Here is a 55,071-nt window from a genome sequence, read left to right as displayed (position 1 = left end):
GGCTCGCACCACCATCGCCGATCGCGTCTGCGGCGGACCATTGCCACCACCCCTCGGACCACGTAGAACCCTGCATACTGCTCGAAGCTGGGCAGATCCAGCCAGGCGACGCCGACGGACACCGCTGACGCGGTCCCGCCCGACAGATGGAGACACGATGAGCAAGGCCACGCGGACGGACACGCGGTCGCCTGCGCTGCACGATGCCGACAGCCACGACATGATCCGCGTGCACGGCGCTCGGGAGAACAACCTCAAGGACGTCAGCATCGAGATCCCGAAGCGCCGGCTGACGGTGTTCACCGGCGTGTCCGGCTCGGGCAAGAGCTCCCTGGTGTTCGACACGATCGCCGCGGAGTCGAAGCGGCTGATCAACGAGACCTACAGCGCCTTCCTCCAGGGCTTCATGCCGTCGACGGCGCGGCCCGAGGTCGACGTCCTCGACGGGCTGACGACCGCGATCACCGTCGACCAGCAGCGGATGGGCGGCGACCCCCGCTCCACGGTCGGCACCGCCACCGACGCCAACGCGATGCTGCGCATCCTCTTCAGCCGGCTCGGCAAGCCCCACATCGGCCCGCCCAGCGCGTACTCCTTCAACACCGCCTCGGTCCGGGCGAGCGGTGGGATCACCGTGGACCGCGGTGCCGCCAAGACCAAGACCGTGAAGGCCACCTTCGAGCGCACCGGCGGTATGTGTACGCGCTGCGAGGGCCGGGGCAAGGTCTCGGACATCGACCTCACCCAGCTCTACGACGACTCCAAGTCGATCGCCGAGGGCGCGTTCACCATCCCCGGCTGGAAGTCGGACAACGTGTGGACCGTGGGGATCTACGCCGAGTCCGGTTTCCTCGACCCCGACAAGCCGATCCGCAGGTTCACCAAGAAGGAGATGCAGGACTTCCTCTACCGCGAGCCGACCAAGGTGAAGGTCAACGGCGTCAACCTCACCTACGAAGGCCTGATCCCCAAGATCCAGAAGTCGTTCCTGTCCAAGGACAAGGAGGCGATGCAGCCGCACATCCGGGCGTTCGTGGAGCGGGCGGTCACCTTCACCACCTGCCCCGAGTGCGACGGCACCAGGCTGGCCGAGGGGGCGCGGTCGTCGAAGATCAACCGGAAGAGCATCGCCGACGCCTGCGTGATGGAGATCCGTGACCTGGCCGAGTGGGTCCGCGGCCTGAAGGAGCCCTCGGTGGCGCCGCTGCTCACCGCGCTCCAGCAGACCCTGGACTCCTTCGTGGAGATCGGTCTCGGCTATCTCTCGCTCGACCGTGCGTCGGGCACCCTGTCCGGCGGCGAGGCGCAGCGCGTCAAGATGATCCGCCACCTCGGCTCCTCGCTCACCGATGTCACCTATGTGTTCGACGAGCCCACGGCCGGCCTGCACCCGCACGACATCCAGCGCATGAACCGACTGCTGCTCCAGTTGCGGGACAAGGGCAACACGGTGCTCGTCGTGGAGCACAAGCCGGAGGTCATCGCGATCGCCGACCATGTCGTCGACCTCGGCCCCGGCGCCGGTACGGAGGGCGGCACCGTCTGCTTCGAGGGCACCGTCGAGGGGCTTCAGAGCAGCGACACCATCACCGGCCGGCATCTGGACGACCGGGCCTCGCTCAAGGAGGAGGTGCGCAAGCCCACCGGAGCGCTGGAGGTCAGGGGCGCGAAGGCGAACAATCTCCAGGGTGTCGACGTCGACATCCCGCTCGGGGTGCTCACGGTCATCACCGGCGTCGCCGGCTCCGGCAAGAGCTCGCTGGTGCACGGGTCGATGGCCCGACAGGCGGGGGCTGAAGGTGTGGTGTCGATCGACCAGAGCCCGATCCGCGGCTCGCGGCGCAGCAACCCGGCGACGTACACCGGACTGCTCGACCCGATCCGCAAGGCGTTCGCGAAGGCCAACGACGTGAAGCCGGCGCTGTTCAGCGCCAACTCCGAGGGTGCCTGTCCCACCTGCAACGGCGCCGGTGTCATCTACAGCGACCTGGGCATCATGGCCGGTGTCGCCAGCACCTGCGAGGACTGCGGCGGGAAGCGGTTCGACTCGTCGGTGCTGGAGTACCGGCTCGGGGGGCGCGACATCAGCGAGGTGCTCGCGATGCCGGTGACCGAGGCCGAGGAGTTCTTCGGCGCGGGGGAGGCACACACCCCGGCCGCGCACCGGATCCTCCAGCGGCTCAACGACGTGGGGCTCGGCTATCTGACCATCGGTCAGCCGCTCACCACGCTGTCCGGCGGCGAGCGGCAGCGCCTCAAGCTGGCCACACACATGGGAGACAAGGGCGGTGTGTACGTCCTGGACGAACCCACCACCGGCCTCCACCTCGCGGACGTCGAGCAACTGCTCGGCCTGCTCGACCGGCTCGTCGACTCCGGCAAGTCGGTGATCGTCATCGAGCACCACCAGGCGGTCATGGCCCACGCCGACTGGATCATCGACCTCGGCCCCGGCGCCGGTCACGACGGCGGCAAGATCGTCTTCGAGGGCACACCGACCGACCTCGTCGCCGACGGTTCCACCCTCACGGGGGAGCACCTCGCGGCGTACGTCGGGAGCTGAGCAACCGGCCCCGGACGAGGCATGTCCGGACGGGGAACCTCCAGAACCGGAGGTTCCCCGTCGGGCTCATGCGGCGAGCGCGGACCGAGCGGCGGCGGCCTCAGTCCGCCTTCCTGAACACCTCCGACATCCCGTCGCCCGTCTCCTCGGCCAACAGGCCCGTCGCGTCCGGCGCGATCAGGCCGACGCGTGAGGCGAGTTCCCGGCCGTGCACATCGACGGCCGCCTCGATCAGGCTCGCGAGCGCGTCCAGCGCGGTCCGGGCGCGGGAACGGGCCACGGCCCCGCAGCCGAGGGCGATCAGCGCGGCCGGCCACCACCAGCAGGCGAGCAGGGCATAGGCCGCGGCCCAGGCGGCCAGACGGGCAGCCGCGCAGAAGGAGTCCCGGCCCGCCCGGATCTCCTGTACGGCGGGTTCGGGAAGGATCAGCCACAGCCGCGGCCACAGAACGGCGAGGTCCACGCCGTACGCGGCCTCGACGCGGTCCGCCGTCGACTGCATGCGGTCGCCGTACCAGGTGGGCCGGGTCGGTTCGCGCAGCGCGATGCGGTCACGGGCCGCGGTGAGGGACCGGATCCGCTCCCAGGTGTCTCTCGGGACCGTCACCACACCGTCCCCTCCGTCACCGGCCGGGCCGGCGTGTGCGACGGCGTCCTCGACCCTCGTGTCGCCTTCCCTCCATCGACGTGTACGCCGTGCGGTGAGGGCCCGCGACAGCGGGTCCCGGCCGAGCCGCAGCCAGTACTGCTCGATCGCGCCGCCGAGGAACTGCGCCGCGAGGGAGGCCGCGGCCGCCGTGAGCAGTACGAGGGCCACGACGAGCGCCGCGGTGCCGGTCCGGTCCAGAGCGGGCCGGGTGGCGAGATCGTCCAGGGTGCTGCGCAGCCGGTCGACGTCGTGCCAGTGACGATGCCCCAGCCTTGTGCCGACGGCCGCGACGGCGAGGAACAGGGCGCCGGGCAACACCAGCAGATTGAGCCAGCGTTCGGTGAGCTTGCTCCCGAGGGTGGCGAGGAGAGGGTTCATGGGGCCGGGCGCCAGGGGGCGGTCACCGGGCCGGACTCAGCCGCGACTTGAGCATGCGCGTGTCGTTGACGGCGCAGTGCGGGGCGGGCAACAGGTCGCGTGCCCGTTCGAGCCGGGAGCAGAGAGCCGGCCCCGGGCAGACGGCCACCTTGATGTGGGCCACGACGCCGGGTGCCCGGGAACTGCGCGACTCGCCCAGCAGCCCTCCCGCGTACCCGGCCCTGCGCAGCGCGTGGTCCAGAGCGTCGTAACCGTCCGCCACCGCGGCGTCATCCGCGTCTCCCGACCGCAGCAGGGCCCGTACGCGCTCGGCCGCCGTCCGGACCTCGGGCCGCCGCGCGTGGTCCGACGAACCGAGCAGAGCACACAACGCAGCTGCTCTCTGGGCGAGTTCGGCGTGATCGGGCGGTACGGTCATGCGCCAAGTGTGCCGCAGAATGAGCCCGGTCGAGGATGATTGCTGTGGTGACGGCGGGTGGAGTCGGCATGGGGGAGTTCGGCAATATGCGGGACGATCGGGACCGGCTCGTCCGGGCCGTCCGTGATCGCGTCATGCGGTCGGCGACCGTGGACCGGCGTGTGGACAGGAACGCCGTCTTCGGCGACGAGGCGGACACCGAACTGCGGTCCCTTCTGCGCACCGTCGACACGAGGACCGACATGGAGGCCCGGCACGTGGCCGGCTGGCTGCTGGCCGCCCGTTCGGCAGCCGAGCCGGGGGAACACGGCCGCGTCTTCAGATGCATGGCAGGAACGCTCCTCTTCCCGGTGTGGGTGGCCGATCCGGGCCTCGTACCACCGGAGTTGGCGGAAGGGTATGCCCGTACCGACCCCGCTGTTCGCCCCGACCCGGCGAAAGCCGACGGACCCGCCGAGTGGGCGGGCGAGTGCGCCGCGGGCATGATCGCGGCGCAGGGGCAGCAGCACAGTCCGCCGCCCGACGCATCCGAAGACGTCCGCCGGCTGTACGAGTTGGCCGCGCGGTTCGGCGTCATGACACCGGCGCGCGACGTGCAGCTCGCCGTCGCGATCGGATGCGGCAGCCTCGCCGTACTCGCGACGCCCGAGGACGATCCCGCGTACACGCCACGGCTCGACGGTCTGACCCGGGCGGTGGCTCTCGCGGGTGTGGCCGGGCCGTTCGCGGACCCCGGCACCCCCGCGAGAGGGACGGCCGCGCCGTTCGCGAACCCGGGCGCCGACCACGTCCGGGCGGCCCACCGTACTCTCCAGCGCATGCCGGCCGATGCGCCCGACCGGCTCCTCGCCCTGAGCGATCTGGGCATCGCGTTATTGGAGCGGTACCGGCGGTCGCACGACGCCGAAGACCTGGACGAGGCGGTCGGCATCGCACGTGACGTCCTGGCGCAACTGCCGCCGGACAGCCCGCATCTGCCTCACTGTCTGAGCACCCTGGCGAGCGCGCTCCTGCTGCTCCGGCAGCGGCGGGGCAGCACACCTGAGGAGTGCGACGAGGTGGTGGAGCTGTTCCGCAGGGCCGCACCCGGCGATCCGAAGGGGCAGGCGGTCGCGGGCCTCAACCTGGGACTGGCGTTGATCCTGAGGGCCCAGCGAACCGGCCGGGCGGACGACCTGCACGAAGCGGTCCGGGTGTTGACCGAAGCACTTCGCGCGGCCCGCGAAGGGGAGCCGAGCGCCTCGATACGCCGGGTTCTGGGCAACGCGCACCGCGCCCTCTTCACGCTGATCGGTGATCCGGCCGATCTGGACGCGGCCATCACCTACCTCTCCGACACGGTCGCCGCGGCCGGTGAGACAACGTCTCGCACCGCGCCGCGGCTACTCGCCCCCGCTATGGCCCTGTTCGCGCGCTTCGAGCGCGATACGGAACGGAATGCGGCGGACCTGGCCGAGGCTCTGCGGCTGCTGCGGCCGGCCGTGGCACTCATGCCGCCGGGCCACCCGGAGCGGCCCGTGGCGCTCAACGATCTCGGCGAGGTGCTGAAGAGCAGCTATGAGCGCACCGGCGACCCGCAGGAGCTGAACGAGGCGGTGGAGGCACAGCGGGAGGCGGTGGCGCTCACCCCCGAGGGACACGACATGCTCGGAGTGAGGCTGCTCAACCTGGGCTCGACGTTGGGTCTGCGACACCTGCTGATCGAGGACGCCGAAGACCTGCGGGAAGCCCAGGAGTGCTCGCGCCGGGCCGCGGCACTCCCCGGCCCGGGCCGCGCGCATCAGGCGATGCTGCTGGGTGCGGCGGGGATCAGCCGGATGACGGGCTTCCAGCGTGCTCCCGACCTGGCCGCCCAACTCGACGCGGCAGTAGGGCTCTTGAGGCAGGCGCTCGCCCTCACCCCGGAGGGCGACCCGCTGGTGGCCCGGCGACGCCACAACCTCGCCGTCGCCCTGTTGGCCCGCTGCGCCCACACGCTTCGGCTCGACGACGCCCGCGAGGCACGCGAGCTGGCCGACGCGGTGATCGCGTCGCTGCCCCCGGACTCTCCCGCTCTGCCGGGTGCCCTGGCGGTGGCCGCGAACTCGCGGCTCCTGAGCCCCCGGACCCTGTGGTCGTCGGCCGCCCGGGGCGAGGCGGTGGCGCTGCTCCGCAGGACGGTCGAGGTCACACCGCCCGGCCACCCCCGGCGGACGCTGCGACTGACCAACCTCGGCACGATCCTGCGGGACCGGGGGCCGCTCCGCCGTCGCCGTCGGGCCGATCTGGTCGAGGCGGCCGAGGCGTTCCGCGAAGCAGCCCTGGAAACGCAGTGCGCCCCCTCCCAGCGCCTGGACGCCGCACGGGCGTGGGGCGAGGTCCGGGCGGAGCTCGGTGACTGGGCCGGCGCCCTGGACGGTTATGCGACGGCGGTCGACCTGCTGCACGCCGTCGCACCGCGCCATCTCGTCCGCGACGACCAGGAGTTGTTGTTGAGCCGGACCGTCGGGCTCGGCGCCGAGGCAGCCGGATGCGCGGTGCGCTGCGGTCGGCCCGGTCTGGCGGTCGGACTGCTCGAACAGGCCCGAGGGGTGCTGCTCACCCACGCCTTCGACGCGGACAGCGATCTCACCCGGCTCAGAGAAACGGCCCCGGACCTCGCCGACCGCTTCGAAGAACTCCGGGACGCCCTCGACACGGCCACCGGCGACCGTGATCAGGGGTTCCTCGACGAAGGACCCCCTGGCCGGGCGCGCGCGGCCGACGCCCGGGCCGACCAGCGGCAGCGACTGGCCGCCGAATGGCGGGAGTTGACCGCGCGGATCCGCACCGAACATCCGGAACTCGGCCTGCTGCGGCCGGTGCGGGAGTGGGACGAACGGGAACTGTGCGCCACGGCCGCTGCGGGCCCCGTGGTGCTCGTCAACGTCTCCCCGCACGGCAGCGACGCACTGGTCGTCACCGAGCGCGCCATCGACGCCGTACCGCTCCCCGGACTTGACCTCCGGACGACAGGGGCCCGCCGGCAGGCCCTCCAGGACGCGCTGCTGCGTATCGAGACGCCGGGAACGTCCGGCGCCGACCCCTTGCGCGCGCAGCGAGTCGTCGGCGACACCCTGGCCTGGTTGTGGAAAGCGGTCACCGGCCCGGTCCTCCATCACGTGGGCATGGCGGCGGAACCCGCCGGACCGCTGCCCCGTGTCTGGTGGTCGCCCGGTGGCGCCCTGGGCACCCTTCCGCTGCACGCCGCGGCCCCTGAAGGTGCGCCCGGAGCGCTGGACCGTGTCGTCTCGTCGTATACGCCGACTCTGCGGGCCCTGCACCACGCCAGGCAACGAACGACGCGCCCGGCGGGAACGGGGGCGCTCGTCGTCGGCGTCGGGGAGGCTCCCGGCCTCCCGCGCCTGCCCGCCGCCCGCCGCGAGGCCGAACACCTCGCCGGGCTGCTGCCCGGGGTCCAGGTATTCACGGGTGAGGCCGCCACCCACGCCGCGGTGGTGTCCGCCCTGCCCCGGCACGCGTACGCGCACTTCGCCTGCCACGCCGTGGGAGATCTCGGGCGCCCGTCCGCCGGCCGCCTCGCCCTGCACGATCACACGGACAACCCGCTGACGGTCCGTCATCTCGCCCGGCTTCGGCTGCCGTCGGTCCGCCTCGCCTACCTCTCCGCGTGCGACACCCTGCGCACCAGTCCCGAACTCGCCGACGAGGCCGTCCACATCGTGAGCGCCCTCCAGATCGCCGGCTTCCCGCATGTCGTCGGCTCGCTGTGGCATGTCGACGACACGATCGGAGCCGGAGTCGCGCAGGGCGTGTACGAGGCCCTGATCAGGAACGACGGCACGCTGGACGTCGACCGGGCGGCCGAGGCGGTGCACAGCACGGTGCGCGCGCTGCGTGACACCTATCCCCGGACGCCGAGCCTGTGGGCCTGCCAGGTGCACGCGGGGCCCTAGGAGTTGTTCGGCCCGGTGACGTGCTCGGGGTCTCGCGGCAGTGACGTCAGGATCTCGATCAGCGCGGCGGTGGCGGGTGGGTCCGGCGGGTCGCCGTACGTGGCGGCGTAGACCTGACGGGCATTGCCGGTGAGCAGTGTGGCGTGGACGCCCGGCGCCCGATGGGCGCGCAACGCGAGCCCGTTGAGGATCGCGACACCCATTCCGGCGGCCACGAGCGACTGCGAGACGACCGTGTCGTCACAGGAGTAGGCGATACGTGGGGAGAAGCCGGCCCGCTCGCACGCGGTGATCGTGGCCGCTCGACAGCGTTCGCAGCCGCCGACCCAGGCGGAGTCGCGGTGGTCCACGAGACGCTGTCGGGGTCGGTCGCTGACGAGGTAGAGGGGGTCGTCGAGCAGATGCGTCAGCCGGATTCCCTCCTCCTCCAGCGGAGTGTCGGCGTGCCGGAATATCAGGGCGATGTCGACATGCCCGGCGCGCAGCAACCTCAGCCCGTCGTCCGGGTGGGCATCGACGAGGTTCAACTCCACTCCCGGGTGCATCCGGGACAACTCGATGGCCGCCCTCGGGACGAGGGTGCTGAGGACCGTCTGGAACCCGGCGAGTCGCACCCGTCCGGCACGAAGTCCCACGCGCGCCGCCAACTCGACGGATGCGGCATCCAGCCGTCCCAGGACCTCGGCCGCCCGCTGCGCCAGTAGCTCCCCTTCGGGCGTGAGCCGGATCCCGCGGCCCACGCGTTGGACGAGCTTGGCTCCGGTGGCGGCTTCCAGCCGCCCCAGGTGGTGACTGACCGACGGTTGCGAGTAGTGCAACTCTCTGGCGGCTTCGGTCACCGATCCGTGCCGGGCAACCGCCGCCAGCACCGTGAGCTGGGTCAGGTTCAGCATTCATCAAGTTTATTGATGGGACCGGCGCGGAGTTGGCATAAGACGTCATGCCATCAGGAGGGCTACCTTCGCCTTGTGGCCGAGCTGATCGGACGAAGCTCGACCAACCGGAGGAAAGGAACTCGAACCATGTCACTTGCTCGCGTCCAGCACATCGCCGTCTCGCTCGACGGGTTCGCGACCGGCGAGGGGCAGAGCCTCGAAGCACCGTTCGGCCACGCCGGCGAACGGCTGCACGAGTGGATGTTCGCCACCCGGTGGGGGCGCGCGATGCTGCGTCAGTCCGGTGGCTCGGGCGGCGTCGACGACGCCTTCCTGCGGCTGTTCACCGCCGGGATCGGCGCCGAGATCATGGGCGCCGGGAAGTTCGGCTACCCCGGCTGGCACGAGAACCCGGACTGGAAGGGCCCGTGGGGTTCCAACCCGCCGTTCCACACACCGGTCTTCGTCCTCACCCATCACCCGCGTCCGTCGATCGAGATGGAGGGCGGCACGACGTACCACTTCATCGACGCCTCACCCGCCGAGGCGCTCGAGACGGCCCGCAAGGCCGCAGGCGGCCAGGACGTGCGCATCGGTGGTGGTCCCACCATGGTCCGCGACTTCCTGGCCGCCGGGCTGATCGACGACATGCACATCGTGGTGGTCCCGATCCTCCTCGGCCGGGGCGTTCGGCTCTGGGACGGCCTGGAGGGCCTGGAGGAGGGCTACGACGTCGAGAGCGTCTCCACCCCCAGCGGGGTCACCCATGTGACATTCACCCGCGCGGGTCTGTGAACCGCCCCGGGCGGCAGGCGGGGGCGGTTCGGGCGTCGCCTCGGCCGCCGAGCAGGTCCGGGACCGCCGGCGCCCGGGGCGTCAGTGCCGGGCGCAGGACCAGGCGCCCATGCCCTGCATCGCGGCGAGCCTCCTGGCCGTGGCGATCTGCTCGCTCTTCGTGGCCAGATCGGCGCGTGGCGCGTATTTGAGGCCGCCGGCCGCCGCCCAACTCGACCGGGTGAACTGCAGACCTCCGTAGTGGCCGTTCCCCGTGTTGGCCTTCCAGTTCCCGGAGGACTCGCACTCCGCGATGGCGTCCCAGTCGACACCGGCTGCGGCCGCGGCCCGGGGCGCGGACGCCTGGGCGGCTCCGGCACCGAAGAGCAGGACCGGGGCGCAGGTCAGAGCTACCGCCAGCGACCTGACAGGCAATCCGTACCGGTGGTTCTTCTGGTGACGACGCATCAGCAACCCTCTCGCTCGGAAGCCCGGCCGCGGGTGCGGCGGAGCACTACCGAACGTAATGGGGCCGGGTCGCCCAGGCACACGGAGAGCGTCCATCAGCGGCACAGAGGTATCGGGAGCACCCCGTTCAGCGGATCGGTGGGGCAGATCGGTGAAGCGACGTCCGGGTGTGTGCCCATCCCCGCGCCTCCGCACGGACGGTGGCCCGTGCACGGCTTCTCGGGCCACTGCCAAATGATCTACGGAGTCATGGCGCGAGCAGGCCTTCGACGGCTCCGCTCAGGAAACCCCGAGGAAGATGCCGCCCGGCGTGTTGAGATCATCGTTGTAGAGGTGGAACGCGCGCAGCGACCTGGCGACCTCCCGCTGCGAGATGAAGGCATCGCGGTCCAGATCGAGTCGCTGAAAGATCGCCGCAGCGTCACCGTCGGAGATCTGGCAGAAGGCCAAGTACCTGGCGAACTCGTCACGGTTGATCCGCTTGTCACCGTCGACGTCCAGGACGGTGAAGATCGCCTGGGCGATGTCCTCCAGCACCTGGGACGCGTGCGCTCCGTACCCGGCAGCACGGTGCGCCGCGACGAACTCGTCCTGGGACAGCCGGTCCCGTCCCGGAGTCGCCTGCGCGAGGAGCCCCAGCCACTGAGCCCAGTAGGCCCGCTCCAGCGCCTTGATCTTGGTGTCGGTCTCCGCCAACCCGTAACCGGTGACGTACCGGTGCACGATCCGCTGGTAGTTCTCCCAGGTGACGTACCGCTCTTCGTCGGTGTCCAGCGCGGCGAAGAGCCGCCGGAGTCGGCGGGTGAGGGGATCGGCTGTCGCCATGGTTCCAGGTCCTCCGGGGATCTCATTGACAGTGCCTGCACAGTGAATCGGTGTCGTAGGTGTCGCGGCCATGGTTGGTGGCTGCCTTTTCGCCGACTCTCCGGGGAACTGCCTTCGGCGTGTGAGACGTGCCCGGGCCGTCGACGGTTCACCCATCGCGGCACGATCTCGTCACGTGTGGCCCGCGACCTGCCACCTGCGGTCTGCCCACTTGCCCCCTGCGGCCTGCGGCCTGCGGCCGACAACGGTGCAACGTGTCTCCACCGCCAGGTCCCGCCGATCACGTAGCGTCTGCGCATGACTGTTTCTCTGTTGCTGCCCGGACCGGGCGGGAGCATGTCCGAGACCGTGGGTACCGAGGTCTTCCGCCACGACGGCGAGGACGACCACTACGAGTACGAGATCCATGCCAGCGGGGCACTGATCGTGTGGAGCATCAAGAGGGGCGCGGCCGACGCGGTTCTCGAGGCGTACGGGCCGGGGGCCTGGCTCAAGGTGAGTGGCTCGGTCTACCAGCCGTAGGCGGCATTCCGCTCAGGGAGCGTGCCCAGCCGAGGCCGATGCACCGTTCAGCCTGTCGGGTCAGACGGTCCTGCGGCCCGGGGGGAACTCCTTTCCGTCGCGGTCGGAGACCGTGGCGAACCAGGACGTGGCCCACACGGTGAGGCAGTCGGTCTCGTGGATCGTCTCGAACGGGTGGTCGTTCCACGCCCCGTACGACGTGACGTACACAGCCTCGCCGGGCTTCAGCCAGTAGTCCTGGCCGCACGGCTCGAGCCACAACTGCAACTGCTCCTTGCCGTCGTTCTGCACCAACAGCGGGACGGGATTTCCCAGTTGACGGATCGCCTCGAAGCTGTGGTCGCCGGCCTCGGCCATGTTCGTCTTCAGCGGGTCCATGATCCGGTCGATTGCTGCCCGCCGAGCCGGGTCCTGTCCGTTCACACGATGATTGTGGACCCGGGATCGCGGCTGAGAACAGTCCGGCCACGAACTGGCCGCCCACCGGGTCGAGTCGGTCCGCCGTGCGCTTCCGGACCATGGCTCTCGGATCAGGATTCAGACGGCCCTCGACGCCCATCTCCGCCGCGAGCCTCCGTCAGCGGCGGGGCTCCCTCCGTCACCGGCGGGGTTCAGAGGTCTCCCACCAGTCCAGGACGAGGCTCGCGTACTCGTCCGGTTTCTCCTCCCAGCAGAAGTGACCCGTGTCCATGAAGTCGACCCGGCTGTTCGCCAGACGCTCATCGAGGAACTGCGCGTTGACCGGTGGAACCACGCCGTCCTTGGAGCCCATGATGATGCGTACGGGCGCCTTGATTTCCTGGAGGAGCTCCGCGAGTTCGGGCAACTGCGCGGGATAGGTCTGCGCGTAGCGCATCGACTCGGCAAAGCGGGTTCCCTGGTAGGAGGCGTAGTAGTCGTCCCGTATCGAGCGCGACGGTGTGAATCCCGGAATCGTGGAGAGTGCGGCGTCGACGACCTTTCGCGAATCAAGGCGTCGGTACGGTTCGAGGTCCGTGGCCTCCACCCACTCCTTGAGGGGGCCCGTCAGCTGAAGTGGCACCGCGGCGCCCCCGCTGCCGACCACAACGCTACGAAAGCGATCCGGCTGTTGGGCGGCGGCGAAGAGTGAGGAAGACGTGCCGATGTCGGGGCCGACCAAGTGCGGGTTCTCCAGGCCGAATTCGTCGGCCAGGCGGAGGATGAACGTACCCATCGCCTTCGGTGACAGCAACGTCTCGCGGGATTTCGAGCCTCCGAAACCTGGGGGGTCGACAGCGATCAGGTGGGCTTTGTCAGCGAACCGGGACCACACGTGATCGAAGGCGAAGACGCTCTCGGGCCAGGGGCTCAGCAGGATGGCGTCACGTCGCTCGCCGGGTCTGTCGCTTTCGGCGAAGCGGATCGACACTCCGTCGATCGTCCTGAACTGCGGCTTGATTGTTTCGCTCATGGTGATTCCTCGCCTGGGTGTCCCCCCGGGGCGGCGTGCCACGAGTCTCGAACCGATGCCGCCGCTCGTGAGTCGCGTGCGGGAGCTGATGGTTTCGGCCTTTGCTGCGCGCCGACGCCGAAGCGCCCTCGGGCCGCGTGTCCGCTGCGGCCGGGCCGGCTGCCCCGGACTACCAGCCGACACGGCCACCGGCTCGCCTTGGCCACCGGCCGAGCCGAGTACCGGCTGCCCACTGGGTCGGCCACTGGCGTGGGCCGACGAATGGGTTGACGAATGTCACACCCTCAAGAAACGCCATCAATAATGCTATATCGGGCATTGCGGCCACGCTGCCCGCACCCCTGCCCTGTTAGCGTCGCCGTCGTCCGGGGTCGCGTCGCTCGCGGGACCGTCGGGCGACGAGCACCTGTCCGAGCCCCGGCGCCCGCGCAACGGCTCCAGCAGCGCCGGCCCCCGGCGTCCGACCGCGCGTGCGGACCGAAGCCCTCGGACCCGAAGCGACCGCAGAAGCACAGCAGGACGGAACCCCCATGCTCCGAACGCACCTACCGCGCCGCGCAGTACGGTGCCTCGCCACGGTCCTGGCCACCGGAACCGTGGTGGCCGGGCTCGGAACGACCGGCGCGGCCGCAGTCGGCACCGGTTCGCGTGCGAGCGCCAAGGTCGGCGGTTCACAGGTCACCTGCACATCGCACCGGCCCGGGCTGGCGAGCCGGCTGTCCGAGGACATCGCGGGCGCGCTCCGCGGCCGCCAGAGCGCCTCCGCTCTCGCGATCTACGATCGCGCCACGGACACCGCGTGCACCTTCCGGGCCGGCGCACGGTTCGACTCGGCGAGCGTGGTCAAGGTCACCGTTCTCGGGGCTCTTCTGCGCAAGGTCATGGAGGAGGACCGTCATCTCACGCCGCGCGAGGTGACGCTGACCAAGGCCATGATCACCAAGTCGGACAACGACTCGACGTCGGCCCTGTGGCGTCAGCTCGGGCCGAAGAGCGTGCAGCGTTTCCTCGATCTGGCGGGGATGCGGGAGACCGTGCCGGGGCCGAAGGGGTACTGGGGCCGCACGCAGATCACCGCCGGTGACCAGCTCAAGCTGCTGCGCCTGCTCACCTCGGACAACACCGTCCTCGACCAGGACGCCCGCGCCTACGCACTCGGCCTGATGAACCAGGTCGTCCCCGCCCAGCGGTGGGGCGTACCGGCCGGGGCCTCCGACTCGGCGACCGTCCATCTCAAGAACGGGTGGCTGGAGCGCGAGACCAAGGGGTGGCGGGTGCACAGCGTCGGCGTGTTCACCGGTCACGGCCACGACTACGGGATCGTGGTGCTCTCCGACGGCAACCGCACGATGAAGGACGGGATCGCGGGCATCCAGGGCGCCGCCCGTGCCATCAACCGCGATCTTCCCTGAGCCCGGCCCGGCGCACAGGCTTGGCCCGGCCGCGCGCACAGGCTTGGCCCGGCTTCGGCCCCGGCTCCGCCTGGCCCCGCGCACAGGCTTGGGCCCCGACCCGGCCCCGGCTCCGCGCACAGACTCCGCCCGGCCCCGGCTCCGCCCCGGCATCCGCGCCGCTGGCCCGGCCCCTCACCGCACGCCCTCCCGGGTGCCCGACTCGCCGGGCAGGGCCCGGTCGAGCTGGCTGCGCGAGGTGATACCGAGCTTGGTGAAGACCTTGCGCAGGTGGTACTGGACGGTGCGCGCGCTGATGAACAGGCGGGTGCCGATCTCCGGGTTCGACAGACCGTCGCGGGCCATACGGGCGATCTGGGCCTCCTGGGCGGTCAGGCCCTCCTGCCCGGCCGGGGTGGTCCGCTGGTGGACGGTTCCGCCGGTGGCCCGCAGTTCACGGGCGGCTCGCTCGGCGAATCCGGCCACGCCCATCGTGTCGAGCATGCTGTGGGCGGTGCGCAGTTGCTCGCGCGCGTCGCTGCGGCGGCGTTCCCGGCGCAGCCATTCCCCGTACAGCAGATGCGCGCGGGCGAGATCGATCCGGAGCCGCGTCTTTCCGAAGCGCGCGATCGCCTCGCGGTACAGGCGCTCCGCCGCCTCTCCCTCGCTCAGCAGCGCGTGGGATCGCGACTGGGCCCCCAGCGCCCAGTCCGTGCCGGTGGCACCGGCCATTTCGGCGAGCCGGTCATAGGCCCCGGTTGCGGTCTCGGGCCTCCCGCAGCGTGCGGCGGCCTCGATGAGCTCGACCAGGGACCAGCACATCGAGCCGAGGTCCTCGTCGTAAGCGGTGGCACGCCGGCCCGCGGCCATGGCCTTGTCGTAGCGGCCGAGGCCATTGTTGAGCGTGGCGTTCGCCCACTCGGCGAAGGTGATCCCGACTCCCTCGCCGCGCCCGGTCACGTCCTTGAGGGTGGCGTCGACCAGCGCGGACGCTCCGGCCTCGTCGCCACGCAACGCGGCCAGACCCAGGGCGCCGTAGGGCGCGAGGACGCTCCCGGTCGCATGCGTGACGGCTTGCAGTTCCTCGGTCAGCGACGACGCGGCGGTCAGGTCACCTGCGAACAGCAGCATGTGGGCGCGGGCGGTGAGGGCCAGCGGTAGCTCGCTGAGCGCGCCGGTCTGGCGGGCGAGCCGGAGGTACCGGGCGGAGAGCGGTTCCCAGTGATCGTCGTCCCAGAGGCGCATGGCCGTGATGCATGCCAGATACATCCGGCGCAGCTCCTCCTCGGCGGACATGCCCTCGCCGAAGTCGCTCAGCGCCGTACGCAGGGCCGGGACCCCTGCCGCGTATCCCTCATGAAGGCCGGCGGCCGTGCCGTCGAGGAGGAGCGCGGGGGCGCTCGGCGCGTGGCGCGGCGGAGGCGCCGCGGCGGCCGCGCGGGCCACCTCGAGGACACTGCCACCGGGTCCGGCCAGACGCCCGGCGAAGATCGCGGCAACCAGTGCGTCGAGGTAGGTCGCACGGGAGAGGTCCGCGTCGATCGGTTCGAGCCGCCGGGCTGCATTCAGCAGCAGCGTCGGCGCCTCACCGCCCCGGCTGGTGATGAAAGCGAGCTGCGCCCGCAGCACATCGACCTGTGCCTGCTGGGCCTCGCTGAGCGGTCCGGATGCGGCCATCACGAGCAGGGCCCGCGCCGCGTCGAAGGCGCCTGCCCGGATCTTGGCCTGTGCGGCGGCCAGCGCCCGTCCCGCCCGCCCCGCCGGGTCGAGCGTGAGCATGGCCGCGCGCTCCAGGAACGCGGCCGCCGCGGCCAGACCGCCGCGTGCCTGCGCCCGGGCGGCCGAGTCCTCGAGTTCGCCGGCGACGTCCTCGTCCGGCGTCGCCGAGGCCTGAGCCCGGTGCCAGGCACGCCGGTCGGGGTCGAGCTGCTGATCGGTCACCTCGGCCAGGGCCCGGTGCACCTGCTGTCTGTCACCTGCCGACGCCGACCGGTAGGCCGCCGAGCGGGCCAGGGGATGCCGGAACCGCACCCGGGTGCCGAATTCGGCCAGGTCGGCGTCGGCCGCGGGTGCCGCGGCGTCGGCGCCGATCCCGAGCCGGGCGGCTGCCCGCCAGACCAGGGCCGGGTCGCCGGACGGGTCGGCCGCCGCGATCTGGAGCAGCCGCCGGGTCTGTTCCGGCAGCGCCCCGACCTGCCGCAGCAGCTTCTCTTCGATGCTGCCCGAGAGCGCCCCCAGACCGGGGAGCCCGAATCCGCCGGCCAGCTCCGCCGGTGCCGGCCCCCGCGTCAGCTCCAGCAGGGCCAGCGGGTTGCCCCGCGTCTCGAAGACGATCTGGTCCCGCACGCGTGCATCGATCGGACCGGTGAGCACAGCGTCCAGCAGTGCACGTGCATCGGCCTCACGCAGCCCTTCGACCGCCAGTTCCGGTATGCCTGCCAGGTCACCGCCGATGCCACGGGCGGCGAAGACCACGCCGACCGATTCCGCTCCCAGCCGGCGCGCGACGAACGCCAGGACCTGTGCCGAGGCGTGGTCGAGCCATTGCTGGTCGTCGATCAGGCAGATCAGCGGCCGCTTCTCGGCAACCTCGGAGAGCAGGCTCAGCACGGCGAGACCGACCAGGAACCGGTCCGGCGTAGGCCCGGTGCTCATGCCGAACGCGGTCCGCAGCGCATCGCGCTGCGGAGCCGGGAGATGCCCGAGTCGGTCCAGCAGCGGCGCGCAGAGCTGATGCAACCCGGCGTACGCGAGCTCCATCTCCGACTGGACCCCGGCGGCGCGCGCCACACGGCAGCCCAGGGCCTGCACCGCCAGGTACTCCAGCAGCGCGGTCTTGCCCACGCCCGCCTCGCCGTGCACCACCAGGGCCCGGCTCTCCCCGGCGCGGACGGCCCCGATCAGGCGGTCGAGCGCTCCGCACTCGGCGCGGCGGCCCGTCAGCTCCGCAGCGCGTCTCCACCCCGGCAGATCCGCGGATGCATGCACGGCACCACGCTATCGCCCTCGGCCGGTGCACTGGCGGCGACGGCTGGCGAGTGGCGGATGCGACCGCTGTCCGGCCGGCGGCACGCTGAAGCCATGGGTCCGGTCGTGAGAAGCCTTCGGTCCGGTCGTGAAGGGACGAGCCATGACGACAATCCATCACCGCTACGCCACCGTCCGAGGACAGCGGCTGTTCTACCGGGAAGCGGGGCCTTCCGAGGCACCCACCGTGGTGCTGCTGCACGGCTTCCCGACCAGTTCGTTCATGTTCCGCAACCTGATTCCGCTGCTGGCCGACCGGTACCACGTGATCGCCCCCGATCACCTGGGTTTCGGACTGTCCGACGCGCCGCCCGTGGACGAGTTCGCCTATACCTTCGACGCGCTGGCCGACCTGACCGCAGACCTGCTGGCGCAACTCCACATCACGCGGTACGCCCTGTACGTCCAGGATTACGGGGCACCCGTCGGCTGGCGGCTCGCCCTGGCGGATCCGGCCGCGGTCACGGCGATCATCAGTCAGAACGGCAATGCCTACGAGGTGGGGTTCGCGGAGGCGTTCTGGGAGCCCGTCCGCGCGTACTGGCAGGAGAGGAACACACAGACCGAGACGGCACTGCGCCAGGCGCTCACGCTGGAGGTCACCCGGTGGCAGTACCTGCACGGCGTTGCGGACGAGAGCCTGGTCAGCCCCGACACCTGGTATCACGACTTCGCCCTGCTGTCCCGGCCCGGGAACGACCTGGTGCAGTTGCGGCTGTTCGCCGACTACGCCGGCAACCTCCCGCTGTACCCGAAGCTGCACGAGTACCTGCGTGACAGCCGTGTCCCGCTGCTGGCCGTCTGGGGCCGCAACGACGAGATCTTCCGCCCCGAAGGCGCTCTCGCCTTCGCCGACGACGCGCCGGGCGCCGAGATCTGTCTCCTCGACGGTGGCCACTTCCTTCTCGAAAGCCACCTCGACGCCGCCGCGGGCTGCATCCGGGGCTTCCTCGGAAGGGCGCTGACATGACCGGGCCGCTGAGGGACGAGACCGTGCTGGTCATCGGGCGGGGCGGCGGGATCGCCCGCGCGATCGTCATTGCCGCCCGGGACGCCGGAGCCCATGTCATCGCGGCCGGCCGCGACCGGCGAGCGCTCTGCGACACCTACGCCGGAGAGCCCGACATCACCACCGAGACCGTCGACCTCACCGACGAATCCGCCATCGCCGCCCTCGGCGAACGGCTCGGCAGTGTCGACCATGCGGTGTCCACGGCCTCCGCACGGGCACGCGGCCCACTCGCCGACCTGGACCCGGATGCGGTCAGGCTGTCGTTCGACACCAAGGTCATCGGCCCGCTCCTGCTGGCCAAGCACCTCGCCCCCCGCATGGGCGAGAACGGATCCTTCACCCTCTTCTCCGGCGTCGCCGCGGCGAAGATCGCGGTCGGCACCCTGGCCGTGGCCATCACCAATGGCGCCGCCGACATCCTGGCCCGCTCGCTCGCCCTGGAACTGGCCCCAATCCGGGTCAACGCCATCTCCCCAGGGGTGATCGACACCGGTGCGTGGGACGCCCTGGGGGAGCAGGCCAAGGCGGACTACTTCGCCGACATCGGCGCCCGCAACCCCGCGCGGCGCATCGGAACCGCCGACGACATCGCCAATGCCGTCCTGTTCGCCATGACCAGCACCTTTCTGACCGGCGCGACGCTGCACATCGACGGCGGCGAGCCCCTCACCTGACCATCCGCCGTCTGGCCACCCCGCCTCGAGCCGCCGCGGCCCGGGCCGAACCGAAAGGACGGAATCATGGGCCTCTCCTGGCAGCAAGGACCGCTCGCCCCCGGCGCGGTCGGCCGTTTCCTCGTTCCCCAGCCGCTGCCCGACAGAATGCTGTTCGCCGAACCCCTGCGCCGACGCATGCGCGTCCGGTTCGGCGACACCTGGATCGCCGACAGCGAAGACGTCGTCCTGCTGCACGAGCCCAGCCGCTACCCGGTGGCCTACTTCCCGCTCGGCGACATCACCACCGGCGTCCTCGAGCAGAGCGAGCACACCACCCGGCACCGCGACCTGGGGCCGACAGCCTGGTACACCGTCCGCTCCGGGACGCAGAGCAGGCAGCGCGCGGCCTGGCAGCACACCGGACTGCCCGGCCACGCCGGCGACCTGAAGGAACGCGTCGCCTTCGCCTGGCGCGCGATGGACGCCTTCTACGAGGAGGACGAGCGCATCGTCGGCCACGCCGCCGACAGCTACCACCGCATCGACATCCGCCGGACCAGCCGCCACCTGGTCGTCCGCGGCACCGAGGGGGTGGTCGCCGACACCGCCCGTCCGCTCGTCCTGTACGAGTCCGGGTTCGCGCCCCGCTGGTACGTCCCGCGCGAGGATGTCGACGCCTCCGCGCTGACCCCGGTCGAAGGCCGGACGTTCTGCCCGTACAAGGGCCTGGCCGGCTACTACGACATCGCCGGCGCCCGTCGCGCCGCGTGGTCCTACGAAGACGCCTACACCGAGGTACGGCGCATCTCCGGCCTGGTGTCGTTCGAGCCGGACATCGTCGAGGTGCACCTCGACGGCGTACGACAGAGCCTGGAACCGGGCCAGAACGTGGTCGCGCACGGCGTCGACCGCAACCTCACGCTCGACGAAACGACGGCCGTCGGACAGTCGTGACCTGCGCCGTCCCACCCGCAGGAACCGACAGTGCCCGGGGAAGGAGCAACCGATGCCCACACTGCTGTCAGTCAACGTCGGCATGCCGAAGGACGTGCCCTGGCAGGGCAGGACCGTCTACACCGGTGTGTGGAAGTACCCGGTCCAGGGCCCCGCGATGGTCCGCCGGCTCAACATCGACGGTGACGGCCAGGGGGACAGGGCCGGCCATGGCGGCGAGCAGCGGGCCGTGCTGGTCTACCAGGTCGACTCCTATCGCCACTGGCAGCAGCACTTCGGACGCGACGACCTCGACTACGGTCAGTTCGGCGAGAACCTCACCGTCGACGGCCTGCCCGACGACGAGGTGTGCATCGGCGACCGGTACCGCATCGGCGAGGCGGAGTTCGAAGTCACCCAGCCCCGCGTCACCTGTTACCGCGTCGGTCTGCGCTTCGGCCGACCCGAACTGCCCGCTCTGCTGGTCAGCCACCACCGCCCCGGTTTCTACATGCGGGTCGTCCACGAGGGACGCATCCAGGCCGGCGACCGGATCGAGAAGACCGCGACCGGGCCGGGCAAGCTGACCGTGGCCGACACCGACGCGCTGCTCTACCTCCCCGGCCGGGACCCGGCCAAGCTGCGTTTGGCGATGCGGATCCCCGCCCTGAGCCCCGGCTGGCAGGGCTCGTTCCGTGAACTGCTCGATGCCGCAGAGCGTCCGGACACCGACGTCGCGCCCGCCTCCGCCGGACCGGCCTGGGTCGGCTTCCGCGAGCTCCGCGTCGCCCAGGTGGTCCCGGAGACCACGACGGTCTCCTCGATCCACCTGGCCGACCCGGACGGGGCCCCGCTGCCGCCCGCCCGAGCAGGCCAGTACCTGACGCTGCGGATCCCCGGCGCGGGCCAACCGGCCCTCGTGCGCAGCTACTCACTGTCCTCGAGCACCGATTCCGGTCACTACCGGTTCAGCGTCAAACACGAGCCGCACGGAACCGCGAGCGGATACCTGACCACGAAGCTGCGGCCGGGGGCGGTCCTCGAAGTAGCGGCCCCCCGCGGCGAGTTCGTCCTCGACGAAGGGACCGGCCCCATCCTCCTCGTCTCCGCCGGCATCGGCCTCACACCGGTGCTGTCGATGCTGCACGAACTCGCCGACCGGGACAGCGGCCGCGAGGTCTGGTGGATCCACGGTGCCCGCAGTCCGCAGGAACATCCCCTGGCCGCGGAGGCGCACGCCCTGGTCGCCTCCCTGCCGCACGCCCACGAGCACGTGTTCTACAGCGCGGCGACACCCGAGGAGCGAGGGCGTGCCCACGCCGTCCACGGGCGCCTGACCAGGGACAGACTGATCGCGCTCTCCCTTCCGTCCGACGCGACCGCGTACATCTGCGGACCCACGTCCTTCACCGCGGACATGCAGGAGGCCCTCACAGCGGCCGGCGTCGCCCCGGCCCGTGTCCACACCGAGTTGTTCGGCACCCTGGCGTCCATCAACCCCGGCCTCACCGGGCAGGCCACCCGGGCACCCCACCAGCCGCCGGGGCCTGTCGGCACCGGCCCGCTGGTCACCTTCGTCCGCAGCGGCATCTCCGCGCCGTTCCCGGAGGGCAAGCGCAGCATCCTCGAACTCGCCGACGCCTGTGACGTCCCCACCCGCTGGAGCTGCCGCACCGGTGTCTGCCACACGTGCACCACCAGTGTCCTGTCCGGTGGAGTCACCTACTCCCCGGAACCGCTGGAGTTCCCACCGGACGGTGAGGTGCTCATCTGCTGCGCCCAGCCCGACGGCGACATCGTCCTGGACATGTGAGGACGGCCGTCGTCATGCACACACGACCTTCCCCATCGGCGAGAACCGACGACGACAGGCGGACGGCCGCCGTCCCTGCCGCGACCGATCCGGTCGCCGTCACTCCGGCCGTCGGCCCGATACCGCCCATCCACGTTCCCCGCCCGCCGATGGGAACGCACACCGCCGGGTTCGTCCGGCTCGCCGCGGTCCGGACGGCGCGCGCGTCGGCCCGTTGGACCACCCGCCTCCTGCCGCGCACCACCGAGCGTCCAGCTCCGGCCCACCCACGAGCGACACATCCATGACTGCTGATGATCAGTCCCCATCGTGCTGCGAGGAAACCATGAACGAGACACCTGACGACCAGGCCGACTCCACCTACGACGTGGTCGTGCTGGGCGCCGGCCCGGTCGGGCAGAACGTGGCCGACCGCGCTCGCGCGGCGGACCTCACGGTAGCCGTCGTGGAGCGTGAACTCGTCGGCGGCGAATGCTCCTACTGGGCCTGCGTCCCGAGCAAAGCGCTGCTGCGGCCCGTGACAGCGGTGGCCGACGCCCGCCGCGTCGACGGCGCCCGGCAGGCCGTCACCGGGGCGCTCGACACCGCGCGGGTCTTCGCCCGCCGCGATCACTACGTCACCGACTGGGACGACAGCGGACAAGCCCAGTGGGTCAAGTCCATCGGCGCCGACCTGTTCCGCGGCCACGGCCGGATCGACGGCCCCCGCCGCGTCACCGTGACCGGTGAGCGGGGCGCGCGGCGTACCCTCACCGCCCGCCACGCGGTGGCCGTGGCCACCGGCAGCCGACCGCGGCTGCCCGACATCCCGGGAATCCAGGAGGCCCGGCCCTGGACCAACCGCCACGGCACCGATGCGAGCAGCGTGCCCGGCCGACTCGCCATCGTCGGCGGCGGAGGAGTCGGCGCCGAGATGGCCACCCTCTGGCAGGGTCTCGGCTCCCACGTCACCCTGCTCGCCCGCCGAAGCCTCCTGCCCCGCCTCGAACCCTTCGTGGGCGAACTGCTCACCGAGAGTCTCACCCGGTCGGGCGCGGACGTGCGGATCGGCCGGCAGGTGACGTCAGTGACCCGACCGGACCTCGCAGGTCCCGTCACCCTCACCCTCGACGACGGCAGTCACGTGGAAGCCGACGAGGTCATGTTCGCCACCGGTCGGGCCCCCAACACCGACGACATCGGTCTCGACACGGTCGGGCTGACCCCCGGCACCTGGCTGGACGTGGACACCACCTGTCTGGTCAACGGCATGGACGGTGACTGGCTGTACGCCCTCGGCGACGTCAACCACCGCGCTCTCCTCACCCACCAGGGCAAGTACCAGGCCCGGACCGCGGGCGATGTCATCGGAGCCCGCGCCGCCGGCGGCCCGGTCGACGACGCCGCTTGGGGCGACCACGCCACCACCGCCGACCAACACGCCGTACCCCAGGTCTTCTTCACCGACCCCGAGGCGGGCGCGGTGGGCCCGACCGCCGAACAGGCGGCCGGGGCCGGCTTCCGCATCAAGGTCGTCGACGTCGACTTCAACGCCGCCCAGGGCGCCAACCTCTACGCCGACGACTACCGGGGACACGCCCGGATGGTGGTCGACCTCGACCGCGAGATTCTGCTCGGAGTGACGTTCACCGGTCCGGGAGTGAGCGAGCTCCTGCACTCGGCCACCGTCGCGGTCGCCGGCCAGGTTCCGCTCAAGCGTTTGAGGCACGCCGTCGCCTGCTTCCCGACGGTCAGCGAGATCTGGCTCTTCCTCCTCGCGGCGTACCAGCGCGAGTGAGCGGCATCAGGCACAGGAGTCCCCGCGAAGCCCCACCGTCCGCAGTCGGGCGCGCCGCGGCACGCGGCGTCCGTCACCGCTCACCGAGGTTGCTCTCTTCAGTCTTCGCCTGTGTCGTACGGCGAGGACGGTCGGTTCCAGACGGCGTCCGACCGGCCGATGATCCGGCGGAGTTCACGGGCACTGCGAGGTGAAACGGCCTGCGTCACGGTGTCGAGGAGAGAGCGGGCTTCGAGAGGGTTGGGGCAGCAGTACCAGTGCACGTTGCCCCACTCGTAGTCGTGCCACAACTCGCGCTCAGGACGGTGGACGTAGTCCTTCCACAGGCGCACGGCCGCGCTGACGTCTCCTGGCTGGAGGTAGTTGCGGGTGCGCTCGAGACTGGCGATCTCGGACAGTGCACGCGAGGACAGGCCGTCGATGCCCGGCCGTGCAGCCGGTGTGCGGTGGTGGGACCCAGCGGTCCGGAGTGGTGCCGGCCGGCTACGCGGCATGGGCCTTTCGGTTCGTCGTCATGCCGTGCATGGTGTCACGACCACAAACGTTGTCTCGAACGAATTCCCCTGTCCTGGCGCGGGTTTCATCAGCGGCGCCGTGCGACTCAGACCTCGGGAAGGGAGGGGTCGGGTGTCCACGGGGCCGGCGCGGTGATGGCCCAGCGTTCGTGGTCCCGCCAGCCCCCGTCGATGTAGAGGTAGTCCGGCGAAAGTCCCTCGTACCGGAAGCCCAGCCGCCGGACCACGGCGAGGGATGCCGTGTTCGCCGGCTGAATGTTGGCCTCCAACCGGTGGAGCCGCAGGTCGGTGAAGGCGTGCTCCACAGTGGCGGTGAGACCTTCGGTCATGTACCCGTGCCCTGCGGACGGGGCGAAGGCGGCATAGCCGAGGGAAGCCCCCTGGTAGCGGCCCCGGATGATCGAGTTGATGTTGACCATGCCGGCGGTCGCGCCGGTCTCCCGGACACGGACCAGAAAGCCCAGGTTGGTGCCGTCCTCGAAGCGGCGCATCCAGGCCCGGAAATCCTCCGCGGTCGAGGGCAGTTGCATCCATGGCCGGTGCAGCTCGGAGCTGGCCCGCACGAGCGCGCAGAACTCCTCCTGGTCGGAGAGGGCGAGCGGGCGTAGGTCAATCCGTGACGGCATCGTGAGCATGGACCAACGTTACGACCTGTGCCGTCGGCGGCTCATCGGGCCCCGCGGCTCCCACCCCTGTCCTCCGAGGCATCAGTCCGCACCGCTGTCGGCTCTTCGCCTGAGGACCAGCACGGCCGTGTCGTCCGTCGGCCTGCCACCGGTGTGCTGCTGCAACTCACGGTGCAGAGTCGCCGCGATGTCGCGGGGAGCGACCTCGCCCCAGTGGGTCACCCGGTCCTCCAGTGGGTAGAAGGCGCCCTCGGCGTTGCGGGCTTCGGTGACACCGTCCGTGCAGAGCAGCAGAGTGGAGCCCGGCGGGAAGTCGAACCATTCCACGGTGCGTGGCTCCGGGGTCAGCGACGCCAGACCCAGCGGAACCGACGGTTCGCGGTTCAGTGCCGGTCCCGCCCGGTCTCCGTGCAGAATGTAGGGCTCGACGTGTCCGCAGTTGATGGCCTGGGCCTCCGGCCCGGAGCCGATGCCGAGGACGAGTGCCGTGACGAAGCGTTCCCGTTCGCCCGCCTGAGCTGCGAACGAGTTGTGCCGCAACACCGAGTTCTCGAGGGCGTCCACCACCGCCGTGAGCGTGGGCTCCGACACCGCGGCCTCCCGGAAGGCCGTCAGTACGGCGAAGGCCGCGCTGATCGCGGACAGACCCTTGCCCTGGACATCGCCGATGAACACCCGGCTCCCGTACGGCGAGTCCACGACCTCGTAGATGTCGCCCCCGACCCGGCTGTCCTCCTCCACCGGTTCGTACAGGCCCTGGACGAGCAGGTCGTCGGTCAGCAGGGGAAACGGGCGCAGGATCTGGCGTTGCAGAGCGGCCGCGGCGGATCGCAGCCGTGCGATCTCCCCCTCCCTGCGGACGCGCTGGGCGGCTCCGGCAACGCTCAGGCCGGTGAACACGAGCGCGAAGACGACCACTCCCACGTCCGCCGCCAGTGTGTCGAGCGGTGTGTCGATGAGCGAGGCGATCACGACGACGTTGACCCAGACGGACGCGAACACGGTCTGGCGGACAGTCCCCCTTCCGGCGAACAACGCCGGCAGCACGATGAGGAAGGGGGCCAGCCTGGTCTCCCTGCCGAGGAGAAGGCCTGTCAACGCCAGGACCACCGTGAACCCGACCAGCCAGAACCACACGACTCGCCAGGGGAGCGAGCCTGCCTGCGAGCCGCGGCTCACCACCGCGTCCGGTGCATCAGGATCGTTCGAGGCGCGCACCGTTGCTCCTGACCTCCGGCCGACGTCGTGACAGCGTCCACGGTCCTGCCCACAGGGTCCGGGACCGGTCCGGAGCCGAGGCTTCGCGCCGGAGCAGCAGGACACCGGGGGCGCGGAGGTATCCGTATCCCATGGCCCGGCGGTTGTACGTGGAGGAAGGGCGGCGTCACTCGGATGCCCGACACCGAGTGCGTCGATGGTGACTTCCGGCCGGGGTGGCAACCATCCCCGGCGCCCGCGCAGAGCCCGCGTGGAGCCTTCGCGGAGGCCCCCGAAGACGGTCCCGACCCGCTGGCTATCCTGACTCCTCCTCCTGGAGACCGGAGCGCAGGTGCCACAGACGGAGCTGTCCCCGCAGCCGCAAACGAACCCCGACGATGCCGTCGAGCACCAGGCGTACGACATCGTCGTCTCGGTCGTCGTCGGCGTGCTGTCGATGTCCCTGCTCATGGGACTCGGATGGGCGCTGGGCGGTACACGGTGGCTGACACATCCGGGCTTCCAGGCCTGGTCGACCGTCTTCGTCGCGATCACCGTGCAGGCATTGCCCTTTCTCCTGCTCGGCACGCTGATCTCCGGGGCCGTCAACGCCTTCGTGCCGGCGAGCGCGTTCAGCCGTGTGCTGCCGAGCAACCCCGCGCTCGCGGTGCCCGTGGCGAGCGTCGCGGGGACGGTGCTGCCGGGCTGCGAATGCGCTTCCGTACCGGTCGCGGGAAGCCTGATCCGGCGGGGGGTCACACCGGCAGCCGCCTTCGCCTTCCTCCTGTCGGCTCCGGCGGTCAACCCCATCGTGCTGGTCTCCACCGCCGTCGCCTTCCCGGGCGCCCCGGACATGGTCGCGGCCCGTCTGATCGCCTCGCTGGCCACATCGGCGGCGATGGGGTGGCTGTGGCTGAGATTCGGCCGCACACAGTGGCTGCGGATGCCCTCCCGGCACAGCGGCCACCTGCCAGGGCACGGCAGATGGGAGGAATTCCGCCGGGGATTCCAGCACGACTTCCTGCACGCCGGCGGGTTCCTCGTCCTCGGCGCCATGGCAGCCGCGGCCTTCAACGTTTCCGTGCCGCGATCTGTGCTGGACACCTTCGCCGACTCGCCCTGGCTGTCCGTGCTCTTCCTCGCCGTGCTGGCGATCGTCCTCGCCGTCTGCTCCGAAGCCGACGCCTTCGTCGCCGCGTCGCTGACAGGCTTCTCCCCGACGGCCCGGCTCGCGTTCATGGTGGTCGGCCCCATGGTCGACCTCAAGCTGATCGCGCTGCAGGCGGGGACATTCGGCCGGGCCTTCGCGCTGCGGTTCTCCGCGGTGACCGCGGTGGCGGCTGTCGTCTTCAGCGCCCTGACGGGGTGGTGGCTGCTGTGAACCGCACAGCCCAACCCCTGCTTCTGCTCGTCACCGGCGCAGCCGTGCTGCGGGCTTCCCTGTTCAGCGACCTGTGTCTGCGCTACGTGAAGGAGGGACTCCGGCCCCTTCTCGTCATCACTGGCGTTGCCCTGGTGCTCGTCGGGCTGCTCGGTGTGCTGCGCGACGTACTGCCGTCCGTCGCTCGGCACCCCGCAGGGACCGGACAGCACCATGGTGGCGCGCCGTCCGACGGGCACGATCACGCGAAGGGCCTGCTCACGTCCTGGCTGTTGCTTCCGCCCGCTCTCGCCCTGCTCTTCTTCGCACCGCCCGCGCTCGGTTCCTACACCGCTGCCCGGAACAGCCCGAAGGAGGTCGAGCTCTACGAACGGTTCGAGCGGCTGCCCGCCCAGGGAGTGGCTCCGCTGTCGCTGACCGAGTTCATCGCCCGGGCCCAGCAGGACGACAGGAAAAGCCTCCGGGGGCGTACGGTCCTGCTGGCGGGTTTCGTCACGCCCCGCAAGGACGGTGCGTGGGATCTCACGCGTTTGCAGGTCGCCTGCTGCGCGGCCGACTCCCGGTCGTTGACCGTGACGATGCACGGAGTGCAGGCCCCGCCCGCCGACTCCTGGGTCGAGGTGTCGGGCACCTGGCACCCGGTGGGCGAGCTGGGCACGCGTACCGCCGCACTCGCACTCGACGTGACGTCGCTGGAACGGGTCTCCCCACCGTCGACTCCGTACCTCGACCGCGCGCCGGTGCCCGGGCCGGGGTAGTGATGGTCGGCTCGACGGGTCGGAGACCGTGCCGTAAGCGGAGGCCGGAGCCCTGCACGCGGAAGAAGGCTCCTACGCCTCTTCCTCGTCGAGCGCCTCCTCGACCCAGATGATCTTTCCGTTGGGCGTGTAGCGGGTTCCCCACCGTCGAGCCAGCGCTGCGATGATCAGCAGGCCCCGCCCGTTCTCGTCCTGTGTCCGGGCATGCCGCAGGTGCGGTGACGTGGCGGCCTCGTCCGCGACTTCGATGGTCAGCGTGCGGTCGCGTATGAGACGTACCGTCGGGTTGCCGCTGGCGTGGCGGATCACATTGGTCACCAGTTCGCTGACGATCATCTCGGTCGTGAACGCATGGGCTTCCAGCCCCCAGTCCTCCAGCTGGTGACCGGCCTTCTCCCTGGACTCGGCCACCGCGGCGGGCTCCCGGCTGCCTGTCCAGGTGACGACGGAGTCGGCGGGGAGGCGGTGGGCGAGGACCGCCAGAACGGCAGCCCCGTCGCCGGGATGCTGCCCCAGCAGGCTGTGCACAATGCTGTCGCAGGTCGCTCTGGGATCGTGGGCCGCGTGGTGAGCGGCCTGACGCAGTTGTCCCATACGCTCCTCGGCGCGGGCGCTCGGCTCCAGGAGCGACTGTGAGTAGAGCGTCAGCATGCTCTCCGGAGCCAGGGTCGTACGGCTCACGTCGTAGCTCGCGCCCTGCCCGAGTGGAGGCCCGACCGGTACGTCCACGACGGTCACGTCACCGTCGGCGGACGTCACCAGAGGGGCGGGCCAGCCGGCCGATGCGACGGAGAGTTCCCCCGACACGGGGTCGTAGACGGCATACAGACACCGGGGAGAATCCGCGGTGGCGGGCAGCACCCCCGGCTGCGGACGGGCGCCGGCGGGGAGGATGCGAGCGGTGGCATCGTCGAGATGAGCCAGCAGCTCGTGGGGCGGCAGGTCGAGCGCGGCCAGTGTGTCCAGGGCCGTACGGAATCGGCCCATGGTCACGGATGCGTCGAGTCCCTGTTGCGGAACCTGTCCGATGGCGAGACCCACACGGGCTCCGGACAGCCCGATGACATCGAACCAGACCGTCTGCCGGGATCCGGGTGTGTAGAAGTGCGCCGTCGTCACCCCCGAGAGCTCCGGGAACGTTCGTGGGAGCAGGCTCCGCTGGAGCGCGACGGCGGTGGTGTGCTCCCGGGTGTAGCACCGCGCGTTCTCGATGTGAACGCATGCCTTGGCGCTGACCTGCTCGGCGAGGCCCACATCGAGGGTGTCGAAAGGGGTGGGGCGGCGCGGTCCTCGATAGAAGCTGGCCAGCCCGAGGAGACGCCCGCGGGACGACAGCGGCAGCACGATCATCGAGTGGACCCCGGCGTCCTTCAGGGCGCCTGCCCGGGCGCCGTCGTGCATGAGCCAGTCGGACGGCGACGTGTGCGGGTCCAGCAGTCGGGGTGTGAGGTCGGCCATCACCTGCGTGTAAGGGGTCGGAGACACGAAGTAACTCATCTCGCCGACGGAGTACACGGGTTGCAGTTCGCCCGGCGATGCGAAGGCGGCTCGGCGCACGGGCACATCCGTGCCGACCGGCGGCGCCGGCGCCTCGGCTCCCTGCAGGACCGCGTCGATGAGGTCGACCGAGACGGCGTCGGCGAAATCCCGAGTGGCGACGGCGGCGAGTTCCTGTGCTGTCCGCATCGCGTCGAGCGTGGTGCCGATCTCCGCGTGCGCCTGGGCGAGGAGGTGCGCTGCGGTCCGGTCGCGATCCTGCTCGGTGACATCGTGGATCACGGCTCCGACGCCGATGGTCTGCTGCTCGTCCTGGAGCTGAAACGCGGTGACGGCGAAGACACGAGGGTGATCATGACCGTCATGCCCGTCGACCCTGGTCTGGACAGCCGGTGCGCTGCCGTCCAGGACCTGCCCGAGAACCGCGGCAAGGGGGAGGCGCGAGCCGAGGTCCTCCACCCGCTGCTGCAGTACGTCGCCGGCCGGGCGGCCGCGCATGGCCAGGGCCGCGGAGTTGCTGCGCAGGACACGAAGCCGGGTGTCGTACACCTCCAGCCCGGCCGTGGACTGCTCGAAAGCCGAGTACTCGAAGGCCGCTTCGACGTGCGCCGCCCGGAGACTGGGTGCGGTGCCGCGGATGTCGACGACGGTCTCCGTGCCGTCGCGGCCGACACAGACCAGCAGGGCGGCCGGCGCGGGCGCGTCGCCGTCCGCTGGGAGGTGGTCCAGGAGGTCGGAGAGAAGGCGGCCGGCGGGCTGTCCCACCGGGTCGGCGGGGAGGGCAGGGAAGCTGCCCATGGGATCACGCCAGCTGGAGACGTTTCCGCTGTCGTCCAGAGTGAACGAACTCTCGTGTGCCATCGGCGGCACCTCCTCGCACAGCCCTGTCTGCTGCCTTCCGCTGCGCGGCAGCGCTCCGGCTGTGCGGCACCTTTTCCAGCTTGACGGGGGAGTGCCGTGTCGGCAACCGGCGCCGGGTCGCTCGCCGTCGCTCGCCCACTACCGGCTGCCCCGGCGCTCCGGCCCACCGCGCGGGCCGACGCGCATCCGAGTAAAGTTGTCGGGTCTGCAATCGTGCCCGGGTGCGCCCCTGGACGTCCCTTCAGTCGGACGGCATCCACATCACCGCATCCACACCGTCAATGCAGGGCCGGGTGCCATGAGTTCGATCGCGCAGTCCTCCGCTAAGAGACTGGTCAATCTTCCGCACTTCGCCATTCCGCTGGGTTTCGCGGGCCTTGGCGGCGCGTGGGCGGTAGCGGCTGTGACGCTGAGCGCGCCCGAGTGGGTCGACGACGTCTTCTACGCGGTCGCCGCGGTCCTGTGGATCCTGTTCTCCGCCGTCTACATCGGCGAGAGGCTGCGGAACACCCGGGAGTTCCGGGACGACAGGGAAAGCGCGGTCTCCGGAGCCGGGGCCGCCTTCCTGCCCGTTGTCGGGATTCTGCTGATCGTGCACTTCGGTCAGTACATGCCGCTCCCCGCAGCGAGAGCGGTCTGCTGGATTCTCGTTGCCGCACTGGCGATCGTGGCCGCCCAGTTGTTCGCCCACTGGTTGACCGGGCACCTGACCTTCAAGCAACTGCATCCCGGGTACTTCCTTCCCCTGGTGGCCGGGCCGTTCATCGCGAGCATCGGCCTGTCCAGCGTCCAGGCCATTCCGGCCGCGAGGACATCGCTGGGGGTGGGCATCTTCTTCTGGGTGATCATCGGCGGCGTCATCACCGCTCGACTCATCACCGCCGGCCCACTCCCCGTGCCGGTCATTCCTTCGCTCTCGGTGCTCCTCGCCCCGCCGGCGACGGGAGGGATCGCGACCTTCTTCGCGTACCCCGGACCCATCGGCCCCCTACAGCTGGCGTTCTTCGGCATCTTCATCATGATGCTGCTCATTCAGGTCGCCCTGTTCAGGGCCTACATCAATCTTCCCTTCAGTCTGAACTTCTGGAATTTCACCTTTCCCGTCTCGGCCTCGGCCAACTACGGTCTGCACTGGCTCGGCGAGGCGACCTTCGACGGCAGGCGACAGCTCGCCTGGGCCGTCGTGTGTGTCGCCACCGTCATCGTGCTCGCGATCGCCGGGGCGACGGTGCGCAGCCTTCGTCCGGCCCTCCGAACCTGACCGACGGCCCCTCTGCCCGTGCCGGTCACGGCCCGCGGTCGGGCCGTGCTTCGACATGCTCCTCGGAGCGCTCCCCGCCGGCGCGCCGGGCGTAGAAGCGGCCGATCGGCTCGATGCTCAGTCCGTGCAGCACGATGCTGAGCATCACGGTCATCACCATGACCCGGACGATGAAGTCCGCCTGTCCGCCGGGCAGATCGATGACCGCGAGCGTCCCGAACACGATCGAGGTCACGCCTCTCGGCCCCATCCAGCCGAGGAACAGTTTGTCCGACTGCTTCAGTCCGCTGCCGGTGAGCACGAGCAGTACGGGGAGCATGCGGACAAGGGTGATGACGAGGAGCGCGTACAGGATCACCGAGGCCTGGAAGCCGTCCCAGAAAGCGTTGTTGACGATCTGGCCGAACAGGAACCAGAGCGCCAGGGTCATGAGTGCGACGAGATCGTCGGTCATGGCCGCCGCACTCTCCGGCAGCCGCCGCATCGCCGGGGCGAAGAAGACACCGGCGACGAAGGAGGCGACGAAGCCGTTCCCTCCGAGGGCGCCGGAGAGGCTGTACGCGGCGATCGGGACGGCGAGCACGCCCAGCCTCGTGGCCGAGGGGTGAGTCCACCCGTACGACCAGGACGTACGCAGCAGCCACCCGGCCGCACCGCCGACGACCAGTCCCGCGGCCAGCGCCCAGCCGGCCGCCTCGACCGCTTGCAGCGCCGCGTCCCCGTAGTCGGCGTGTGAGCCGTGGGATTCGGCGGCCACGGCGACGCAGAGCAGAAAGATCGGCGAGGTGATGCCGTCGTTGAGGCCCCCCTCGACGTTGAGCACCTCGCGCAGCCGGGCCGGGATGCGGCGGTCCCGGACGATGGCCGCGGTGGGGGCCAGGTCGAGCGGGACCACGACGGTCGCGAGGACCGCGATCAGCCAGCCCGACTGATCGGGAAAGATCAGATACCCGGCAAGAAACGCGCCGCCCAGGGTGAGCGGCAGTGCACCGCCGAGCAGACGGAGGACGAGCCCCTTCTCCCGCCCGAGAATGCCCCCGGGAACCTCGATGGCGTCCACGAAGAGCAGCAGGGCCAGAACGACTTCCACCGCGTGCTCGAACACGGCGGTGTCGAGGTCGAACCGCAGCGGGGGATCGGAGCCCCCGGTCAGAGCGATTCCCGCGCACATCATCGCGATGGGCGCGGTGATGCTCCATCGCGACAGCCGGTGGGCGAGTAGGGCCCACACGAACAGAATTCCGGCAATGACCGCGACGGCAAGCATGCCACCCGCTTCCTACTCTGCGTGTCCCCCCGGGACTCGCAAAAGCTTAGGCGGGGCGGGGCACGGAGCCGTTGACGACGCTGCCGGGGAATGCGTCGACTTCGGTGGACGGGTGGTCGTCCGGATGAATTCTCCGGGGTTCCGGCAGGACCGAACGGTCCGGCGCTTCCTTCGGTTCGTCGTGTGCGGCTCCCCGCACCCGGCCGGACGGGTGCGGGGAGCCGCATGAGTTCGGCCCGGCGGAGGCAGGGGCTGTCGTCCAGGCTCCACCACTGCCAGGACCATCCCCACCTCTCAGTCCAGCGGCTCGATCCAGACGTTCCTGAAGCGGACCTTGTTGCCATGGTCCTGGAGCCTGATCGCGCCCGCCGCGGCCGATTCCGCGTCGCCCGCGCCGGTCGGGCCGTCCACTGCCACGTTGTCGTGCACCTTCTTGCCGTTCCACACCACGGTGATCCTGGCGTCATCGGTCTTCTTGCCCGCGGCGTCGAACCGGGCCGCGCGGAAGACGATGTCGTACGTCTGCCAGGTCTCGGGGGCGGTGGAGGCGTTCAGGTCCGCGGCCTTCTTGTTGTAGATGGACGCGGCCTCGTTGGCGGCGAGTTTCGCCACTTCGAACGAGTCCAGGATCTGGATCTCGTACCGCTCCTGGAGATAGATGCCACTGTTGCCGCGGTCCTGCCCGGTGACGTCGTCCGGCAGCTTGGGCACCCGGAATTCGGCGTGCAGCCTGAAGTCGCCGAAGGCCTGCTTGGTGCGGATGTCACCGCAGCAGACTTCGATGGAGTTCTCGGCGGTGTGCGGCCAGTCGGCACTGCGGCCGTCGGTGTGCTGCCAGGCGGTGGAGACGCTCCCGCCGGAGAACAGGTCGATACGGGTGCCGGGTCTGCGCACCTCGATCATGTCGAGGTTGACGTGGCCGGTGTCCTCGGCCCGATAGGTGTAGGTGATGGTGTTGCGGCCCTTGCGCAGGGCGAGCCGCTCGGTCTTGGTGGACCAGCGGTTCCAGGCGCCCGTGAAGGGCAGGGTGGTCTGCTGTGCCTGGCCGCCGTTGACGCTGATGCCGAGGGTCTTGGTGCCGGTGAAGGGGTGCGGGCCGTTGGCGTACCGCAGTCCCACGTCGTAGCTGCCCTTCGCGGGTGCCTCGACCTCGAAGGTGGCGGTGGCGCCCTCGGTGCTGAAGCCGTCGACGAAGCCACCGCCGGTGTGGCCGGCGTGCTCGGTGTCGATGTCTGCTCCACCGGACAGACGTGCCGACTCCGCGTCGTACGAGGTGGTGGGCTGCTCGGGGCCGGGGCGTGCGTTCAGCGTGTACCAGGCCTCGGTGGACCAGAGTTGCTCACCGGTGTCGGAGGCGAAGGGGCGCGGCGAGCGCACATGCACCACCCGGTCGGTCTTCAGGCCGGGGATGGTGAGCCGGACCGTTCGGCCGTCGGCGGAGAGCCGGGCACCCGTGACGGGAAGGACCTCTTCGTCCACCTTGGGGCCTCCGTACGCCGGGGTGGGGACGTAGCGCCACTGCTCGACGGAGTAGGCGCCGTTCGTCAGCTTGGCGGCCGTCTCCTTCGACAGGGGCTTGGTGTAGGTGAGGTCGAACCCGTCGCGGGTGGCGCGCATGGTCTTGATGTCGAAGGCAGTCGTGCCGTTCGGCGTGAGTTTCTGCAGGCCGAAGCGGAGCTTGCCTTCCTGGCCCCAGTTCCCGTCGGCGCCGAGGCCGCCGGCGTAGATCGCACCGTCCGGTCCGGTGCTGATGCGGGTGATGCCGGCCTCCAGGCCCTGTGTGTGCCGGAACACGGCGCCCTGGTACTCGCCGTCCACCTTCTCCAGGTCGGCGCGCTGGAGTCCGCCGTAGGTGACGTCACCGAAGAGCATCTGCCCGGCGAAGGGCCCGTTCTTCAACAGCATGGGTGTGCTGGGGGAGTTGGCGATCTCGTTCTGCGGCAGCCACAGCACCGGCTTGCTGACCGTGCGGTCGTCGAACGGGCCGTCCGGGTTGGTGTAGTGGTTGAAGAAGCGGTCCTGCTCGACGTGGACCAGCTTGGAGGCGGGCAGCCAGCCGCCCTGGTTGTCGGTGACGAACAGCTCGCCCTGCGGGCCCCGTCCGATCCCGTTCGGCGTACGGAGGCCACCGGCCAGGTAACTCACCTTGCCGGTCTTCCTGTTCACCTTGATGGTGGTGCCGCGGTTCGCGGCAGGCTGCGGATCGGTGGTCGCACCGCCGTAGTTGATGGCGACGGAGAGGTTCAGATAGAAGTCGCCCTTGTCGTAGAGCAGGCCGAAGGCGAACTCGTGGAAGTTCCCTCCGTACGGCCACTCCGCGACCTTGCGGATCTCGTCCGCGGCGTTGTCGCCCTCGATGTCGGAGAGTTCGGTGAGCTGGTGCTTCTCGGAGACGTACAGCTTTCCGTCGACGTACTTGATCCCCATCGGCTCCTTGAGGCCGCCGGCGATCTTCTTGAAGGTGACCTTCTTCGGGCCGGTGTCACCCGTGACGTGGTCGAGGACGTACACCTCTCCCTCCGTCTTGGTGCTGCCGCCCCACGTGGTCACGGCGAGCCGGCCGCCCGGCAGCCAGTCCATCGCGGAGACCTGCGGCTCGAAGCCCGCGGGGCGCAGATCGGTGAGGGTGTAGCCGGGGTTGACCGAGGTCAACGGGAGGCCGTCGCCGGGAGTGTCGTAGCTGCCCTCGCACTCCTTGCGACCGGGAGCGGTGACGCGGACGACGTCGGCGTCGGTGCTGAGTACGGAGTTCGGTACGAGGGTGAAGTCGTCGGCGCCCGGGGGCTTCCACTGGAGGGTGACCTGCTGGTCGCCGCCGCGGTCGAAGTGGTCGATACGCAGGGCGTGGTAGCCCGGAGTCAGGGCCAGCTCGCCGTCCTTGGGCTCGGCACCGTGCAGCCCGTCGTGGTCGATGACCTTCTTGTCGCCGAGGAACAGGCGGGAGCCGTCGTCGCTGATCAGGCGGAAGGCATACGTGCCGTCTGCGGGGACGTTGATGTTGCCGAGGATCTGCGACACGAAGTTGTCGGTGAAGCCGAAGCCCTCGGTGGAGGACCAGTCGGCGGTGGGGATCAGCTTGTCGACGTTGGGGGTCTGGGCCGGTTTGAGATCGCAGAGCTTGCTCAGCGGGGACTGGACGTCGAAGACGCGGAGGGTGACGCCGGGTTCCTGGGGCGGTAAGTCCGCGAAGGGCTTGTCGCCCGGAGAGGGCTTCTCGTCCGCGTCGGCGACGGGGGCCGCGAGGCCGCCGGTCAGAAGGGCCGCGAGGAGCAGCCCGGTGATTCTGCGTGGTCTGCGGCGAATGGTGCGGAGGGTCGGGGCCTTGCGTGGCGTCACTCTTCCTCCTGCTGGGCGCTGCGAGGCGGCGCGTCCGAGGTCCCGCCTCGGACGCGGAGTGGTGTGCGTCCACGTACGGGTGCTGCGGCGCGTTCCGCCGTGAGGCACGCAGACGTCCGTGCGAAATCGACGCCCAGCGTACGAAGGTCACCCCGAACCGTCCATACTTTGTCCTCAACAAGTGGAAACTTGCCGGGTGTTGACCATGAGGGCTTCTCGTGCGGGTGAGGTCCCCGTGGTCGGCGAGGCCACGCGATGAGCCGCGGTCCGGGCCGCTCACCCTCCTGGGGTGTACCTGCGTCCGGCGCGCAGGTCGCCTGCCCGAGAAGCGGGCGAGGTGCCTGACCCCGTAATTCGGGTCAGGCACCTCGCCTTGTGGTGGGCCTACCGGCTAGGGCGCATCCACCAGGATGCGTCCGTCGGCCGGGGTGCGCACGACGCCGTTGGCGTAGGCGGATTCCACGCGGGCCTGTTCAGCCGCGTTCGGAACCGCGTTCTTGCAGTTGGTGCCCGCGCTCGAACCCGACATCAGTTGGGAGCACGGGCCGGGCTTGGTGTCGGGCAGGCCCAGGTTGTGGCCGATCTCGTGGGCTGCGATACGGATCTTGTCGTGGCCCTGGGTGACTGCCTGGCTGCCGAGTTCGACGCGGGCCTGACCGCCCGGACGGACCGGTCCGAGAGTCGCCTGCGGCCAGCCGCTCGTGGCCACGATCTGGATCTCGGCCCGGGTTCCCGGCGCGGCCTCGACCAGCTTGACGTTGTCGACGTTCGAGTTCCACGCGGCGACCCCGGCTGCGATCGCCGCCTCCCAGCCGGCGGCACGGCTGTCGTCGTAGCGGAGCGTCACGGTGGCTGCGGAGTTCCTCGACTCGACAGGCTCAGGCGCCGACGCGGCGTTCGCCGTCGGTGCCGTGATCAGGGTGACCGCTGCGGCGGCGCCGGCGGCCTTCAACCATAGGGAGTGCGGCATTGCTGTCCCTTCACTCGTGGGGGCTCGGCTCCATGCGGAACCGAAAGTGCGGGAGAGGACGGCGACTGCTGAACGGACTGAGTCCGGTGGGCAGTTGCCGAGTCTCCCGGGGGATTCGGAACGTGCCCATCACCGCGTACTGGCCATGCCCCTGTCAAGTACGCCTCTGGGTGGGCGAGTTGGCGAGGTCGCCCACGCCCAGCTCGCCCCTCGCCTTCGGCATGCACCCGGTTCGGAGCCCGTCTCCGAGCGCCCCACCCTGGGCCCTGGTGGATGCGTCGGGCCCCGGCGCTGTGGAAAGTAGCCGCTCCTACCGGTGACCGAGGCGACTCGGGCGTGGCACTGCCCAACGCAAGGCCCGAGAGAAGGCCGAGCCCTCCCTGCGGCAGGCTTGTCGCCTGAGGTGCGTCTGCAGCAACCTCAACCCCAGGTCGTGGTTGCAGGTCACCGCCATGTCGCAACGGCCGGGGCGGGCAGGCGCCGCCACTGCCGTGGCCACTCCTGCCCACCAACACGCAGGAGTGGGCCGCTCCTTCACCTGCTGCTGAGGGCAAGCGTGGTATCCGCGTCAGGACTGGTTCCGGTGGCGCCGATCCGGGAGTGGACGAGGCCCGGGCGGGCCGCGTGGAGGCCGAGGACGGTCTTGGGCACCAGCAGCACGAGAAGGACGAGCAGTGGTGTCTGCCAGCTGCCGGTGGCGCTGCGGAGGAGACCCGTCGTGAGGGGTCCGAGAGCGGCGAGGAGATAGCCGACGGTCTGCGCCATGCCGGACAGGCGTGCTGTGGTGGGGGGTGAGGGCGAGCGCAGGGCGAGCAGGATGATCGCGAGAGGGAAGGCGCTGCCGGTGGCGACGCCGGTGACGAGTACCCACGTCCAGGCGTGGGCGGGGGCGACGACCAGGCCGCCGAGTCCCGAGGCCATGACGGCCAGGACAGCGAGGAGCAGAGGTCGCTGGTCGGTCAGTCGCGTGGCAGCGAGAGGGATGACGAACCCGAAGGGGATGCCGGCGAGCATCATGACGGACAGCATCGCCGCGGACTCGGAATTTGTGTAGCCGTAGTCCTGGAGGATCATCGGGAGCCAGGACACCAGCACGTAGAACGTGCACGACACGGCTCCGAGGAATCCCGCGACGGACCAGGCCAGCGGAGAGCGCAACAGACGACCGGTGGGCTGTGCGTCGGCGGGCACCGAATCGGGGCGGCGGGCGTGGCGCCCCCGGGAGACCGGGATGAGCCGGTACCGAACCGCGCGGGCGTTGCGAACCCACAGCAGCGCGGCTGCCAGCGAGGGCAACGCCCAGGCGACGAAAGCGAGATGCCAGCCGACCGTCTCGTCGAGAGGGATGGCGAGTCCGGCTGCCACAGCTCCGGAAGCGGCCATGATCGTCATGGCGATCCCGGTGAGTGTGCCGGTGCGGATGGGGAATCGGTGCTTGATGATGGCCGGCAGGAGGACGTTGCCGATGGCGATGCCGGTGCCGGCGAGGACCGTTCCCGAGTAGAGGGCGAGCGGTGACGCCAGCCCGCGCAGTCCGATACCGGCGGTGATGAGGCCGAGGGCGGCGACGATCGCGGGTTCGGTGCCGACGCGGCGGGCGAGCGGCGGGGCGAGGGACGCGAATACGCCCAGGCACAGGACGGGCAGCGTCGTGAGGACGGCGGCTCCGGTGTCGTCCAGTCCGTAGCGGGCTCTCAGCTCGCCGAGGACCGGTGCCGTGCCGGTGATCGCGGGACGCAGGTTGATGGAGAGAAGGACGATCCCCGCGAGAATCCAGAGGCGGCCTGCGCGGATTCTTCGCTGGTGTGCGGACATGCTGTGGTTCCCCCTGTTGTCGTGCTGTGCGGCAGAGCGGCCCGGCCCCCAACCGATCGGGTTGGGGGCCGGGCGAAGTCGTATGTGGGCACGAGTGGTGCCGTGTTGGTCTCCCCCCGGAGCCCTGCTGATCCTCTGCGGTGAGTGGCAGAGGACGGCGGATCAGACCTGGGCGACCGTCCGCCCGGTGACCGGGCAGGTCATCGCTGCCGCCCCGGTCGTGGCGAATGCGGCCGGCGTCGCCGACAAGGCGGAGAGGGGCTTCTCGAGTTGTTCGAGGATCTCCGTGGACAGCAGGTCCTGCTTGCCCTTGAGGGCGTCGGCGATCACCGTGTCGGAGACGAACACCAGTTCGGCGGCGATGTTGTCCTGGACGATGCGCGCGATGTTGTCGAGGACGGTGAACACCGGGTCGGCCGGCGGCGACGTGGTCGGGAAGTCGATCAGGTGGGTGTCGACCTTCTTGGCGTTCATGTGCGGCTTGATGATGATGGTGTTCTGGTTCAGGACGGACGTCGTCCACTGAGACAGAACACCCACGTACAGGTCCGCCCACGCGGCCTCGCCGATCTGGGCCCGCCACTTCTTGAGCAGGGCCTGTACCCCGGCGATCTGCGCGGCTGAGGCGTGTTCCATGTTGACGCCGACATTGGCGAACGCGGCCTTCGCGAAGTCCTGGTAGGACTTCATGTCGAACGTCTTGGTCTTGACGGCCGTGTCGATGAAGGTGTTCGCCTTGTTGAGCAGCTCGTCGCAGGACGTGGTCAGCCCTGCCGGAAGGGCCGCGTCCTTGAGGTTGGTCTTCGCCACCCCGAGGGTCTTCTGGTACTCCAGCAGCGGGGTGATCCAGCCGGTCCCGGTCTTCATGGACACCATGGCCAGGTCGTGCGGATCGATCCGGGCGGCGTTGGGGACGTTGGGCACCTTCTCACCCAGATGGGCGGCGAGGACCGAGAAGATGCCCAGGGGAACGTGGGCTATGGACTTGGCCATCTCGAAGATCTCCGAGACGGGCTGGACGGCCTCTTGCTTGCCGCCGTGGATCAGGGTGAACCTGCCACCCTTGTTGTCGTTCTGGACGACCATGACCGGGCTGAGCTGCTTGATCAGCTCGGCCTTGAGTGCCGCGTAGTGGGAACGCATCCCCGCGTTGACCGCGAGAATCGAGTCCCGCGCCTCCCGCTCGGTGACGGCTGCCAGAGCTGTGGCGTCCTCGGCGGCGAAGGCCGTGCCGTTGGTGAGGAGCGTTGCCGCACCGACAGCCGAGGCCGTGCCGAGGAAACTTCTGCGCGTAGCCACGTGCTTTCTTCTCCCTTGTGGATGTGCTTGCCCTCGGCCCCGGACGGGGACGAAGACGGTCGTGCGGTGGGGGGAGATGCCGGCTCCGCCCCAGCGGGGGGAGAAGGGGGGAGGGCGGAGCCGGTGGCTGGATGGGCGGTCAGGTCAGCTCGGAGCCGGACTCGACGACCAGCCCGAAGAGGTCGCCGATGGTCGCGAGCGCGCCCTGCTGTACCTGCGCGGCGGACACGCCGCCGGCGGGAGTGGGCAGGGGCCGGGTCGCGGAGGCGTCGGCGACGACCGTGGGAGCGTTGCCGCGCAGGAACGCGCCCTCGGTGGTGAAGGTGACGCACATGTGGGTCATGAATCCGGCGATGACGACGTTCTTGTTACCGGCCTTGTCGACCAGTTCGCCGAGGTTGGTGCCGACGAAGGCGTTGGGGACCTTCTTGGTGACAACCGGCTCGCCGTCGATCGGCGCGACCTCGGGGTGGATCCTGCCGATGTCGGCGGTGACGTCGTAGGGGGTCCCCTTTCCGCCGTCGTTCTGGACGTGGATGACCTTCCCGCCGGCCGCTCGGGTCCGCTTCAGCAGATCGGCGGCCTTGTCGAGCGCGGGCTTCCAACCCTCCAGTTCCATCGTCCCCTTGGTGTACGTGTTCTGGTAGTCGACGAGGATCAGGGTCGAGTCCTTGAGGGCGGCAGGCTTCGCCGGGAGCTTGTTCAGCGTGCGGAGCGTCGTCGTCCCCGACAGGTCCACGGCGGTGCCGGCCGCCGCCTTGGCGGACACGGCAGGTGCGGTGTCCTTCTCGTCGTCCGTCAGCTGGATGCCGCCGAACACGGCCGCGGCGCCGACGGCCGCGGCTGCGACGAGTCCGACGCCCACGCGAGCCGCCGAGGGCTTCTTCTCTGTCCGGTTCCCGGTCTCGGTCATGGTGATCAGCCCAGCTCGGCAGCGGTGGGAACGACGACGCCGTACAGGTCCTCGATGGTGGCCAGCGCCCCGTTGTGGAGCTGTTCGGTCGTGACGCCCTTGCCCGCGGCTGTGAGGGGGCGGGTCGCGGACGCGTCGGCGACGACCGTCGGGCGATTGCCGCGCAGGAACGCCCCGGCCGCCGTGTACTGCACACACATGTGCGTCATGAACCCGGCGATGACGAGATCGTTGTTCCCGGCGTCGTCGACCAGCTTGCCGAGGTCGGTCCCGTGGAAGGCGTTGGGGGTTTCCTTCACCACGGTCGGCTCCTCGCCGACCGGGGCCACGGACGGGTGGATCCTGCCGATCTCGGCGCGGATGTCGTACGGGGTGCCCTCGCCGCCGTCGTTGACCACGTGGATGACCTTCGCTCCGGCTTCACGGGCCCGGTCCAGGAGCAGGGCGGCGGCGTCGAGGGCGGTCTGCCAGCCCTCCAGCTCCATCACGCCCTGCGTGTAGGTGTTCTGGTAGTCGACCAGGATCAGGGTGGAATCGGCCAGCTTCGCGGGTGTGTCGTCGAATCCGTTGAGCTGGCGGAGCGTGGTTGAAGACATGGGCTATCCCTTGCAATGGGGCGATGGAGTGCGGCCCGCCCCGTCCGGCAGGCCGCGCTCCTGACGCTATGACGCCCACTCAAGTGACGGCAATGTCATGTAACTTGCAGGTTCGGACATGACCGGAGCCCGGCCCTGGGGGACACCGTGCGCACTGTGGAACGCCTTGTCGTGATCGTTCTCTTCGAGGGTGTCGATCTTCTCGACGTCACCGGCCCACCAGAGGTGTTCGCCCTGGTCCGGCGGGAAACCGACGATGCCACGGGCTATCGGGTCCTGCTCGCGGCCGAGACCCTCGATCCGGTCACCACCTCCACGGGCGTACGGATCATGCCCGACATCACGTTCGCCGATGCCGTCGCCCAGGCCATCGACACGGTCCTGGTGCCCGGGTCCGTCACCATCGACAGCAACCGCCGCATCCGCGCCGTCGTCGACCGTGACGTGGTCGCGCGGGTGAAGGCCCTCGCCGCACGGTCCCGTCGTATCACCTCGGTGTGCGTCGGGGCACACCTCCTGGCCGCCGCGGGGCTCCTGGACGGCAAGCGCGCCACCACGCACTGGTCCACCGCGCCGCAGCTCGCCGCCGATCACCCCGCTGTGCGCGTCGACCCGGATCCCATCTTCATCCGCGAGGGAAACGTGTGGACCGGAGCCGGGATCAGCGCCTGCCTCGATCTCGCCCTCGCCCTGGTGGCCGAGGACTTCGGCGAGAGCACCGCGCTGCGCGTCGCGCGGCAGCTCGTGATGTACCTGAAGCGCCCCAGCGGGCAGAGTCAGTTCTCGGTCCCTCTCGAACCGGTCTCCACGACCCGCCGGATCGAGGAGATCCGTCACTACATCAATGAGAACCTGCGACAGCCGATCAGCGTTGCCGATCTCGCCGAAGCCGCGCATCTGGGGGAGCGGCAGCTCTCCCGCGTCTTTCGCGCGGAGCTCGGGATGACTCCCGCCGCCTACATCGAATCCGCCCGCGTCGAACTGGCGCGCCACCAGCTCGAATCGACGGACGACACGCTGGACCGCATCGCGTCGGCATGCGGGTTCGGCACCATCGACACCCTGATCCGAGCCTTTCGCCGCACCCTCAACACCAGCCCGACCGAATACCGCCGTCGCTTCCAGACCGTGTCCCATCCTTGAGTCTGCCGCAGGGCGCGCACCTACCCGTCGGCGCGGGACAGGAAGTCGATGAGCGCGGCGGTGAGTTCGGCGGGCGCGTCCTCCTGGACGAGGTGGCCCGCACCGGCGATCGGTTCGAACCGGGCGCCCGGGATGCGGGCGGCGAGCTCCTGTCCCTTCGCCATGGGAATCCAGGTGTCGTCGTGGCCCCAGCACACCAGGGTCGGGACACCGATCCCGGCGTACCGGTCCTGCACCTCGTCGGTGTAGAGCTGGTCGGCCTGCGCGATCTGCCGGTAGAAGGCCGGCTGGCCGAGGTCGCCGAGCCAGGGCTCGACGAGCCGGTCGAGGACTGCCGGGTGCAGCCCGGGGCTGCTGGCCGAACTCACGTACTCCCGCACCAGGGCGTGATGCAGCGCGGGCGGCAGTCGCTCGAAGACATCGGAGTGCTCGCCGACGAGCCGGAAGAACGGGGATCCCCACGGCGCCAGCGCGACCGGGTCGACCAGCGCGAGGGCGCGGTAGCGGGCGCCGTGCAGCAGATGCGCCCGCAAGGAGACCGCACCGCCGAAGTCGTGGGCGACCACCAGCGGTTCTTCCAGTCCCCAGTGCGCCAGGAGTTCGGTGAAGACCCTGCCCTGGGCGGCCAGGGAGACATCCTGGCCGGCGGACTTCTCCGACGCCCCGTAACCGGGCATGTCCCACACGAACACCTCGTGACGGCGGGCGAGGGAACGGGCGACGGCGCGCCAAACGTAGGAGGAGAAGGGTGTGCCGTGGAGGAGGACCACCGGTTGCCGGCCGGATTGTCCGAGGCGGTCCCAGCGGACGTCGCCGGAGGTGCTGCGGAAGGTCTCGGTCAGCTGCCAGTCGCTCACGGCGTTGCCCCTCTCGGTTGTGGTTCCGGCCCAGGTAGGGATCATGCCGGATTCGGGTACCCGGGACCTGCCGACGGCCCGTGGGACCGGGCTCGGACAGTGCATCAGCCGAGTGTCCGAATCACCGGGCGGTGGGTGACGGGACAGCCCTTAGGCTGGAACGGTGACGTCCCTCCCCGAAGACCCGACGCGACCGATCGTTGACGGCGACCGCGACTCTGCCGTGCTGCGGCTGCAAGAGGCGTACGCCGAAGGGCACATCTCGCACGAGGAGATGGACGAGCGCCTCGGCCGGGTGCTCACTGCCACGACGGGCAGCGAACTCGTGACGGCCCTGGGCTCACTCCCGGCGGAGAAGGCGGCCACCACGTCCACGATCGGCGCCGCGGGCGGACGGATCAAGCGGCGCGGGGCATGGCGGGTGCCGCGGATCCTCAAGGTCCATTCCGCGTTCGGCAGGGTGCACCTGGACCTGTCCCGGGCAGTCATCGAAGACCCCGTGATCGACATCGAGCTGCAACTCGGCACCGGCAAGGCCAAGATCACCGTGCCTCGCGACGTGATCGTCGACATCGAGGGCCTGACCACCGGGTGGAAGGACACGCTCTACCAGCCCCCGCGGCGCTCCGGCCCCGGCGGGCCGACCATCCGGATCACCGGGGCCATGGGGTTCGGGCGGTTGAAGATCCGGCACGCGCGGCGTGTGTACCGCTGAGAAGAGGGGCGGCCACGCACTCCTGTGCCGGGGCCTGTGGGACCGGCCCGGATCGGCCCTGACCTGCCGGAAGGCGCTCTGTAGGGTGGGCGGGCGACAGCGCATCGTGAACCGCGACAAGGAGCAGAAGTGAGCAGCCAGCCGGCGTCCAACGCCCTGCAGCAGGAGATCGCCCGAGAACTCATGGTCGGCGAGACCTTCGACGCCGAGCGGGAGATCGAACGCCGGGTTGCCTTCCTCGCCGAGCAGCTGACCACCACCCGTCTGCGCTCCCTGGTGCTCGGCATCAGCGGTGGCGTCGACTCCACCACGGCCGGGCGGCTGTGCCAGCTCGCCGTCGAGCGGGTCCGGGAAGCCGGGCACGAGGCGCGTTTCTACGCCATGCGGCTGCCCTACGGCGTCCAGGCCGACGAGCACGACGCCCGGCTCGCGCTCTCCTTCATCCGCGCCGACCAGGTACTGACCGTGAACATCAAGCCCGCGAGCGACGCGGCGCTCGAGGCCTCGCTGGCCGCGGACGTGAGCTTCCGCGACGACCACCACCAGGACTTCGTGCTCGGCAACATCAAGGCCCGGCAGCGCATGATCGCCCAGTACGCGGTGGCCGGCGCCCACGACGGTCTGGTCGTCGGCACCGACCATGCTGCCGAGGCGGTCTCCGGGTTCTTCACCAAGTTCGGCGACGGCGCCGCCGACCTCGTGCCGCTGACCGGACTGACCAAGCGCCGGGTGCGTGCCGTCGCCGACGCGCTGGGCGCGCCCACCGAACTGGTGTGGAAGATCCCGACCGCCGACCTGGAGACCCTCGACCCGGGCAAGGCCGACGAGGACGCACTCGGGGTCTCGTACGACGCCATCGACGACTTCCTGGAGGGCAAGCCGGTGGACGAGCGGACCGTCGAGGCGATCGTCAGCCGTTACCGCCTCACGGATCACAAGCGCCGGCTGCCCGTCGCTCCGTAGGTCGTCGCGAACGAAGGAGCGGTCGGGGGAGCCGCAGAAGACCTGACAGCAGGTCAGAGACCTTGTGGCGGCCGGACCGTGGTGCGGCCGGCACAGTCGTGGCGTGCCGTGCGTCCGGCTGTTCGCGACCCTTCCGCTCCGCGTTCATCCCCTGTTCGGATACCTCTTCGAGACTCGGTCAGTCGCTCCCAGCAGCTGATCGAGAGGCTTCACCGTGAGGGCAAAGAGCAGCGAAGATCCTGAGATGTCAGCGATCTCACGTCGTCGGTTGGTCAAGTACGCAGGTGTCGGAGCGACGTTGGCGGCCGCGAGCCCGCTCGCCGTTGCCGGAGAGGCGGCAGCAAGCGAGGCAGACCGCAGCGATTCCAGACCCGGTGATGCGCGCAGACGGGTGTGGCGAGCCGGCGACCACCACGTGCACTCGGAGTACAGCGGCGAGTTCGACACGTCGACGAACCCGCCGACCTTCCACAAGGGTGCCGACGCCGTCTACCCGATCGTCACCAACGCGATCATGGCCAAGCACTTCGGTCTCAGCTGGGTGATGTGCACCGACCACGGCGGACCGACGCACTCCAAGGTGAACATCGAACAGGCCTATCCCGACCTGCTCCGCTCACGGGTGCTCGTCCCCGGAGTCCTCCAGTTCTGGGGCATGGAGTTCGACGCTCCGGCACTGGACCACCACACCCTGATGATCCCGCACCACCGTGACGAGGCCCAGCAGCTCTTCGAGCTGGAAAGCCGCTTCGCCAAGCACGACGCCTTCCCCGCCGATCGAGGCCGCGACACCGAGGCCAAGATGATCGAGTTCCTGAAGGCCGCGAAGGACATGCCGCGCAAGCCCCTGGTCATCGCGCATCACACGTCCCGGTCGGCCACCGGGCTCGGCGTGTACGGCCAGGACACCCCGCGGGAGTTCCGCAACGGCAACAACACGGCGCCGGACATCTACGTCGGCTTCGAGGGCGCTCCCGGCCACCAGGCGGGCCCGCTCAACGGCGGCCCGCGCGGGGGTTACGGCAACTACCCGACCCACGGCGGCTTCGACCAGATGACAGCCCGTGTCGGGGGACTGTGGGACTCCCTCCTCGGCGAGGGCCGTCGCTGGTGGATCACCGCGACCTCGGACTCGCATGTGCACTGGACGCGCGGCGGCGCCGACTTCTGGCCGGGCGAGTACAGCAAGACCCACGTCCTTGCCCGCCACGACTACGCCGACATCATGGACGGACTCCGCAACGGTCGGATCTGGGTCGGCACGGGTGACCTGATCACCAGCCTCGATCTCACCGCGAGCAATCGCAACCGTGAAGCGGCCATGGGCGAGACCCTGACCGTGAGCAGCCGCAATCGTACGGACGTCGACATCGAGATCACGTTCCGGCCCCTGAAGGGGAAGAACGCCAATGGTGACCGCCCTGAGGTCCGGCGTGTGGACCTGATCGTCGGTGAGGTCACCGGCCCGAGTTCCCAGCTCGACGTCGACACCAACCCGACCACCGAGGTCGTGGCGCGCTTCGGCCCGCGCGACTGGCGCAAGCGGGGTGACGACTACGTCATCCGGCACACACTGCGCAATGTGGAGGGAGACCTCTACGCCCGGGTCCGCGGGACCAGCACCGACGAGGCGGAACCCCTCGCGGACGGGCTGGAGAGCCCGTGGGACGACCTGTGGTTCTACTCGAACCCGGTCTTCGTCGAGGTCCGTTAGGCAGGGCACATGTGACAGCAGCGGGCAGTTGACGGGCGGGCCCTGGTCGCCGGTCCGGCCGGCGCCGCTCGAGAGGCGCCGGCCCGGCCGGGGCAACACCCGCAGTGTGCCGCGGCCCCGCCCGCGTCGGCTACGGGATCATCGGCAGCGTCACGTCCCGCTGCGGCGGAATGGCCACGCCGTTCTGCTGGAGGGTGACGGCCCGCGCCGGAGAGGGAATGCGGATGCCCTCCAGACGGAACCGCTTGTGCAGCTGCTTGATGAACTCGTGCTTGATTCTGTACTGGTCGCTGAACTCCCCGACGCCGAGGATCACGGTGAAGCTGATCCGCGAGTCCCCGAAGGTGTGGAAGCGGACGGCGGGTTCGTGGTCGGGAACCGCGCCCTCGACCTCCTTCATGACGTCGGCGACCACCTCGGAGGTGACGCGCTCCACGTGGTCCAGGTCGCTGTCGTAGGCGACGCCGACCTGCACCAGCAGGGTCATCTCCTGTTCCGGGCGGCTGTAGTTGGTCATGTTCGTGCTGGACAGCTGGGCGTTCGGGATGATGACGAGGTTGTTGGAGAGGTTGCGTACGACGGTGTTGCGCCAGTTGATGTCGACGACGTAGCCCTCCTCACCGCTGGTGAGACGGATGTAGTCGCCCGGCTGGATCGTCTTCGAGGCGAGGATGTGGATGCCCGCGAAGAGGTTGGCGAGGGTGTCCTGAAGAGCCAGTGCGACCGCGAGGCCGCCGACGCCGAGGGCGGTGAGCAGCGGGGCTATGGAGATGCCCAGCGTCTGGAGGACGACCAGGCAACCGATGGCCAGGACGACGACGCGGGTGATGTTCACGAAGATCGTGGCCGATCCGGCGACCCCGGATCGTGACTGGGTGACAGCCTGCACCAGGCCGGTGATCACGCGCGCCGCCGTGATGGTGGCGGCGAGGATGAGGAGCCCCGAAAGAACCTGGTTGACGGTGTGGTTGACCCGGTCGGTCAGCGGCAGCGCCGCCGCGGCGGCCGTGACCCCGCCCGTGAGGGCCGCGACCGGCACCAGCGCCCGCAGCGCGTTGACGAGGACGTCGTCGCCGCTCCAGCGCGTACGGGTCGCGTGCTTGCCCAGCCAGCGCAGGAGAAGGCGCAGCAGGAGGCCCGCCGCGAGACCGACGGCCACCCAGATGCCCGCGACGATCCAGTCGTGCGGCGTGAGATCTCGGTTCACCGGCTGCCTCCCACCGCATCAGGAAGGGGTCGTACGTCCGGTATGCAATGTGTCGTCAACGTGTTGCCGCCTGCTGCTCGGTTCCAGAATGTACGGCCGCCGGTGACGAGACGCGTCGTCGACCGTCGGTCCGCTCATCTTCCTGCATCCGCGGGGCTCTTCGCGTCACAGCCGGCAGGTTCCGCCGCCTTGTCACGCAACTCACTCGCCGATGAGAGCCTGCGTGATCTGACGGGTGGTCTGCGCGGCGACCCGGGGGTCGACGGCGGCGTATGCCGTGTAGGCGTTGAGACCGGTGGCCAGAGCCCAGCCGCGCCCCCGCGTCCAGGTGGCATCGTCCACATCCAGCGCGGCCCGGAAGGCTGCCCGGCTTCCTGCTGACATCAGGGTGAACGCGATGGTCAGATCGCACGCCGGATCGCCGATGCCGAGTCCGCCGAAGTCGATGACCGCACTGAGGCGGCCGTCGACGGTGAGCAGATTGCCGGTGTGGAAGTCACCGTGGAACCAGACCGGCGCGCGGTCCCATGCGGGAGCGCTGAGCGCCGCGTCCCACAGCGCGGTCATCGCCGCGGCGTCGAACGCGCCGTCGACCTGTGCGATGGCTGCCCGCGTGGATCGGTCGCGGTCGGCCAGTGACCCGCCGGAGAGGGCCGCGCGGACGTCCTCGGCCGGGATGGCTCCGGCCTCGAACCGCTGAAGACCGTCCAGGAACTCCGCCAGTTCCACGGCGGCGACGCAGGAGTCGGCCAGCGCCTCGACCGTTGCCACCTCGCCGTCCAGCCAGCTGGACACCGCCCACGGCCAGGGATATCCGAAGTCCGGCCGACCCACTGCCAGCGGTACCGGGATGGCCAGAGGAAGATGAGGGGCGAGCCGGGGCAGCCACCTGGACTCCTTCACGGCCTGCCCGATGGCTCCGGCATGGCGGGGGAGGCGGACGGACAGTTCCGTGCCCAACCGGTGGATCACGTGGTCCGACCCGGCCGCGTCGAGCAGTTCCAGGGGCAGATCTGCCCACTGCGGGAACTGTGTGTCCAGCAGGCGCCGGACCAGGCGTGTGTCGATCAACGGGCGGATGTGCGAGGTTCGTTCGGCCGGCAAGAGCGGCTCCCGCGGTCGGCCCGTCGGCACGGCGGGCGGTCGCGGCCCATCACAGTACGCAGGGACCTCTCCCGTCGAGCGATGTGACGGCCGCCTGCGGCAGGCTCATCGGCCCACGCCTCGCCGCGCCCGCCGGCGGTCATCGGCGCGGGTCCGCGCACCACAGCCCCTGTCGCGGGCGACGGGCCGCGGTCGCAGCGGGACGGGTCACAGGGGGACGAGACTCTCGTCCCGGCCGCTTCCGGCAGCGGGCGAACGTTCCACGTCCGAGGCCCAACGCTGTACGGGAGCGATGTAGCCGAGCCGGCTGCTCCAGCTCCAGCGGCCGTCGCGCGAGGTGAGGGAGAGTACGCACGACGGCACATCGAGGTGCCAGAACGCTCGTGCCGGTGCGCCCATGGCATGGACGAGCGAGGCCCGGATGACCGCCGGCTCGGTGACGGCCAGTACGTGCCCGGCATCGGACGGGACGCTGCTCAGCCAGTGCGCTGTCCGCCGACAGAGCTCGCGTACCGACTCACCTCCGTGGGGTGTGGCGTCCGGGTCCGTGAGCCAGGCGGAGAGCCCGAAGGGGTCGTCGGCCACGATGTCGCCGATCGTGCTGCCGTACCACCTGCCGTAGTCGAGGTCGCGCAACCGCGGTTCCCGCGCGGTCTCCAGCCCAAGGCTGTGCGCGGTGAGCGCGCAGCGGGTCGAGGGTGACCGCACAGCAAGCGAATGGGGAGGAAGCGCCGCTATCGCCGCAGCCGCCCCGCGCACGGCACGTCGGCTTCGGGGACCGTCGCCGAGGCGCGTGTCCGTGAGGGGGGCCGGGGCGGTCGCACACAGGAATGTCAGGGTGACGGTCATGTCGTTGACCTCCTTTGTCCGGCCGAGACGACGTCGGCCGGCTCCCGCGAGTCAGGTGATCAGGCGGGCGGGTTCGGTGGCGGTGTGCAGCGGGTACGCAAGCCGGACGACCCTCGTCCGGGTGAGGGCGAACAGCCTGACCATGCGGTGAGCGGCGTCGCAGAGCGGCCACGCGGCGTCTCCGGCAGCCTGCCGAGCGGGCCGACCGTGGACGGGTCGTGACCGGAGTGGGCCCGCGAGCAGGCGGAGAATCGCCGGACCGCGTGCCAGGTCGAGGCCAGTCAGCCGGCCTGTCGACGACGCACGGACACGTGAGTCATCCGCGGGAGCGGATGCTACGGCCGAAGGCAGGGTGTGCGTCATAGGACAAGCGTTGGTGAGATGTCCCCGGGCAACCATCCGGCAGATGTCCGGAACTGCCCCCGCCGACCGGCTGGCGCGGCCGCGCCGCCCGGCCGAATGAAGCCGCCGAATCAAGCGGTCTCACGGCGGCATACACGCCTTCAGGGCCGGGGATCGGGTCCCGACCGGTCACGCTCCGCCCTCGGCCGGAAGCTCCAGGTGCAGTTCATAGCCACCGTCGGCCGTCGGGCCGGAGGTGACGGTGCCGCCGAGGAGCGCGGCGCGCTGATGCAGGCCGATCAGACCGTACTGCGCGCTGGGCAGGGGGAGCGTGGGCCTGGTCGGGGCAGTGTTGGTGACCGCGACCCGCACGTTGCCGCCCTGGTGGCGGATGCTCACCGTCGCCGCGGCGCCGGGCGCGTGCTTGCGTACGTTGGTCAGCGCTTCCTGGACGGTGCGGTAGATGGCGCGCTGGACGGCCGGCGAGAGGCCGTTGGGCAGGTCCGTCCGCAGCTCGGCCTCGATGCCGCTCCCGTCGATCAGCTGCTGGAGGTCTGCCAGGGACGGCTGCGGGGTCAGCTCCGTGGGGCGCCCACCGGAGGCGCGCAGGACGCCGACCATGTGTCGCAGCTCTTCCAGGGTCTGCACGCTGAGCCCCCGGATGGTGGCCGCGGCTTCCTTGACCTCGGCGTCCCGGCTGCCGACCTGGAGCGCCCCGGCCCGCACCGCGATCAGGCTGACCTGGTGGGAGACCACGTCATGCATCTCCCGGGCGAGCTGTGCGCGCTCCTTGGCCAGCACCGTCTGATCGGTCAGCATCCGTTCGTGGTCACGCGCCTGGGAGATCTCGGTGAGTCGCAGCGACAGGTCCCTCCGGGCCTGGACGAGCTGACCCAGGAAGCAGGCCGCGGCCGCCGTCGCCGCGGTGTAGCCCAGTGTGATCAGGGTCGAGGTTTCCGTCAGATCGATCTCCGGAGACGGCCACGACGACATGTCACAGATCGCGTACGCCACGACGCAGAAGCCGAGCAGGACGCGATTCCGGGACAGCGAGGCGAGCGAGTACAGCGCGACCAGCCCGGCGAAGATCGCGGCGGACAGCAGGATGGCCGGCAGGGTGAGCAGGAAGGTGAGCAGAGGCAGGCGGCGGCGCAGCAGAAGAGAGAAGGCGGCTCCCACGGCGAAGGCCAGACGCAGCGGCTCGTCGGCATCGAGGTGGGCCCAGACATCGAGGAGCGCCACGGCGACGAGGGCGGCGTCGACGAGGACGGCGGGAACGCGTCGGCCGTTCATCCCCGCTCCTGGTCCCGCGGCTGCTTGAGGAGCCCCGCCCTCTCGGCGAGCAGGGCGGCCTGTACGCGGCTGGCGACCTCGAGTTTGGTGAGGATGGCACTCACATGGTCCTTGACCGTGCCTGTGCTCAGGTGGACCCGTGTGGCGATGTCGGCGTTCGACAGCCCTTCCGCGACGAGGACCAGTACGTCGCGCTCGCGGTCGGTCAGCCGGGCCACGCTGCGGGCGGCGGCTTCCTGAGTCCCGGCATCCAGATAGGTGTCGACGACCATCCGGGTGACCTTGGAGGACAGGACGTTGTCACCGCCCGCGAGGTCGCGCACCAGGAACGGCAGTTCCTCGGGGTCGGTGTCCTTGAGCAGAAAGCCGGCAGCGCCGGAGCGCAGTGCCGTCGCCACGTACTCGTCCATGTCGAACGTCGTGAGCATGGCCACGATGGGCGGCTCCGGCATCCGGCGGAGGGCGGCCAGGACGGTGAGTCCGTCCACGTCGGGCATACGGATGTCGAGCAGCACGACGTCCGGGCGTTGCTCCTTCACCGCCTCGACCGCCTGGCCGCCGGGAACCGCCGCCACGACCGTGATGTCGTCCGCCGCGTCGAGGATGCGCTGGAAGCCCGTACGGATCAGGGCCTCGTCGTCCACCACCATTACCCGGATCACGTGTGCTCCATTCGCCACCGGACCACTGTCCGATTCGTACCATGCCGAGAGCCGCCGTGCGGGTGCCGAAGGCCGAATGCGGCCACGTGGCGGGGTGGGCCGGCCGATCGGCGGGGGTGCCTCCGGCGCGCCGCGTGGAGCGGCGCGGTGCCGGCGACACCGCTCCCGGCCCGGTGACCGCAGCGGCCATCTCCGACCGACAGGCTCCGCCCGAGGACGTATCCCCAGCTGTCGGTCATGTGATCCGGCGCGCCGGAGCTGTGGCGGCATGGAGGAGGTACTCCAGCGGTCCACGCCGGAAGTAGCGGGTCCACAGGAGGGCGAACAGCGTGGCCGCCACGATGAAGCCGAGGAACACCGGCAGTGGGGCCCAGCCGTCCAGGTCCTCCAGCTCGTCGGCGCCCAGGAAATGGATCGCCACGATATGGGCGACGTAGGCGGTCAGGGAGATCGAGCCCACCGCGGCGAGCGGAGCCAGCAGCCAAGGATGGCCCTTGGTGAGCTGCACGGTGAGGCAGCAGACGGCCAGGACGGTCAGCGCGACACCGGTGTTGCCCACGATGGACCACGTGGTCTGGCTGTGCGGGACGGCGACCAGCAGCCACGCCGGATACCCGGAGGCGAACTCCTCACCGACGGCGTCCGACCACCACGCAGATGCGGCAGGGCCCCCGCCCGCGGCGGCGCTGACCGCTGCCCGGGCTCCCGGGACCACGTGCAGAAGGAGCCACGATCCCCCGTAGCCGGCCACGGCGAGGGCCGCGCCGGTGCAGGCCAGCTTGACGAGGGTGTCGCGGCGCGAGAGGTCCAGCTTGGCCAGCGCCATGCCCGCGACGATGAAGGAGAACCAGGTCAGCGCCGGGTACTCACCCGTCACGAACAGTTCGAGAAACCCGTCGGAGTCGGTGATCCGGGCCAGCGGATCCAGGTCGATCAGTGTGTCCGCCCAACTTCCGCCGTCGACCGCCGCCCTCAGCACGTACAGCACCTGAGGCAGGACGAGCGCGGTCGACGCCGCGATGATCGCCAGCGTCCTCGCCCTCAGCCGGTACAGCGGGAGGGCGAGGACGAACAGCAGCCCGTAGAAGGCCAGGATGACGTCGACGTCGGTGTCGAGCAGGACCAGCGCGTAACCCAGGACGATCAGAATCGCGGCGCGGATCAGGACACGGCCCGCCGCCTGGCGTCCGCTCCGCCCTGTGCGCGGCTGCGGACGGCCCATGAGCAGAATCAGGGTGAACCCGGCCAGGATCGCGAACAGGGCCGCGGACCGGCCGCGTGCCACCTCCATGAGCCAGCCCACCGGGCCACCGACCGATGGCTCGGGGCCGATGTGCGCGGCGAACATCCCGAAGATGGCCAGGGCACGCGCGACATCGAGACCGATCATCCTCCCCGTCGAAGGGGTACGGACGGGTGCATCGCCCGCGGCTGTCGCGGACGGCATGCCCGGAGCGGAGACGCGTCCCATTGGGCACCAATCTCCGGGAAATCCGTCGCTTCAACCATCCGGCAGGTGACCGGACCGCCCCCGCCGATCGGCGGGGGCGCGTCGTGTCCGCCGGCGGTGGGTTGCCGACCGGGGGTGCCTGCGCCGTTCGAAGCCGCGATGGGCAGCGGCATTCATGTGCGCTGCCGGGTGCGCTGTCAGGTTCCGAACTCCCGTGCCTGATATATCTCGTCCGACCGGACTCGATGGGTTGAGGAGTGTTTACACTGGGGAATTGCCTTGACCGCCACATCTGTTATCAGCCCCGATATGCACGGTCCGGTGGGACCGGGGGAAATCTCGGCGTGAACCGCACTGACTGCAGGTGAACGACCATGTACTCGCAGTTCGACGAACCGACAACAGATCATGTCTGTATGGCTTGGGGATTGTCGGTCCCGCCTCCGGGCCGAACGCGAATCCACCGGACGCGGGCCGCCTGGGTCGAGACGTTCCCCATGCCTCGGGAGGAACTGTTGTGAAGGGCAACAGCTTTGAGGGACATGCTGCTGCATCCGATTCCTCGGCTCTGGTGGACACCGCTGCCCCACAGAATGGGCAGATCGGCACCGAAGCGCAGTTGGCCGAGATACTCGCGGGTGTTCTGCATACGGACCGGGTTCCCGTGGACGGTGACTTCTTCGCGGATCTGGGTGCGGATTCTCTGGTGATGGCGCAGTTCTGTGCGCGCGTCCGTAAGCGTGACGACCTTCCGACGGTTTCGATGAAGGACATCTACCGCACCCCCACGATCCATGGGCTGGCCGCTGAGTTTCCCGCCGCCGCCCCCGAGCCGAACGCAGGGGATTCCGGCACGGTCACTGATGCACCGTCACAGGATCTGGAGGCGCAGCTGGCCGATGTGCTGGCCGGGGTTCTGCATACGGACCGGGTGCCGGTGGACGGTGACTTCTTCGCGGATCTGGGTGCGGATTCTCTGGTGATGGCGCAGTTCTGTGCGCGCGTCCGTAAGCGTGACGACCTTCCGACGGT

44 protein-coding genes are annotated in these 55,071 nt (G+C 70.1%); 18 read left to right on the top strand and 26 right to left on the bottom strand.

Going from position 1 to position 55,071, the window contains the following annotated elements; translation table 11 throughout:
* Positions 1-157: 157 nt before the first annotated feature.
* Positions 158-2,563 (top strand): ATP-binding cassette domain-containing protein, encoded by a 2,406-nt coding sequence (locus ACFWU3_RS24880; RefSeq protein WP_384441634.1) that lies wholly within the window; start codon positions 158-160, stop codon positions 2,561-2,563.
* Positions 2,564-2,663: 100 nt separating this feature from the next.
* Here ACFWU3_RS24880 and ACFWU3_RS24875 read toward each other — a convergent pair whose 3' ends face one another.
* Together ACFWU3_RS24875 and ACFWU3_RS24870 are read right to left on the bottom strand one after the other, a co-directional pair.
* Complete coding sequence (locus tag ACFWU3_RS24875; RefSeq protein ID WP_384441631.1) at positions 2,664-3,590, bottom strand: hypothetical protein; 927 nt, start codon at positions 3,588-3,590, stop codon at positions 2,664-2,666.
* A 22-nt stretch (positions 3,591-3,612) separates the two neighbouring features.
* Positions 3,613-4,008 carry a hypothetical protein gene (locus ACFWU3_RS24870; protein ID WP_384441628.1) on the bottom strand — a complete coding sequence of 132 codons (396 nt, stop codon included), beginning with the start codon at positions 4,006-4,008 and terminating at the stop codon, positions 3,613-3,615.
* 35 nt (positions 4,009-4,043) lie between these two features.
* Between ACFWU3_RS24870 and ACFWU3_RS24865 the strand changes: the two genes are divergently transcribed.
* On the top strand, positions 4,044-7,943 hold the full coding sequence (locus ACFWU3_RS24865; protein ID WP_384441625.1) for a CHAT domain-containing protein: 3,900 nt from the start codon (positions 4,044-4,046) through the stop codon (positions 7,941-7,943).
* On the opposite strand, the gene ACFWU3_RS24860 is transcribed toward ACFWU3_RS24865, so the two are convergent.
* Positions 7,940-8,836, bottom strand: coding sequence for a LysR family transcriptional regulator (locus tag ACFWU3_RS24860; protein ID WP_384441622.1), 897 nt, complete (start codon positions 8,834-8,836; stop codon positions 7,940-7,942). The two genes, ACFWU3_RS24865 and ACFWU3_RS24860, sit on opposite strands and share 4 nt — an antisense overlap.
* 129 nt (positions 8,837-8,965) lie before the next feature.
* Here ACFWU3_RS24860 and ACFWU3_RS24855 point away from each other — a divergent pair, with 129 nt between their 5' ends.
* Positions 8,966-9,613, top strand: a complete 648-nt coding sequence (locus ACFWU3_RS24855) for a dihydrofolate reductase family protein (RefSeq protein WP_384441619.1) — start codon at positions 8,966-8,968, stop codon at positions 9,611-9,613.
* A gap of 81 nt (positions 9,614-9,694) precedes the next feature.
* Here ACFWU3_RS24855 and ACFWU3_RS24850 read toward each other — a convergent pair whose 3' ends face one another.
* Positions 9,695-10,060: a transglycosylase family protein gene (locus ACFWU3_RS24850; RefSeq protein WP_384441616.1), complete on the bottom strand. Its 366-nt coding sequence runs from the start codon at positions 10,058-10,060 to the stop codon at positions 9,695-9,697.
* A gap of 279 nt (positions 10,061-10,339) precedes the next feature.
* Positions 10,340-10,885, bottom strand: a complete 546-nt coding sequence (locus ACFWU3_RS24845; RefSeq protein WP_384441613.1) for an EF-hand domain-containing protein — start codon at positions 10,883-10,885, stop codon at positions 10,340-10,342.
* 297 nt (positions 10,886-11,182) lie between these two features.
* Between ACFWU3_RS24845 and ACFWU3_RS24840 the strand changes: the two genes are divergently transcribed.
* A complete protein-coding gene (locus ACFWU3_RS24840) occupies positions 11,183-11,407 on the top strand; it encodes a hypothetical protein (protein ID WP_384441610.1) in 225 nt (74 codons plus the stop codon).
* Positions 11,408-11,467: 60 nt separating this feature from the next.
* Here the strand turns inward: ACFWU3_RS24840 and ACFWU3_RS24835 are convergent, their stop codons facing one another.
* Together ACFWU3_RS24835 and ACFWU3_RS24830 are read right to left on the bottom strand one after the other, a co-directional pair.
* Positions 11,468-11,830, bottom strand: a complete 363-nt coding sequence (locus ACFWU3_RS24835; RefSeq protein ID WP_384441607.1) for a hypothetical protein — start codon at positions 11,828-11,830, stop codon at positions 11,468-11,470.
* Between the two features lie 175 nt (positions 11,831-12,005).
* On the bottom strand, positions 12,006-12,797 hold the full coding sequence (locus tag ACFWU3_RS24830; RefSeq protein ID WP_384441604.1) for an alpha/beta fold hydrolase: 792 nt from the start codon (positions 12,795-12,797) through the stop codon (positions 12,006-12,008).
* Between the two features lie 572 nt (positions 12,798-13,369).
* Here ACFWU3_RS24830 and ACFWU3_RS24825 point away from each other — a divergent pair.
* Positions 13,370-14,251: a serine hydrolase gene (locus ACFWU3_RS24825; protein WP_384441601.1), complete on the top strand. Its 882-nt coding sequence runs from the start codon at positions 13,370-13,372 to the stop codon at positions 14,249-14,251.
* Between the two features lie 174 nt (positions 14,252-14,425).
* On the opposite strand, the gene ACFWU3_RS24820 is transcribed toward ACFWU3_RS24825, so the two are convergent.
* Entirely contained in the window at positions 14,426-17,218 is a 2,793-nt protein-coding gene (locus tag ACFWU3_RS24820; protein WP_384441598.1) for an AAA family ATPase, read from the bottom strand.
* A 142-nt stretch (positions 17,219-17,360) separates the two neighbouring features.
* Here ACFWU3_RS24820 and ACFWU3_RS24815 point away from each other — a divergent pair, with 142 nt between their 5' ends.
* The 5 genes from ACFWU3_RS24815 to ACFWU3_RS24795 all read left to right on the top strand — a co-directional run bounded on the left by ACFWU3_RS24815 (position 17,361) and on the right by ACFWU3_RS24795 (position 23,448).
* A complete protein-coding gene (locus ACFWU3_RS24815; RefSeq protein WP_384441595.1) occupies positions 17,361-18,227 on the top strand; it encodes an alpha/beta fold hydrolase in 867 nt (288 codons plus the stop codon).
* Positions 18,224-18,943, top strand: a complete 720-nt coding sequence (locus ACFWU3_RS24810; protein WP_384441592.1) for an SDR family oxidoreductase — start codon at positions 18,224-18,226, stop codon at positions 18,941-18,943. The genes ACFWU3_RS24815 and ACFWU3_RS24810 overlap by 4 nt, the downstream gene beginning before the upstream one ends.
* A gap of 66 nt (positions 18,944-19,009) precedes the next feature.
* Positions 19,010-19,879 (top strand): DUF427 domain-containing protein, encoded by an 870-nt coding sequence (locus ACFWU3_RS24805; RefSeq protein ID WP_384441589.1) that lies wholly within the window; start codon positions 19,010-19,012, stop codon positions 19,877-19,879.
* A 52-nt stretch (positions 19,880-19,931) separates the two neighbouring features.
* Entirely contained in the window at positions 19,932-21,671 is a 1,740-nt protein-coding gene (locus ACFWU3_RS24800; RefSeq protein WP_384441586.1) for an MOSC domain-containing protein, read from the top strand.
* Between the two features lie 325 nt (positions 21,672-21,996).
* Positions 21,997-23,448 (top strand): dihydrolipoyl dehydrogenase family protein, encoded by a 1,452-nt coding sequence (locus ACFWU3_RS24795; RefSeq protein WP_384441583.1) that lies wholly within the window; start codon positions 21,997-21,999, stop codon positions 23,446-23,448.
* Between the two features lie 98 nt (positions 23,449-23,546).
* Here the strand turns inward: ACFWU3_RS24795 and ACFWU3_RS24790 are convergent, their stop codons facing one another.
* From ACFWU3_RS24790 to ACFWU3_RS24780, 3 genes are all read right to left on the bottom strand, one after another.
* A complete protein-coding gene (locus ACFWU3_RS24790) occupies positions 23,547-23,942 on the bottom strand; it encodes a hypothetical protein (RefSeq protein ID WP_384441580.1) in 396 nt (131 codons plus the stop codon).
* A 107-nt stretch (positions 23,943-24,049) separates the two neighbouring features.
* Positions 24,050-24,598, bottom strand: coding sequence for a GNAT family N-acetyltransferase (locus ACFWU3_RS24785; protein WP_384441577.1), 549 nt, complete (start codon positions 24,596-24,598; stop codon positions 24,050-24,052).
* A 72-nt stretch (positions 24,599-24,670) separates the two neighbouring features.
* Entirely contained in the window at positions 24,671-25,807 is a 1,137-nt protein-coding gene (locus tag ACFWU3_RS24780) for a PP2C family protein-serine/threonine phosphatase (protein ID WP_384441574.1), read from the bottom strand.
* 331 nt (positions 25,808-26,138) lie between these two features.
* Here ACFWU3_RS24780 and ACFWU3_RS24775 point away from each other — a divergent pair, with 331 nt between their 5' ends.
* Both ACFWU3_RS24775 and ACFWU3_RS24770 read left to right on the top strand, forming a co-directional pair.
* A complete protein-coding gene (locus ACFWU3_RS24775) occupies positions 26,139-27,167 on the top strand; it encodes a permease (protein WP_384441571.1) in 1,029 nt (342 codons plus the stop codon).
* Entirely contained in the window at positions 27,164-27,925 is a 762-nt protein-coding gene (locus tag ACFWU3_RS24770) for a TIGR03943 family putative permease subunit (RefSeq protein WP_384441568.1), read from the top strand. Before ACFWU3_RS24775 ends, ACFWU3_RS24770 begins: the two co-directional genes overlap by 4 nt.
* Before the next feature lie 72 nt (positions 27,926-27,997).
* On the opposite strand, the gene ACFWU3_RS24765 is transcribed toward ACFWU3_RS24770, so the two are convergent.
* Positions 27,998-30,283, bottom strand: coding sequence for a SpoIIE family protein phosphatase (locus tag ACFWU3_RS24765; protein ID WP_384441565.1), 2,286 nt, complete (start codon positions 30,281-30,283; stop codon positions 27,998-28,000).
* 298 nt (positions 30,284-30,581) lie between these two features.
* On the opposite strand from ACFWU3_RS24765, the gene ACFWU3_RS24760 reads away from it, so the two are divergent.
* Entirely contained in the window at positions 30,582-31,544 is a 963-nt protein-coding gene (locus ACFWU3_RS24760; RefSeq protein WP_384441562.1) for a hypothetical protein, read from the top strand.
* Between the two features lie 25 nt (positions 31,545-31,569).
* On the opposite strand, the gene ACFWU3_RS24755 is transcribed toward ACFWU3_RS24760, so the two are convergent.
* The 7 genes from ACFWU3_RS24755 to ACFWU3_RS24725 form a co-directional block, all read right to left on the bottom strand.
* Complete coding sequence (locus ACFWU3_RS24755) at positions 31,570-32,811, bottom strand: cation:proton antiporter (RefSeq protein ID WP_384441559.1); 1,242 nt, start codon at positions 32,809-32,811, stop codon at positions 31,570-31,572.
* 294 nt (positions 32,812-33,105) lie between these two features.
* Positions 33,106-36,147: a family 16 glycoside hydrolase gene (locus ACFWU3_RS24750; RefSeq protein WP_384441556.1), complete on the bottom strand. Its 3,042-nt coding sequence runs from the start codon at positions 36,145-36,147 to the stop codon at positions 33,106-33,108.
* A 391-nt stretch (positions 36,148-36,538) separates the two neighbouring features.
* Positions 36,539-37,117: a snapalysin family zinc-dependent metalloprotease gene (locus tag ACFWU3_RS24745; RefSeq protein ID WP_384441554.1), complete on the bottom strand. Its 579-nt coding sequence runs from the start codon at positions 37,115-37,117 to the stop codon at positions 36,539-36,541.
* A gap of 534 nt (positions 37,118-37,651) precedes the next feature.
* Positions 37,652-38,932: a CynX/NimT family MFS transporter gene (locus ACFWU3_RS24740; RefSeq protein ID WP_384441551.1), complete on the bottom strand. Its 1,281-nt coding sequence runs from the start codon at positions 38,930-38,932 to the stop codon at positions 37,652-37,654.
* Between the two features lie 162 nt (positions 38,933-39,094).
* Positions 39,095-40,231, bottom strand: coding sequence for a hypothetical protein (locus ACFWU3_RS24735; protein WP_384441548.1), 1,137 nt, complete (start codon positions 40,229-40,231; stop codon positions 39,095-39,097).
* A 139-nt stretch (positions 40,232-40,370) separates the two neighbouring features.
* Positions 40,371-40,964 carry a cysteine hydrolase family protein gene (locus tag ACFWU3_RS24730; protein ID WP_384441643.1) on the bottom strand — a complete coding sequence of 198 codons (594 nt, stop codon included), beginning with the start codon at positions 40,962-40,964 and terminating at the stop codon, positions 40,371-40,373.
* A gap of 185 nt (positions 40,965-41,149) precedes the next feature.
* Entirely contained in the window at positions 41,150-41,740 is a 591-nt protein-coding gene (locus ACFWU3_RS24725) for an isochorismatase family protein (protein WP_384441545.1), read from the bottom strand.
* Between the two features lie 147 nt (positions 41,741-41,887).
* Between ACFWU3_RS24725 and ACFWU3_RS24720 the strand changes: the two genes are divergently transcribed.
* A complete protein-coding gene (locus ACFWU3_RS24720; RefSeq protein WP_384441542.1) occupies positions 41,888-42,883 on the top strand; it encodes a GlxA family transcriptional regulator in 996 nt (331 codons plus the stop codon).
* Positions 42,884-42,903: 20 nt separating this feature from the next.
* Here ACFWU3_RS24720 and ACFWU3_RS24715 read toward each other — a convergent pair whose 3' ends face one another.
* Positions 42,904-43,740: an alpha/beta fold hydrolase gene (locus tag ACFWU3_RS24715; protein WP_384441539.1), complete on the bottom strand. Its 837-nt coding sequence runs from the start codon at positions 43,738-43,740 to the stop codon at positions 42,904-42,906.
* Positions 43,741-43,903: 163 nt separating this feature from the next.
* On the opposite strand from ACFWU3_RS24715, the gene ACFWU3_RS24710 reads away from it, so the two are divergent.
* From ACFWU3_RS24710 to ACFWU3_RS24700, 3 genes are all read left to right on the top strand, one after another.
* Positions 43,904-44,455: a DUF1707 domain-containing protein gene (locus ACFWU3_RS24710; RefSeq protein WP_384441536.1), complete on the top strand. Its 552-nt coding sequence runs from the start codon at positions 43,904-43,906 to the stop codon at positions 44,453-44,455.
* Between the two features lie 129 nt (positions 44,456-44,584).
* On the top strand, positions 44,585-45,418 hold the full coding sequence (gene nadE / locus ACFWU3_RS24705) for an ammonia-dependent NAD(+) synthetase (protein ID WP_384441534.1): 834 nt from the start codon (positions 44,585-44,587) through the stop codon (positions 45,416-45,418).
* A 244-nt stretch (positions 45,419-45,662) separates the two neighbouring features.
* A complete protein-coding gene (locus ACFWU3_RS24700) occupies positions 45,663-47,132 on the top strand; it encodes a phosphoesterase (RefSeq protein ID WP_384441530.1) in 1,470 nt (489 codons plus the stop codon).
* A 130-nt stretch (positions 47,133-47,262) separates the two neighbouring features.
* Here ACFWU3_RS24700 and ACFWU3_RS24695 read toward each other — a convergent pair whose 3' ends face one another.
* The 6 genes from ACFWU3_RS24695 to ACFWU3_RS24670 all read right to left on the bottom strand — a co-directional run bounded on the left by ACFWU3_RS24695 (position 47,263) and on the right by ACFWU3_RS24670 (position 54,036).
* Complete coding sequence (locus tag ACFWU3_RS24695) at positions 47,263-48,339, bottom strand: mechanosensitive ion channel family protein (protein ID WP_384441527.1); 1,077 nt, start codon at positions 48,337-48,339, stop codon at positions 47,263-47,265.
* Positions 48,340-48,540: 201 nt separating this feature from the next.
* Positions 48,541-49,443, bottom strand: a complete 903-nt coding sequence (locus ACFWU3_RS24690) for an aminoglycoside phosphotransferase family protein (protein WP_384441524.1) — start codon at positions 49,441-49,443, stop codon at positions 48,541-48,543.
* Between the two features lie 207 nt (positions 49,444-49,650).
* A complete protein-coding gene (locus tag ACFWU3_RS24685; RefSeq protein WP_384441521.1) occupies positions 49,651-50,292 on the bottom strand; it encodes a histidine phosphatase family protein in 642 nt (213 codons plus the stop codon).
* Between the two features lie 531 nt (positions 50,293-50,823).
* Complete coding sequence (locus ACFWU3_RS24680; protein ID WP_384441518.1) at positions 50,824-51,927, bottom strand: sensor histidine kinase; 1,104 nt, start codon at positions 51,925-51,927, stop codon at positions 50,824-50,826.
* Positions 51,924-52,589: a response regulator gene (locus ACFWU3_RS24675; protein WP_384441515.1), complete on the bottom strand. Its 666-nt coding sequence runs from the start codon at positions 52,587-52,589 to the stop codon at positions 51,924-51,926. Before ACFWU3_RS24675 ends, ACFWU3_RS24680 begins: the two co-directional genes overlap by 4 nt.
* A gap of 235 nt (positions 52,590-52,824) precedes the next feature.
* Positions 52,825-54,036: a DUF418 domain-containing protein gene (locus ACFWU3_RS24670; protein WP_384441512.1), complete on the bottom strand. Its 1,212-nt coding sequence runs from the start codon at positions 54,034-54,036 to the stop codon at positions 52,825-52,827.
* A gap of 571 nt (positions 54,037-54,607) precedes the next feature.
* On the opposite strand from ACFWU3_RS24670, the gene ACFWU3_RS24665 reads away from it, so the two are divergent.
* The coding region (locus ACFWU3_RS24665) for a phosphopantetheine-binding protein (protein WP_384441640.1) at positions 54,608-55,071 on the top strand (464 nt) is incomplete at its 3' end.

This window comes from Streptomyces sp. NPDC058685 (assembly GCF_042714725.1).
In the GTDB taxonomy this organism is placed as follows: Bacteria; Actinomycetota; Actinomycetes; order Streptomycetales; family Streptomycetaceae; genus Streptomyces.
Note: the sequence above shows the minus strand (reverse complement) of the source record. Positions and strands in the feature narration are given on the sequence as shown.

Bases quoted from the DNA above. Each gene is read 5' to 3' on its own strand.
- ACFWU3_RS24855 (WP_384441619.1), top strand. From the start codon at position 8,966: ATGTCACTTGCTCGCGTCCAGCACATCGCCGTCTCGCTCGACGGGTTC.
- ACFWU3_RS24850 (WP_384441616.1), bottom strand. From the start codon at position 10,060: ATGCGTCGTCACCAGAAGAACCACCGGTACGGATTGCCTGTCAGGTCG.
- ACFWU3_RS24680 (WP_384441518.1), bottom strand. From the start codon at position 51,927: ATGAACGGCCGACGCGTTCCCGCCGTCCTCGTCGACGCCGCCCTCGTC.
- ACFWU3_RS24800 (WP_384441586.1), top strand. From the start codon at position 19,932: ATGCCCACACTGCTGTCAGTCAACGTCGGCATGCCGAAGGACGTGCCC.
- ACFWU3_RS24875 (WP_384441631.1), bottom strand. From the start codon at position 3,590: ATGAACCCTCTCCTCGCCACCCTCGGGAGCAAGCTCACCGAACGCTGG.
- ACFWU3_RS24845 (WP_384441613.1), bottom strand. From the start codon at position 10,885: ATGGCGACAGCCGATCCCCTCACCCGCCGACTCCGGCGGCTCTTCGCC.
- ACFWU3_RS24785 (WP_384441577.1), bottom strand. From the start codon at position 24,598: ATGCTCACGATGCCGTCACGGATTGACCTACGCCCGCTCGCCCTCTCC.
- ACFWU3_RS24815 (WP_384441595.1), top strand. From the start codon at position 17,361: ATGACGACAATCCATCACCGCTACGCCACCGTCCGAGGACAGCGGCTG.
- ACFWU3_RS24860 (WP_384441622.1), bottom strand. From the start codon at position 8,836: ATGCTGAACCTGACCCAGCTCACGGTGCTGGCGGCGGTTGCCCGGCAC.
- ACFWU3_RS24745 (WP_384441554.1), bottom strand. From the start codon at position 37,117: ATGCCGCACTCCCTATGGTTGAAGGCCGCCGGCGCCGCCGCAGCGGTC.
- ACFWU3_RS24760 (WP_384441562.1), top strand. From the start codon at position 30,582: ATGAGTTCGATCGCGCAGTCCTCCGCTAAGAGACTGGTCAATCTTCCG.
- ACFWU3_RS24700 (WP_384441530.1), top strand. From the start codon at position 45,663: ATGTCAGCGATCTCACGTCGTCGGTTGGTCAAGTACGCAGGTGTCGGA.
- ACFWU3_RS24810 (WP_384441592.1), top strand. From the start codon at position 18,224: ATGACCGGGCCGCTGAGGGACGAGACCGTGCTGGTCATCGGGCGGGGC.
- ACFWU3_RS24790 (WP_384441580.1), bottom strand. From the start codon at position 23,942: ATGCCGCGTAGCCGGCCGGCACCACTCCGGACCGCTGGGTCCCACCAC.
- ACFWU3_RS24670 (WP_384441512.1), bottom strand. From the start codon at position 54,036: ATGCCGTCCGCGACAGCCGCGGGCGATGCACCCGTCCGTACCCCTTCG.
- ACFWU3_RS24740 (WP_384441551.1), bottom strand. From the start codon at position 38,932: ATGTCCGCACACCAGCGAAGAATCCGCGCAGGCCGCCTCTGGATTCTC.
- ACFWU3_RS24840 (WP_384441610.1), top strand. From the start codon at position 11,183: ATGACTGTTTCTCTGTTGCTGCCCGGACCGGGCGGGAGCATGTCCGAG.
- ACFWU3_RS24870 (WP_384441628.1), bottom strand. From the start codon at position 4,008: ATGACCGTACCGCCCGATCACGCCGAACTCGCCCAGAGAGCAGCTGCG.
- ACFWU3_RS24765 (WP_384441565.1), bottom strand. From the start codon at position 30,283: ATGGCACACGAGAGTTCGTTCACTCTGGACGACAGCGGAAACGTCTCC.
- ACFWU3_RS24805 (WP_384441589.1), top strand. From the start codon at position 19,010: ATGGGCCTCTCCTGGCAGCAAGGACCGCTCGCCCCCGGCGCGGTCGGC.
- ACFWU3_RS24880 (WP_384441634.1), top strand. From the start codon at position 158: ATGAGCAAGGCCACGCGGACGGACACGCGGTCGCCTGCGCTGCACGAT.
- ACFWU3_RS24865 (WP_384441625.1), top strand. From the start codon at position 4,044: ATGATTGCTGTGGTGACGGCGGGTGGAGTCGGCATGGGGGAGTTCGGC.
- ACFWU3_RS24795 (WP_384441583.1), top strand. From the start codon at position 21,997: ATGAACGAGACACCTGACGACCAGGCCGACTCCACCTACGACGTGGTC.
- ACFWU3_RS24685 (WP_384441521.1), bottom strand. From the start codon at position 50,292: ATGACCGTCACCCTGACATTCCTGTGTGCGACCGCCCCGGCCCCCCTC.
- ACFWU3_RS24725 (WP_384441545.1), bottom strand. From the start codon at position 41,740: ATGTCTTCAACCACGCTCCGCCAGCTCAACGGATTCGACGACACACCC.
- ACFWU3_RS24755 (WP_384441559.1), bottom strand. From the start codon at position 32,811: ATGCTTGCCGTCGCGGTCATTGCCGGAATTCTGTTCGTGTGGGCCCTA.
- ACFWU3_RS24825 (WP_384441601.1), top strand. From the start codon at position 13,370: ATGCTCCGAACGCACCTACCGCGCCGCGCAGTACGGTGCCTCGCCACG.